Source organism: Chitinophaga sp. RAB17, from assembly GCF_052114225.1.
GTDB lineage: Bacteria > Bacteroidota > Bacteroidia > Chitinophagales > Chitinophagaceae > Chitinophaga.
Map to the genome: position 1 here is coordinate 1 of NZ_JBFREI010000018.1, position 57,671 is coordinate 57,671.

Consider the following 57,671-nt stretch of genomic DNA (forward strand, 5'->3'; position numbering starts at 1 on the left):
CCATGTAAGATGATCACCTTCGCTAATCTCTTTTTATCTTATAAAATCTTAAAACAAAATCATCAAAATCAGTATAATCCTGCTCTAAGACAAAAACTCGAGTTGCTGATATACCTTCAGAAAGCGCCTATACTTTTCCTGATACCCTTCAAACTTACTTACGTCCGGCTTAAACACGGCTTCCGGCTCAGGGGTACCACTATCCGGCTCCGGCCATCCAAGCGTCCTCGCGGCCAGGATAATAGCTCCCAATGCAGACGCATCACTCTCCTCCTGTAGGTACATGTCCTGGCCAAAAATATCTGCCAGCAACTGAATCCAGCCTGGAGAGCTGGTGAAGCCTCCACTAACAGAAATTTTGTGCACCGGCCCTGCTGTTTCCGACAACGCTGTTTTAATGCTGTAAAGCGCAAAACAAATACCCTCCAGCACCGCTCGGGTAAAATGTGCGGAGGTATGCTGGGGCTGTATGCCTATGAAAGCCGCACTGGCGTGACTGTTCCACACCGGCGCCCTTTCTCCCAGCAAATAAGGCAGGCATAACAGCCGGCCGGGATCGGTCAATAAAGCCTCCTTCACCAGATCATTCAATGCGCTGAGTGGCTTCTGCAGGAAATCCCTTACCAGCCATTGCAGCACTACGCCGCCGTTATTGGTGGCACCTCCGGTAATATATACATCATCTGTCAGCAGGTAAGTAAAGAGACGTGCATGGGCATCTGTGAGCGGCTGCTGCCCCGCCATTCTTACCGCGCCGCTTGTACCGATAGTAAGGGTAGCATGCCCTTGGTCCATAGCACCACTACCTAATTGTGCCAGGCAGCCATCACTGCCCCCTATTACAAACGGGGTATTGGCCGGAATGCCCAGTTCGGTGGCAATATCTGCGTGTAGCCCTTTTATGATATGATTTGCCGGTACCGGTTGTGGCAGTTGTGCTGCCGTGATGCCAGCCGCCGCCAGTGCCGGCGCACACCATTGCAAAGTATGGATGTCGAACAATCCGGTAGCTGAGGCAATAGAATGATCTATAATATAATTACTGAAGAAATGATGGAAGATATATTCTTTAATACCGGGGAACTGCGCAGTTGCTGCAAACAGTGATGGCTGCTGTTCCCGGAGCCACATAATCTTGCATAGTGGCGACATGGCATGTACCGGGGTGCCCGTTTGCCGGTATATCAACTGACCTTCCGGGGTATTGCGCAATGCGAGCGCATATGACTCGCTCCTATTGTCTGCCCAGATCATCAGGGGTGTAAGCGGTACGCCCTCACTGTTGACCGCCAGGATGCTGTGCATGGCGCTACTAAAGGAAATGGCTGCTGGTGCTGCTCCCACCCGGGCTACCACCTCCCGGATCCCGGCCTTTACGGCAGCCAGTATCACATCAGGGTCCTGCTCGCTATAGGTGGGCTGTGGATGATGGGTAGCATAGGGCTGTTGAAAAACAGCCAGAATTTTGCCGTCCATTCCCCGCACAATCGATTTTGTACTGCTGGTGCCGATATCTACACCAATAATATACGCTGTATGATCACTCATATAAAAAACCTTCCTTTTTCCGCATTTAATTTATAGATTTAAAACCGGTGTTCTTCTAAAAAGTCTAAAATATCCACGCAAATGGCTTTCGAAATCAAAAAACAGGGGAAGGTTTATGACGTTTGTATTGTTGGTTCCGGTGCCGGAGGCGGTATGGCGGCAAAGATGCTGTCCGATGCAGGCCTGAAAGTAGCATTACTGGAAGCAGGTCCAAAGTACGACCCTGCCGACCCGGAGCAGGCCACTCAGTTAAAATGGTCATATGACTCTCCCAGAAGAGGTGCAAGTACCACCCGCCCGTTCGGCGACTTTGACGCATCGTACGGAGGATGGGAAATTAACGGTGAACCTTACACGAAAAAAGATGGCACCGAATTCGACTGGTTCCGTTCCCGCATGTTAGGGGGCCGAACGAACCACTGGGGCCGCATTTCACTACGCTTCGGACCACGTGACTTCAAACACAAAAGCTATGATGGCCTTGGCGATGACTGGCCTCTCAGCTATGATGATGTGGCGCCTTATTACGACCGGGTAGATAAGATGATTGGTGTATTCGGATCCAAAGAAAACATGCCCAATGAGCCTGACGGCTTCTTTCTACCTCCTCCCAAACCCCGGCTTCATGAGCTGATGGTGAAAAAAGCAGGCGATCGTTTAGGCATACCCGTTATCCCGGCGCGTTTATCTATTCTGACCCGTTCTGTTAATAAAGATCGCAGCCCCTGCTTCTATTGCAGTCAATGTAACCGCGGTTGTACCGTGTATGGTGACTTCTCGGCTTCTTCTGTACTGGTGAAACCTGCCATGAAAAGCGGACATGTAGACCTGTATACCAATGCCATGGTGCGGGAAGTCCTCACAGACGGCAGTGGTAAAGCCACCGGCGTAGCCTATGTGGATAAAACAGATCTGCAGGAATATTCTGTGAATGCTAAAGTAGTGGTATTAGCTGCCAGCGCCTGCGAATCTGCCCGTTTGCTGCTCAATTCAAAATCTGCCAAACATCCTAACGGGCTGGCGAATTCCAGCGGTGTGGTAGGTAAATATTTACATGATTCTACCGGTTCCTCCAGGGGAGGCTTTTTGCCGCAACTGATGGACCGTAAACGTTATAATGAAGATGGTGTAGGCGGCATGCACATGTATGTACCGTGGTGGGAAGACAACAAAAAGCTGGACTTTGCCCGTGGCTACCATATTGAATTCGGAGGTGGTATGCATATGCCATCTTATGGTTATGGTTTTGGTATGGAACACCTGAATGGCAAACAACCAGGCCGCGATGGCAAAATAAAAGCGGCCGGTGGCTATGGTGCTTCGCTGAAAGATGATTATCGCCGGTTTTACGGCGCCCACATCGGCTTTGCCGGCAGGGGCGAATGTATTGCACGGGAAGATAATTACTGTGAGATAGACCCTACGGTGGTAGATAAGTTTGGTATACCGGTACTCCGTTTCCATTACACCTGGAGTGACCATGAAATCAAACAGGCCAGGCACATGCAGGATACCTTTGAACAGATCATTCATGAAATGGGTGGTATTGCTACAGGTACCAAACCGGGTGCTGATACCAAATACGGACTGGAAAATCCCGGCCGTATTATTCATGAAGTAGGTACTACCCGTATGGGCGATGATCCGACCAAATCCGTACTGAATAAATTTAACCAGGCGCACGAAGTGAAAAATCTCTTCGTTGTAGATGGCGGTGCATTTGTATCCCAGGCAGATAAAAACCCTACCTGGACCATACTGGCCTTGTCTATGCGGGCTTCTGAGTATATTGTAGATCAATTGAAAAAACAGAATCTCTAATCATTTAAGCTTTTTTCATGGATAGAAGAGAATCACTTAGGGCCATTGCATTGGGTACGTTATCTGTAGGTACCATTTTATCAGCCACTGGTTGTGAAGATAAAAAAGGAACCGGTGATAAGAAAGGAGATGAAGTTGCCAAAACGCCCGGCTATGGCCGCACACCGGAAGAAGTAAAGCGGGATAAAGCATTGATGGAAGAGAGTTTCTTCACTCTGGAAGAAATGAAAACCATCACCATTCTGGCGGATATTATCATTCCGGCAGATGAACATTCCGGCAGTGCTTCTGATGCGAAAGTGCCTGAATTCATTGCTTTTATTGTAAAAGATATGCCGGAACACCAACTGCCCATGCGGGGAGGTTTACGCTGGCTGGATGTGCAATGTGCCAAACGATATAATAAATCCTTTGCCGACTGCAGTGAACAACAACGTATTGAAATCGTTGACCTGATTGCTTATCCGGAAAAAGCGAGTCCTGAAAACAGCCAGGGTGTTGCCTTTTTTAACAGGATGCGCAATCTGACTGCTACAGGGTTTTTCACCAGTAAAATAGGCATCAAAGACCTGAACTACATTGGCAATACCCCCAACGAATGGGATGGGGTACCTGCTGATGTGTTGAAGCAATATGGTTATGCCTATGATGAAAAAACATTGGCGACCTGCCTCAAAATTGAGGACAGAGGTAAGCTGATGACCTGGGACTAATGACCAAAATTGCTATTTCATAATTTAAATCCAGAAAACTTATCATCAATGATTCCAGAAAAAAAGAATGAGGGAGAAAACGGTGTCTCCCGCAGATCATTCCTGAGAAACGGTGCGCTTGCAGCCGCCGGTTTCATGATAGTTCCACGTCATGTATTAGGCCGGGGCTATGTAGCGCCAAGCGATCGCCTGCGGGTAGCAGGTATCGGTGTTGGCGGTAAGGGCTTCAGCGATATTTCTGAATTTGCTAAAGGTCCGGCAGATATTACTTTCCTGTGTGATGTTGACACCCGTCGTGCCGCGGAAGCAGTAAAGAAATTCCCTAAGGCTAAGTTCTATACTGACTTCAGGGAAATGTTTGACAAGGAATACAAAAACTTCGATGCCGTTTCTGTATCCACACCAGACCACACACACGCTGTGGCTGCCATGGGTGCAATGCAGCTGAAGAAAGATGTATATGTTCAAAAGCCATTAACACACGACATCTACGAAGCGCGTATGCTCACGCAGGGTGCCAACAAATACAAGGTAGTAAGCCAGATGGGTAACCAGGGCTCTTCCGGTGATGGTGTTCGTCAGCTGATGGAATGGTACAATGCCGGTCTTGTCGGTGATGTACACACTATCTACTGCTGGACAGACCGTCCCGTGTGGCCACAGGGCGTTCCCTGGCCAACCACCCGCCAGGATGTTCCTAAAGAACTGAACTGGGATCTGTGGCTAGGTACGGCTCCTAAAAAAGACTATGTGGATAACCTGGTGCCTTTCAACTGGCGTGGCTGGTGGGATTATGGTACCGGTGCTATCGGTGATATGGGTTGTCATATCATTGAACCTCCGTTCCGTGTACTGGGACTGGGCTATCCTACTTCGGTAGAGTGTAGCGTTGGTAGTGTATACGTAGGAGAATTTACACGAGGCTACTTCCCTGAAAGCTGCCCTCCTTCTTCTCATGTAATCATGAAATTCCCGGGTAAAAACGGCAAAGAAGTGACCCTGCACTGGATGGATGGCGGTATTCAGCCTGAGCGTCCGGAAGAACTGGGACCTAACGAAGTAATGGGCGACGGTGGTAATGGTGCCTTGTTCATCGGTGATAAAGGTAAAATGATGTGTGGCACTTATGGTATGTACCCTAAGCTGTTACCTACTAACCGCACAGATGGCGCATCTGTACCACAAACCATTGCACGTGTACCCGAAGGGCACTATGTACAGTGGGTGAATGCCGCTATTGCCGGTTATGGCAGCAAGCAGCAGAAATCACTGAGCTCACCATTCGACATTGCTGGTCCGCTGACAGAAAGCATCCTGATGGCAAACCTTGCGATACGTAGTTTTGATATCCGCAAACAAAAGTCCAATGGTAAAGGATTTGATTATCCTGGCCGTTATATCAAGCTGCTGTGGGATGGTAATAATATGAAGATTACCAACTTCGATGAGGCTAACCAGTTCGTGAAACGTAATTACCGCGATGGCTGGTCATTAGGGGTATAATTTATTTAGCTTTTAGCCATGGGCTTTTAGCTTTTAGAAAAATGCAGCGGAGATGATCTCCGCTGCATTTTCTTTTATGAATGGTGTGTTATTTTGTGTAGTCTGCCTGTTGCAACAGGTTGCTGTTTTTCCTGATTTCGTTAGCGGGAATGGGCAACAAATAATTCTTCGCTTTTACAAACTTACGATCCTGGATGCTAAACGGCCGGTATACGAAAGGATGTCCCGCAATCTTTGAACCGAGGACTTCAATACCTTTTGCATTTTCGTTAAACGCTGTTTCTGCATCTCTCCATCTGCGGGCATCGAAGAACCGATGTTCTTCAAAAGATAGTTCATAGCGTCTTTCATACTTTATCACCGCCAGCAACGCCGGGCCTGATACAGTAGTGGCAGGCATGCCGGCGCGTAACCGCACCTGGTTTACAGCATCACGGGCAAATGGCTCATTACCGGAACCATAGGCCGCTTCTGCATAATTCAGCAAAATTTCTGCGTAACGGAAAAAGATCCAGGACTGGTCGCCACGAAAGAATTGAGCGTCCAGGTTTTTATCCATGAACTTACGCATGTAGTAACCAGAGTAGGTACCATTCCAGTTTTCGATAGTACTGTTGCGGGTATCCAGTCCCCAAACACTGTCTGTGCCATTCACCGCTTCATACTTGCCGGTTTGTATAACCCCAATCGGATCGGTTTTAGCACCATCTGAAGGACGGGGTTTCCATTTAGCACCATCATAAAGAATAGTAGCGTAAAAACGGGGATCGCGGTTTTCATATGGGGCCTTCGCCTGCGTAGGATTGCTCCATGAAAAAGCAGAACCATCTTTCATCTGGTAACCTGATACAAAATTTTCAATAGGTACATTTCCTCCCCAGTTATGATAACCGTTGGGACCATTATACAAATCGTGAGAAGTCCCCAGCAGGGCTTTATCATACTGCTTTACAAATATCAGTTCAGGATTATCCTTATCCAGGAATACGCGGGTATAGTTTTCCGTTGGATCAGCAGTAGGCTTATAAAGACTGTACATGTTCATCTTTATAACGCTGTCTGCTGCATCCATCGCCAATTTATAACGCGCAGCCTGATCCCCTGCTGTATAACCCATTAACTCATTCGGTGCGTATTTTTTGTCAAACAGATCACTGGCTGCAAAAAGCAACATCCTCGCTTTCAGCGCCAGCGCGGCACCTACCGTTACTCTTCCTTTGCTGGAAACAGCTTCGTAAGATTTGGGTAATTGTTTTGCTGCCAGATCACATTCTGCTGCAATGAACTTAATACATTCATCAAAGGTGGCTCTTTTAATACTGAGAATTTCCTGTTCATCCCCCTTTATACTGAATGTTTTAGTGATCAATGGCACGCCACCATAATACCTTACCAGCAGATGATAATACCATGCGCGCATGAAATGTACCTCCCCGGTCATCCGTGTACGCTGGTTTTCATCCGTGAATGGTACAGATGCTACTTTTTCCAGGAACATATTACAGTTGCGGATGGCTTTATAGTGTGCATCCCATCTGGCAAAGTCGCCGAGTGCACCCGGATCATCTGCAGAAGCATTTCCCTGTACTACCCGGGAAGTATTATAATCGTGGATAAAGCGGCTTTCGTCCGTCATAGAAGAAAGCATGACTTCATTAAACCCCGGCCGCATCTGTACATACAGGTCATTTACAAATGCCTGCACCAGACCAACATCTTTCCATACATCTCCTTCTTCGTATTCATTGAGTGGTTTCTTTTCGAGGAAGTCCTTATTACACCCAGTAGTGGCTGCACATAACAAAAAGGCTCCTACTATATATTTGATGACTGTTAATTTTTTCATGGCTCGTTAATTAAAAAGTTACATTTAATCCCACGTTGTAAATTTTGGTTTGCGGATAGAATTGTCCACTACCGCTGGGAGCTTCCGGATCAAATATTTTCACTTTGTCAATGGTCACCAGGTTCTGGCCACTTACGTATACCCGGAGGTTTTGCAACCCTACCCGCTTGCAAACATTGGCAGGAATATTATATCCAAGATCCAGTGTTTTCAAACGTACATAGTTGGTGTTCCAGAACCAGAAAGTATTAGGGCGATTTACCCAGTACTCACGATCGCGGTCATACGCTCTTGGCCAGGAGCCATTAGGGTTGTCTTCTGTCCAACGATCTTTTACATACGCCATCGGGAAATTGCCTATCAGACCGGATTCTGTGCGCAGGTACTGACTGGCACCAGTAGCACCCTGCCACAACATCGTGAAGTCGAAGTTTTTGAATTTAGCAGTCATGGTTAAACCAAAGATCCAGGTAGGATTTTCTGTACGGTCCATGCGAACTCGATCCAGGTCATCAATTACTTTATCGTTATTAACATCTTCAAAAATCACATCACCCGCTCTGGCTCCATCTAAGTGAATACTGTTTTTTACGTCTTCTGCAGTTTTATAAATACCAATGGCTTTATAGTACAACGCAGATCCTATCTGTTTACCGGTAGCCTGTTGATATGCTGGCAGATTGGGGGTTTCATCGAAATACAGCACTTTGTTTTGTGCATGTGTAACCGTTCCGATAATTTCATAGTGGAACTTTTTGATGTCGTTCTTATGACTCAGGACCATTTCAAATCCTTTGTTTTCCACCTTGGCAATGTTTTCCTGTGGCAGCGTCATACCGGTATAGCCGGGCATAGACAGGCTACGGCTTACCAGGATGTTAGATCTTTTGGTCATAAAATAATCTCCTTCGAAGGCCAGTTTGTCTCCCAGTATTTTGGCTTCTATCCCAAAATCATAGTTGTTGGCAACTTCCCATGTAATGGCTTCATTGGGAGAACGCAGCTGATAAAGTCCTTTATTAAGATCTCCGCCCAACATCACGCCTCCGCCACTAAAGCCATAAGTGCTCAGGTATTGGAAGGGGTCGATCTGGTCATTACCCATTTGTCCCCAGGAAGCACGTAGCTTAAAGTAGTCCAGTGTGCGAATGCTTTTCTTCCAGAAGTTTTCGTTAGACAATACCCAACCGGCAGAAGCTCCCGGGAACAGGCCCATGCGGCGGCCTTCGGGGAAATTCTGCGAGCCATCATATCGCATATTATAATCAAAGAGGTACGTTTCCTTATAATTATAGGAGATACGACCGAAGTAGTTGCGGCGGGCATATTCGAAACCACTGCCACTATTATTCTTTTCTTTATCCCCGCCTAAACTCAGCTGATCCAGTTTATCGCTGATAAAGTATTTCCGGTTAGCTGAGAAGTTATCATTTCTTAAAGTAGCCTGTTCAAATGCAATGAAACTGCTTAAATTATGCTTGCCAAAGGATCGCACATAATTCAGTTTGACGTTAACAGTCGTTTGTCGCAGGGTACCATATTGCTCCGACAGTTCCGGAGCACTCACCCCTCTGGAACCTGCATTCAGTTTATGTGTGGGATCATTCACATCTGCCAGGGTATATAATGTCCATGGTTTGATATATGATTTATAGAAATCAAAATTCTGGTCATATGCAAAGCTACCATCCACGAATAAGCCTTCTACCCAAGGAATATTCACCACTGCCGACATATTGGTGTTGATCACATAGTTTTTATCATTCGTGTAGCCAATTGCGTTAGTACCTGTTACCACTGGGTTATCGCCATACTCAATATCCGGTCCTGGCAGACCATTGGGCCAGATGGCATTTTCAGTGGGGCGACCGCGCATCAGTGAGCGGAAAATAGATCCGGCACTGCGTGGAGGAAAGTTCCTGTTTTCCAGGCGGCCGGCCAGATCGAAGCGCAAACGGATATAATCATTTACAACCGCATCGAGGTTAGCCCGTACGTTCTGTTGTTTATAATTAGTGGCACTGTTCTTATAAATACCATCCTGGAATAATGATCCCAGGGAAACGTAATACGACATTTTCTCTGTGCCCCCGCTGAGCGACAGGTCATGCCTGTTTTGCAAAGAATATTTCTTGATGGCGGCATCATACCAGTTGGTATTGGGGTACAACCATGGATCGGAGCCATCTCCAAATTTTTTGATTTGTTCATCTGAGAACTTCGGGGCATCGCCGCCATATTTTAAAATTTCGTTTACCACCTTTGCGTAGGTAGGTGCATCCGCCATTTCGGGCAGTCTCGTAGGCGTAACAAATGATTGGTTAAAACCATAGCTCAGTGTAGGCTTTCCTCCTTTCCCCCGCTTGGTAGTAACCAGGATAACGCCATTCGCTGCACGCGAACCATAAATGGCGGCAGCCGCATCTTTCAGAATAGATACACTCTCAATGTCGTTGGGATTCATGCGTTCAAAGCCATCGCGCGGGAAACCATCGATCACCACCAGTGGATTACTGTTGCCCAGTGTACTGCGGCCGCGGATAAAAATCCGGGAACCATCGTAACCGGGTTCTCCACTGTTGTTGACGGCGATAATACCTGGAATGCGTCCTACCAGTGAGTTGGAGATGTTAACGTTGGGCGACTGCTGTAGCTCCGCTCCTTTCACAGAGGATACTGCGCCGGTTTTGGTTACTTTCTTTTGTGTACCATAACCAACTACTACATACTCGTCCAGTGTTTTCTGGCTTTCTTTTAATACCACATTAATAATGCCTTTTCCTTCCACCTTTACTTCCTGTGGATCAAAACCAATATACTGGAATACGAGTATCCCATCTTTTTTTACATCGGTCAGTATAAAGTTTCCTTTTTCATCGGTAGTGGCGCCTTTTTTTGTGTCTTTCAACAATACCGTGACGCCTGGTAAAGGGTTACCATTGATGTCTTTTACTTTACCCTTTACACCGGGATTACCTTGTTGCCATACACTTGGTATAGGCGTACGCGCAGTAACAGCGCGAGAGGTGGTTGCAAACAGGCATAGCAATAGCATAGCCTTTGCATAACGTGGATTCATGCTACAAGTGATTTAGGATGATGAAATTTTGGTTTGCTATTTAGTTTTCTATTAAACTAAAGCGTTAATCATATCATGCGTGATTTAGGATGTTCAAATTTTGGTTTGCTACGTTAGTTCACTAATTTGGTTTTCCAGGCCCCTCAAGGGCGTATCGCGTTACAAGTGAAATTTTTTTTGTTTGTTAAGGGTTTATTATATCGATCAAACGGGAAATCATGTCTTTGTAAGTTATCTCTAAAAGCTTTAATTATTTTCTAAAAATAAATGTACTTTTTACAATTATCTTTAAAATTCGTTGGCTTAAAAAAGAATTATTAGCATTTCAACAATCCCAATACGTTGAAAGTAACTTTTACTCCCTCCTGCCCGTTTAGGGTATACGTATGAATAAGAAGGGTTTATGGTTATCCACAGCCAATAAATATCTACAACGGGACTGTCATCTTTCGGCAAAGGCTATACGCACTGTTGCTGCAGGGTATGTATTTCCCGGCAACCTATCACCTGTAGCGGGTACAAACACATATTTCATCAAAATTTCAAATATTCAGACACCTATGTTCAAGCAAAAGTGCTGGTTGTTTATGCTGACTGTATGCATATTCATGGCCTGTAACAAGAGTACTACCAATATTAATTTCCCGGATCCTAATGTGACCAATCCTGAAAAATCACCCATCTCCGATAAACAGGTGAGTAGCGCTGTGCAGGGTATTATATTAGATGAAACTAACAAGCCGGTAACCGGAGCCACCGTAAAATGCGGAACCGCCACCGTTACCACCGATGCCAGTGGCAGCTTCCTGTTTCCTAAAGTAACGGTAAATGAAGTGGCTGCAGTAGTTACTGCAGAGAAAACAGGTTATTTCAATGGCGTTCGTACCTTTCGTATAGCCGCTCCCGATAAGCTGCAATATGTTCAGATTCAATTGCTGCCCAAAAAGGCATTGGGTGTTTTTGATGCTGCTACCGGTGGTACCGTTACTGTTTCCAATGCACAATTCACCTTTGTCGCACAGCAGGTATTAGGTGCGGATAACAAACCCTATTCCGGCAAAGTATCCCTGATGTATGCGCCCATTAACCCGGAAAGGACTGACTTTGCGGATATCATGCCTGGTGATCTGCGGGCTATCACTAAAAGCAATGTACTTATGGGACTGCAGTCATTTGGTATGATGGCCCTGGAACTACAGAGTGAAGCCGGAGCAAAACTTCACCTGGATACCAGCAAATCAGTATCCTTTAAAATGACAATTCCTGCCAGCCTGCAAAGTCTGGCTCCTGCAACCGTACCGCTCTGGCACTTTGAAGATAGTTCCCGCGTATGGAGGGAAACAGGCAGTGCCACCAAAACCGGCGACAGCTATACGGGTACTGTAAAATACTTTTCTACCTGGAGTCCTGCTGCTCCTTTTTCAACAGTTAATTTCCGGGTGGTACTGCAGGATGCAGATGGCACTCCTTTATCTAATGTATCATTACATATCAAAGGAAACAGCGGCCGTTATTCTGCGGGGCATACCAATGAAAATGGCTTGTTCAGCGGACATATAGTGAAAGGAGAAACACTGACATTGAAGGTGGCAGGAAGATGCAATGTGGCGGTTGACTCCCGTAATATCGGCCCCTTTGCCGACAGTACCAGTCTTGGTATGCTGAGGTTAAACATACCGGCTGCTCAGTACATTCATTTCAGCGGTGCAGTAACTTCCTGTACCAACACTCCTGTAAGGAATGGCGCAGTGTATATAAATATAGATGGTGTGGACTACCGTTACCTGGTAACAGACGGCAAATATGCGATTGGCATTATCCGCTGTAACGCCGACAATACCACTGCTAATATCAGGGCAATAGATGCAGATACCAATAAAACGTCTGTTATCAACATGCCGGTATCAACAAATACTTATGTAAAAGACCTGGTGGCTTGTGGAGAGTAAAATAACTCCTTCCATATCAAAATCAGGCTATAACAGGTAACAGATATTATTATTAGGCCATTAGCATAAAGCTAATGGCTTTTTTTGCATAAATTTATACTTATCAGCGTTATAGGAATATCAAAGCATATAGTGTTATGGAAAACCGTTACTTTCTCATAGCTATTCTTGCAGCAGCTACCCTGCTGTTTTCCTGCAGTAAGGAAATGAGCCGGGAAGGTGATGGCACACTTCCTCCTACCAGCACCTGCGACTACGCCCCTTATACCAACCACTCCTCCTTTTCCTACATGAACGTTAACAGCGCTAAAGACACCATTAAATATACCTTCACCGTTTCCGGAGATACGACCATTAATGGCAATGTGTATAAAATAGTGGGAAACGACAGCGTATTCACCTGCTCAAACTGTAAGGATGGTATCTATACACAAGTAGCCAGCATTCTTACCTTTCAGGGGTATAGTGCGGATGATCTGCGGCTGACTTATCTGAAAGACAATGTAGCAGCAGGCACTACCTGGCGGGACACCATCACCGTTAACAATGGCGGAGCCAGTACTTCCGGTATTCTCGAGTTTACAGTTACCCAGAAAGATGTGACCAAAACAGTGAATGGTAAAGATTACGCACAAGTGATTGCCGTAAGAATGGATGCTTACGCACTGGTACTCAACAATCCTGTTGCTGTGGGTACCATCTCCACCAGTTATTATGGCAAGGGCATTGGCTTAATAGAAGCAGATCAGTTACACGATACCACCACCATTCTTTCCTATACATTACAGCCTTAATAATCTTTCCACACCATGGTGAGCAGACGTTCTACTGCCCTTCTTACACTGGTCGCGGATTCATGATGATTATTTACCAGCACACTAAATACCAGCTGTTTATTTTTCTTTGTTACCAGGTAGCCGCTCAGGGCCACCACCCCGTTTAATGTACCCGTTTTCGCGTGTACAGCCGGCTGTTGATAGTAGTTCTTCAACGTCCCCTTCCCTCCGGTGGGAAATATCTCCCAGAGCCTTTCCTTTGGAAACTCCTGCTGCATGAGGGTGAGTACAGAAACAAAATCCCGGGGCGTAAATAAGTTATACCTGGAAAGACCGGATCCGTCCTTCCATTGCGGTGGTTGTGGCATTACTTTCAAGTCATGAGACAGCAGATATTCCATCATACGATCACTGCTGATGGTATCCCAAAGACGGGACGATGCCATCATCAGTGTTTGTTCTGCAAAGAAGTTATCACTGCGGTGCATCATGGGGATAAACAGGGAATCGGCAGGGATACTGTTCAATATGCGAAACCTTGCTGTGGGCGGTATAACTGTCAGTCCTATACGCTTATGCAACGTGTCTTCCAACCGCTGCCGCAAATCCTGTACAGAGCCCGTAATAAAAGGTACTTCAGCGGCAGTCAGCCCTTTATCTTTGGGGTTATATTTCAGGAAGAAGAAATTATTACGCTCCTCCCTGGCGGTGATCGTTTCACTAAGGGTATCATCTGCGGTAATATCCAGATCATAGGTAGCAGGTACAATACTGCTGGTATCTCCGTGGTGGCGGATGCGCGCCACATTTCCGTACATGGGAAATTCATTTAGTTCCGGTTGATAATCATCTGCGTAATCATTCCAGGCCCAGCCCGAACCGTAGCGCAGGTTGGTATTCACGCCAGGTACCAGGTAAATCTTTTTAGTGGTTTGTTGCAGCAGCTGCAACAGTGGTTGGTAGGTGTACTCCGGATGCAGAAAGGAGGGGTCGCCCATTCCCTTCACAAATAATGCGGTATCGTTTTCATAATAGCGGGCGGCGGGCAATGAGTCGCCTAACAACTTCAACCCTGCGTAGAGGGAGAAGATCTTCATATTGGAAGCGGGGGTAAAAAATTTATTGTCCTGATACTGATACCAGTATTTGCCGGTGGCCGGTTCATAAATACAGATGCCCACGTGGGCCTGTTCCATAGGTGCTCTGTGTAACAATTCCGACTCTGCCCATTTTTTAATAGCCGCTACCTGTGCGGTGGCAGACGCTAATGAAAACAGCGCGGTCATTACCAGGAGAGTTCTTTTCATAGCAGGAAATTACGAATTGTACTGTACGAAATCAGGGACTTGTGAAAAGATCTGTTGACAAATCTCTCCGCAAATCCCTGATCCGTTATGTTAACTTCTTACTTTTTATCAGGTAAAATATTTGGTAATACCTGGTTTCGCATAAGCATAATTACCAGATGCGTCCGGCATTACCGGTGGTTGTGCATCAAATGAATATGTTTTAGGATGCAGATCCAGACCTGAGTTCAGGGCAACATTCCAGTCGATTACCTGACCGGAATAAGTTGCCAGACGGCCTATAATAGCAGAAAGGGTTGTTTGAGCACCTCTTTCCGCATCTGCAAACTTGTATTCTCCTTTGGCGATGGCTGCAAACAGTTCATCGTGCTCTGTCTGATAAGGGTTATTTTCCTTTTTCTTATCAAACTGGTACAGCACTTTTCCTTTGTGATCCACAATCTGCGCTTTATCGCAGAAGATGCGGCCTTTGGTGCCCACAATTTCTTCATCCACTTTACTTGGCGCATCTTTCCAGTGGCGGCACTGGCTATTCATCACCACACCGTTAGCGTAACGATACTCTACATAGTGGTGATCATAAATTTCACCGTACTCTTTGCCGGTACGAACGGCGCGACCACCCATTCCACCAGCAGTTGCAGGCGTATCACCCATAAACCAGTTGCCTACGTCAATATTGTGGATATGTTGTTCTACGATATGATCACCACACAGCCAGTTGAAATAGTACCAGTTGCGCATTTGATATTCCATCTCGGTATATTCAGGTTTACGTGGTTTTACCCACAGTGCGCCCTGGTTCCACCAAACCTGTGCAGACACCATATCACCGATAATACCATCTTTATAGCGTTTGTACAGTTCGCGGTAGGAATTCTGGTAACGGCGTTGTAAACCTACTACTACGTTCAGTTTTTTTGTTTTGGCCACTGCAGCAGCTTCCAACACTTTTTTGATGCCGGCCGGATCTGTTGCTACCGGCTTTTCCATAAACACATGTTTACCCTGGCGGATGGCTTCTTCAAAATGAATAGGCCTGAAACCCGGAGGGGTTGCCAGTATTACCACATCAGCGAGCGCAATGGCTTGCTTGTATGCGTCAAAGCCAATGAATTTGTTGCCTTCCGGAACATTTACCCGGCTGGCTTTATCGCCTAAAGCTTCTTTAATATTGGAGTAACTGTCGCTCAGTCTGTCGGGGAATGCATCTGCCATTGCCACCAGTTGCACGTTTTCTTTAGTGCTCAGGGCTTGCGTAGCAGCGCCGGTACCGCGACCACCACAACCGATCAGCGCGATTTTAATGACGTCGGAAGATCCGGAAAAAAAGTTTGCTTTAGATAAGATAGGCATCGCCAGCAAACCACCCGCAAGCAAGGACGTTTGCTTTACGAATTCGCGGCGGCCTTCACCGTGGGATTTCTTTTCGTTGTCCATAAATGAATAAGATTTTTAGATTTTAGTAGTTTGAATCTTTCTAGCGTGCACCTTTATATTTCGCGATCATTTCTTCAAAAAATTGTTCTGCTTCTGCTGCTGTTGGCTGTTTTGCGGGTCTCACGATTCTGAATCCAACAAAGGGCGCATCAGCGTTCCACCAGGAGCTTTTCGGAATTTGCGGATCCCGGCGGTTCCAGATGGGGTCTGATTTTAAACGGGCTGCGCTGCGAAGCAGCGGGGCTTCGTCCTGGAAGCTGCCGCCTTTCAGCAGGCGGGGTGTTTTTGCAGTAGGCACTGTCCAGGGATCCTGGTCTTTTGCACTGGCTACGCCATTTTCATCGTATTGGTCCAGTGTCCATTCTTCTACGTTGCCCAGCATATCATATAATCCCCAGGCGTTAGGTTTCAGCTGACCTACTTTATGGTATTTCTGCTCACTGTTTCCTTTGTACCAGGCATAGTCCTTCAGTTGGGAGGCATCCGCGCCAAAAGGATATGCGGTAGCAGCACCGGCCCTGCAGGCATATTCCCATTCTGCCGCTGTAGGCAGACGGTAGAATATACCGGTTTTGATGTACAACCATTTGCAATACATCAGGGCAGCGTACTGACTCATACTATTCGCAGGGAAACCACCAGCCTTGCCCATTCCTAAAGTCAGATCAATATATGGCGGACTTGGACGGGTCATACCATCCGGCACCGGTGTTTTATCTTTTTCGGCATCTGAATAAATATCGTATTCGTCAAAAGTCACTTCTGTAGCGCCCATCCAGAAGTCAGAGATCTGCACATTCTTAGCGGGACCTTCGTCCTTATTCCTCCCTTTTTCATTATCTGGGCTTCCCAGTTTAAAACTGCCCCCTTTAATGGGTACCATCTTGAAACGGACATCAGTGCCTGGAATTTGCTGGCTATAAGCTTCGAACACCTGATTTGATTGCGCTATTGCCACCTGGCCGAGTAATCCACTCAGCAGTAAGGCCACATACGGTTTAGTCATCTAACGTGATTGAAAATATAAGTGGGTGAATCTAAAAAAAACTAATCTGGAATGCAATATTTTTTTATGAGTGCGAAAAATGGCTGATGAATTGAAAATTTTTCATGAATATTAGCATTTCCTTGCAAAACCTATTAAATTTAGCCTCCTGTCATTTACACAATCAACCTAACGTTATGGAAAGAAGAAAATTCCTGCAAAACGGCACCCTGGCCGGCATTTCGGCACTGGCACTTGGCAGTATCGGCAACACAGCACAGGCGGCAGCAGGCAACAACGATAAAGATGTAAAAGGAAAACCCTTTAACATGAACTATGGCCCGCATGATGGTATGTTTAAAAACAGTGCCGGCGGTGATTTCCTCGACCAGATAAAGTACATGTACGATCAGGGATTCCGCTCCATTGAAGACAACGGAATGTTAGGCCGCCCTGCTGCCGAACAATCTAAAATAGGCGACCTGCTGAATAAATTAGGTATGCAGATGGGCGTGTTTGTGGTAGACACCGGCAACAACTGGAAAACTTCGCTGGCTTCCGGCAAACAGGAATTTAAAGATGCCTTTATCAAAACCTGTAAGGAAAGCCTGGAAACCGCCAAGCGCTGCAATGCCAAATGGGCCACCGTTGTTCCGGGATACTTTGACCGCAACCTCCCGATGGGTATACAAACGGCTAATGTAATAGATGCGCTGCGCGCCGGAGCAGAAATATTTGAACCGCATGGCCTCATCATGGTACTGGAGCCGCTGAGCGACAACCCCGACCTGTTTCTCCGCACAGCAGAACAAAGCTTTGCGGTATGTAAGGCGGTGAAAAGTCCTTCCTGCAAAATATTATACGATATCTATCATATGCAACGCAATACCGGCAACCTGATTCCTGTAATGGATATGTGCTGGGATGAAATTGCTTACATACAAATAGGTGATAATCCCGGCCGCAAAGAACCCGGCACCGGCGAAATCAACTATAAAAATATCTTTAAGCATCTCCATAAAAAAGGATACAAAGGGGTACTGGGCATGGAACATGGCATGGCCGGACAAGGTAAAGATGGTGAAGCAGCCCTGATTAAAGCCTATAGAGAAGCAGATAGTTTTTTATAAGAATTACGAATTATGAATTACGGAGTGACTGGGAGACCTGCAGCAGATGCTCTCCACACAACTCCGTAATTCATAATTCGTAATTCGTAATTCTTTTTTTTTCGTTAACTTAACTAGTAAAACAATCTGCTATGGGTTTTCTGATCCGTATACTAGTTAGTGCATTGGCTGCCATGTTAACCGCTTACCTGCTGAAACCGGCAGTCAAAGTAGATACCTTTGTTACAGCCCTGATCCTGGCGTTGGTATTGGCGTTATTAAATGCCCTGGTAAGGCCGTTGCTTGTTATCCTCACGTTCCCGGTAACCATTGTTACACTGGGCCTTTTCCTCTTTGTTATCAATGCCCTCATCATTTTGCTGGCGGCGAAGCTGGTACCCGGCTTCAAAGTAGACGGCTTCTGGTGGGCATTACTTTTCAGTATTATTATGACCATCATCAATAGTGTGATGATCAATCTCGCGGGCAATAACAACAACGACTAGCCTTTACTGCCTGTTAAAAAGCCAACCCATGTATTTCGACCGGTCAGACCTGAGCGATTCGCAATTACTGTCTTTCTATAAAGCCTTGCTTTATCCACGGCTGATAGAGGAAAAAATGCTGCTGTTATTGCGACAGGGAAGAATAAGTAAGTGGTTTTCGGGCATAGGCCAGGAAGCTATAGCTGTAGGTGCCACGCTGGCACTGGATGCTGACGAGTGGATCATGCCCCTGCACCGCAACCTGGGGGTATTTACTACCCGCGAAATGCCGCTGGACAAATTGTTGCTGCAGTGGCAGGGCAGCGAGCATGGCTACAGTAAAGGGCGGGAACGCTCCTTTCACTTTGGCAGCACCCCACATCATATCTGCGGCATGATTTCCCATCTGGGTCCTCAGCTTTCTATTGCTGATGGTATCGCTCTCGCACATCAGCTTAAAAAAGAGAAGAAAGTATCCCTCGCCTTTACCGGCGAAGGAGGTACCAGCGAAGGAGAATTCCATGAAGCCCTCAATGTGGCCGCTGTATGGGGTCTTCCAGTTATATTTATCATTGAAAACAATGGCTACGGACTTAGCACTCCCGTAAGCGAACAATATCATTGTGCCAACCTGGTGGATAAAGCCATCGGGTATGGCATGGAAGGCGTACAAATAGATGGCAACAACCTGCTGGAAGTATACCAAACGGTGCGTACCGCGCGGGCCTACGCCATAAAGGCGCAAAAGCCGGTGTTAATAGAAGCTATGACCTTCCGCATGCGTGGCCATGAAGAAGCCAGCGGCGTTAAATACGTACCTCCTGCCCTTTTTGAAGAATGGGGTAAAAAGGATCCCATTCTGCAATATGAGACCTGGCTGCAGGAAAAACATATTCTTACCACAGCAGATATCGCTACGATCCGTGATGAGCTGAAACATCAGATTGAAGCAGACGTGGCCAGAGGTCTGGTAGATACGCCTATCATTGCAAACACGAAAACAGAAATAAACGACCTGTATGCCCCCGCACCTGCTGTGGTGGCCGCTGCGGGACCGTCTTCCGAAAAACGCTTTATCAATGCACTATCCGATGGCTTAAAACAAGCCATGGAAAAACATCCGAAGCTGATCCTCATGGGACAGGATATTGCGGAATACGGCGGCGCCTTTAAAATTACAGAGGGTTTTGTGGAACTTTTTGGGAAAGACAGGGTACGCAATACGCCCCTATGCGAAAGCGCTATCATAGGCGCTGCGCTGGGATTGTCGATCTCCGGATTCAAGAGCGTGGTAGAAATGCAGTTTGCCGATTTCGTTACCTGTGGATTTAACCAGGTGGTGAACAACCTGGCCAAAATACATTATCGCTGGGGACAACATGCCGATGTAGTGATCCGCATGCCCACCGGTGGCGGTGTTGGCGCCGGTCCTTTTCACTCACAAAGCAATGAAGCCTGGTTTACACATGTTCCCGGTCTCAAGGTGGTGTATCCTGCTACGCCGGAAGACGCCAAAGGCTTGCTCACAGCGGCTATTGCCGACCCTAACCCGGTGATGTACTTTGAGCACAAAGCCCTTTACCGCAGCATCAGTGGCAAGGTACCAGAACATTATTACACTATTGAAATAGGCAAAGCCGCGCTGGTACAGTCCGGAAACGATATCAGCATTATTACCTATGGCAGTGGGGTACACTGGGCCATGGAATATGCGGCACAGCACCCGGAAATCTCTATCGGTATCCTGGACCTACGCACCCTGGTACCGCTGGATTATCCCGCCATCCGGGAGATCGTAGCTGCCACCGGCAAAGTACTGGTGCTCCATGAAGATACCCTTACCGGAGGCTTTGGCGCCGAAATCAGCGCCTGGATAGCCGAACACTGCTTCTCTCTGCTGGATGCCCCGGTGATGCGGTGTGGCAGCCTGGACACTCCGATTCCTTTTGCAGGCACACTGGAAAAAAATTTTCTCGCCAAATCAAGACTGGACACGTATATACAGCAATTAACCGCCTGGTAATACATCCTTTCATTGGGAATATGCCCCGAAAGTTTTAATTTGCATCCGGAATTAAATAAATCATTATACTATGTTGATGAATCTTTTAACAGTAGTACACACCACCAACTTTTATAAAGTTGGCGATAGTATTGGTCATTTCTTGGCACCTGTAGCCATTATAGTTTTTGCTGCTATGTTTATCTACGCCTGGGCGAAGTACGCAAAACTCTAACAGCACCGCTTTTTCACATCGCACTATAAAACAAAAGGCTTCCTTTAAACGGGAAGCCTTTTATATAGCTGCTAGCAGATCTTTTTATCCTTTCGTAAGCGTTTTCTCTATCAGTGCCTTTAATGCCGGCTCAGACGGACGTGGCGCATCCACACTTACAATATTGCCCTTCTGGTCAAATACCATAAAACGGGGAATTCCTTTGATATCGTAGCTTTTCGTGATATCGCTCCAGCCGCTCATAAAAATCTGAGTACCCTTCATTTCCTGCTTCTTCACAAAATCTATCCACTTTTCTTTGTCTTTTGCTTCATCTACAGAGCAGCCCAGGAACACCACATTTTTGCCTTCCATTTCCTCTTCCAGCTTACTGAGATGAGGCATTTCCTCTTTGCAGGGACCACACCAGGTAGCCCATACGTCTACTACCACTACTTTTCCTTTCAGGTCCTGCAGAGATACTTTATTACCCGTTACATCCACACCAGAGAAGTTAATGGCTGGCTCTCCTGCTGCAAAGTGGCGTAAGGTTTTTTCATAAGCCAGGTAACGCTCCTTCTGCAGATCTGTTACCAGGTATTGCTGTACAGGTGCCATTGCCTCTGTAAGCTTTTCAAAAGTATTGTAGGCTGTAAGGCTTTGGGTAATGGCCACTGCTTTGATGCTATCATTACCAAATAAGGCAACCAGATTCTGAAGACCCTCAGATGTTTTCGGCCTTTCTTTAGGCATGAAAGTTATCATATGGAAGGTGGAGTAAAGGCTGATAATCCTTGCACCATCTCCATCCTGCAACAATCTTGCATCAGCATATTTTTTGTCCTGGATAATCTGCCGGTAAAAAGCAGGACGCTGTTCCACCGTTGGATGCTTAGGGCGCGGCATAAGCAGAAATGACATGGCAGCATACTCCATATCCACGTCCATCTGGAATTTCAGCAAGTCATTAAATCTTTTGTTGGGCGTATTCACCGCTTTCTTCCAACCGGCTACTTTAGGTACAAAGGCTTCAAGCACAGGGAAATAAGACTCGAAGGTGACGGTATCAATATTGATTGCCGGCAACATAATTTCCTTCAGGTGCTGATCCCATTGTTGTAATGCTTTGTTTTCGGCAGATCCGGATTGTAGCGTGTAGTCGCTGCCGTTAAGTGTCAGTTGCAACTGATCACCTGCTTTCAGGTACACGCGGGCATCCCGGCCTTTAGTGTCTGTTGATGAAACATAATAAAAACCTTCTTTGGGCGCAGGTACGGCAAAAGCAAAAGCGTGGTTTTCATTCACAGCAGCAGTAGCCACTTCTTCTTTACGACCTTCCTTAACGGCATAAAGCGTGATTTTCTTTACTTTTTCGTTGGTTGCTTTTCCCTGGATAACGGCGAGGGCGGATGCAGGCACAGGCCCCGCATAGGTGCTGGTAAAAGCCATAGCGGCTATCACCGGCATCAGACGATGTAATTTCATTGTTTTGTTTTTAACGGTTGGTGGTTTTGAAATACGTATTCAAACAAATATAAAAAAGGTTGATTGACTGGAGCCAGCATTCTACATCAACGGCAGAAAAATTATTCTTCAGGACGAATATGCTGATTGTAGTACTGTTCTGTATAACGGAGGTTTTCCTCATCGAAACAAACAAATATTACCTCCTCCATTTCCGGATGTAATTCCAGGTATTTCACCACGGTGTCCATGGCAATAAACGCTGCGAGGTCTTTAGGGAAACGATAAATTCCCGTGCTGATATTTGGAAAGGCCACTGATTTTAAATGATGGCGGGATGCCAGCTCCAGGGAATGGCGATAGCAATTGGCCAGCAGTGCTTCTTCATTGTGAATCCCGTTATTCCATACCGGGCCTACTGTGTGGATAACGTGTTTGGCAGGTAAACGCCCGGCGGTAGTAATTACGGCTTCGCCGGTTTTACAGCCACCTTGTCTAGCTACGATGGTTCTGCAATCAGCCAATATGTCTGGTCCGCCAGCTCTGTGAATAGCACCATCCACACCACCGCCGCCCAATAGTGATGAGTTGGCGGCATTAACAATGGCGTCTGCTTTTATTTTAGTGATATCGCCGTGAACGATCCTGATCTTCCTATATGCCATAGATTATACGGTTCTTACATACACTAGTTTCCCGGTTTTTTTTCCGCTTTCCCGGATATCAATTTCAAAGTTGGGAAAACTCTTCAGCAACTGTAGCAGTTTATTGAAGCCATAGTTACGGGCGTCAAAGTCCGGTTGCTTCTTCAGCAGCAGGTTACCCAACTCTCCCAGGTAAGCCCATCCATCTTCATCCGCAATATCATTCACACTGGTAGATAATAGAGTGATCAATTGTTTATCGGCTTTGCTGATGCTGTTCCGCTTTGCTTTGTTGGTTTTAGGTTTGCCGCCGGTTTCAGTTTCCGAATCGGTGTCGGTGTCCGTATCTGTATCCGTTTTCTTTCTGACCTGTAATATTTCCAGGTAAATAAACTTATCGCAGGCAGCCCGGAAAGCGCTGGGTGTTTTTTGTTCTCCCATACCATACACCCGCATACCTGCTTCACGCAACCGGGTGGCTAATCTGGTAAAATCGCTATCACTGGACACAAGGCAAAAGCCATCTACCCGACCAGTATATAAAATGTCCATGGCGTCAATGATCATCGCCGAATCCGTAGCATTTTTGCCGGAGGTATAGCTATACTGTTGGATGGGGGTAATCGCATAGTCCAGCAGCACACCTTTCCAGCCTACCACTGTAGGTTTGGTCCAGTCGCCATAAATTCTTTTAAAAGTGGGGTTGCCGTATTTCGCTACTTCTTCCAGCATACCCTTTATGTTATGATAAGGTATGTTATCTGCATCTATCAGTACCGCCAGGCGGAGGTCACTCGTTGTATTATCCATTGTTATTGTTTTTGGGATGAAGAGGTGACAACAACAAATGTAGCCATTTACTTAAAACTAAAAACGTGTTAGTTACAGCTTGTTACTGTAGCTAACACGTTGCTTATATGAATGAGATATTATTTGAGATAGGAACGTATCATCCAGGCCAGTTTCAGATGTTTCTGCAACATTTGTGTTGCAAAATCGGCTGCGCCCTTGTCTTTGTATTTTTCATCAAATTCATCTATCAGTCTGCGGAGATTACGAACAATGGTTTCATGGTCATCGAGTAATTCCTGCAGTTGCTTTTTCTGGTTATTGGAATACTCTGACTCCAACAGGTTGGTAAGCTTTAGTACGTCTGCATAGCGGCCTTCTGCGTAATGCCCGATGGAGCGGATATATTCTGCTACTTCATCCGCATATTCTTCCAGCTCTTCATATTGGTCTTCATAGAACTTGTGCATTTCCATGAAGTTGTCACCTTCAATATTCCAGTGAGAATTACGTGTTTTAGCATAAATCACCAGTTCATCTGCCAATACTTTATTTAATTCTAATGCTATTTGCTTTGTGTTTTCTGCTGAAACACCAATGTTTATTTTCATATCATTGAAATTTTTTGGTTACTTAAATTTACAACTTCGGGAGATAGATTATTATGATGGATGTCACGATTTAACAGCCGGTTAATATAAACAGGCTTTACCCTGTTTTTGTTCATGTTTCCTGAAGGTGCCAATTACTTTGCTAAAATTGTACCATAGTTCCTAATTTTGTGTGCATGTATCAGTCGACAGAGAGAATTTACAGTCTTCATTTTATTCTACTTTGCCTTAGCAATGCCCTTTTTTCTGCCAGCTTCAATATGATGATCCCTGAGCTGCCGGCTTATCTTACGCGGATGGGCGGTGCGGATTACAAAGGATATATTATCGGCTTGTTTACTTTAATGGCGGGGCTATCCCGGCCATTCAGCGGCAAGCTTACAGATACAATAGGACGTGTGCCTGTCATGATTTTCGGGTCGCTGGTTTGTGTGGTTTGCAGCCTGATGTATCCAATCATCAGTTCCGTAGGGGCTTTCCTGTTGTTAAGATTCTTTCATGGATTTTCCACCGGGTTTAAACCTACCGGTACATCTGCCTATGTGTCTGATATGGTGCCGGTAAACCGGCGTGGGGAAGCCATGGGCATGGTGGGTTTGTTCAGCACTATTGGAATGGCCATGGGACCTGCCATTGGTGGCTATGTGGCAGTACGATGGAATATTAACATCATGTTCCAGCTATCTGCCGTATTTGCATTGTTGTCTGTCGTGATACTGATAGGGATGAAAGAAACGCTGGTTAATAAACAACCTTTCCGTTTTTCATTGCTGAAGATATCTGCCAATGAAATTTTTGAGCCGCTGGTATGGTCGCCGGTGATCATTACTTTCCTTACCTATTTCAGCTATGGTGCTATACTTACTATTATTCCTGATTTCAGTGCTTTCCTGGGTGTATCCAATAAAGGATTATTCTATACTTTTTTCACGGCCAGTTCCATTGGAATTCGTTTGGTGGCAGGCAAGGTATCTGACCGTTACGGGCGGGTGCCCGTACTAAAGATTTCTGCTATTCTGATGGCCGGTTCTATGTTGATGATGGGACTTGCGGGTAGTACCAACTTCCTGATGGCAGCCGCTGTTGTGTATGGCATCTCTGTAGGGCTCAACTCTCCCGCTGTTACCGCATGGACCGTAGATCTGGGCAGACCAGAACACCGGGGCCGTGCACTCGCCAGCATGTACATTGCCATGGAAGCGGGTATTGGCTTGGGAGCTTATTTCTCTGCATTTATTTATAGCAACCAGTCTACTAATTTCCCGCTTACGTTTTATGTCATTGCAGGTATCACATTGCTGGCTACTTTGTATCTTAGTTTCATATACAAGCCTAAACAGGTGAAACATTCGATGATGCAGGAGTTATAGCAACTTCCATCCGGTACTTTAATTTCTTTGGTTGCCTTAAAAAGCAGTCCTTTTTTGATGCCGGCCGTTTGTGGATTTTGCCTTCTCTGCTCCTGCTTCAGCGTCAATGTGCCATTTATCGCCTGCTATTCTGTTTCCTCTCCTGGTTCAGCGCTTTCCGTTACAGCAGTTTGCTGTCCATTGAGCGCTATCGGAGCATCCGGAACGACTTCATCTTCCGACATTAAGTCAGCAGGAATACCTGTTATTCGCTCTTCTTCCGGCAACAATAAATCCGCAGTCATTTCTTTAGGCAATACTTTCTTATTATCAAGGCCCAGCTTGCGCATTTTCTCAGCCCGGCCGATGAGATTACCATTGCCGGATGTCAGCTTGTTCATGGCATCGTCATATGTATTCTGGCTACGTTTCAGGTGTGCACCAATCATGCCCATATCTTCTGCGAAGCCAACGAATTTATCATAGAGGGCACTCCCCTGCCGTACAATTTCTTCTGCATTCTTATTCTGTTTATCCAGTCGCCACATGTTATCAATCACACGGAGGGTGGCCAGTAAAGAAGGTACGCTTACCAGTATGATCCTTTTACGGAAAGCAAAATCGTACAGATCTTCCTCCTGCTGCATAATCGCCAATGCATATGCTGGCTCAATGGGGATAAACAGCATCACAAAGTCGGTGGTATTTTTATACAGCGTATGATATGCTTTGGCGCTTAATTCAGTGATATGGTTCTTTACCGACTGCAGGTGCATTTTCAAGGCATACTTTTTATCCTCTTCATTAACGGCGCTGCAATATTGTTCGTAGGCTTTCAGTGACACTTTGGAATCTATTACCAGCTGCCGGTTTTCCGGAAGCTGTAATACCAGGTCTGGTTTTCTCAGCTGTCCTGTTTCGTCCCGTTGCGCATCCTGGGTAAAGTAATGTACTCCTTTCTCCAGGCCCGATGCTTCCAGTACTCTTTCCAATATCATTTCTCCCCAGTTACCCTGTTTCTTGGTATCTGCTTTCAGGGCGTTGGTAAGGTTATTTGCTTCTTTCGACAGAGTTTGATTGAGGAGCAAAAGGCGTTGCAGTTCATTTTTCAACTCTGTACGTTGAGCGGTTTCCGCCACCAGTGATTGTTGTACACTGCTGCGGAAGTTATCGATCTTCTCTGACAATGGTTTCAGCACATCATCCATTTTCACCTTGTTCTGTTCCATGAACGTACCGGAGATGCGTTGTAATAGTTGCTGGGCAATATTTTCAAACTGAACTTTAAAGTCCTCCTGTACCTGCTGCAGTCTTTCCTTTTCCCCCATCAGCTGTTGCTGCAGGTATTTATTCTGCTCCATCATCCGCCCCTGCTCAGACATCAATACCGAGAATTCTTCGTTTATCCGTTCCAGTTGCTGCTGCTTCTCCTTCACCAGCATGGCCTTATCATCCAGCATATTTTGCAGGTACTCCTGCTTGGCTTCCAACAGGTGATACTTCTCCTGCTGCGCAGTATAGCCCGTTTGTAATGATGCATAACTCGCCTGGACCGCGCTGAGCTGCTGCAATTGCTGCTCCTGTATGGCCTCCTGTGCCTTCTGTTGCTGTTTCGCAGTGAACAGGCAATAACCCAGCACAAGAATGCCTATTCCCGAAATAATCAATAGTATCAGCATGATAATCTTCTCCCTAAGCAATAATAACTTTTTTCTACGCACTGAATTTGCGTTGTAAAAAATTAGCGGAGACAAACAGGTATTATCTACCCGTCTATCTCCGCTAATTTCTATATCAAAATAAAATCAGTATAATAGCTAAAGAGACTATAAACGCTCGTACAGCTTACGCAGTCTTTCGCGGGTCATGATCTCCTTCCAGTCTTTACCCAGCGCATTTTCCCATAACGGCGCCATGCCCAGTGATACGTTGATCATAATATCAAACTGCTCATCGGTAAGTCCTTTGGTAATCCCCTGTGGTATTTCAATGTTATGCTTTTTCACCATCTCCTTGAACTTGGCCACGCCTTCCGGATAAAACTCCTCCAGCTTGTCAAACACAATACAGTTACCGATACCATGTTTGGTACCCAGCAGGTAAGCTAATCCATAACTTACCGCATGTGCCACACCCACCTGGGAATAAGCAATGCTCATGCCGCCGGCATAAGACGCCATCATCAGTTTCTCATCTGCGTCGTCATCCCAGTTTTCCTTCTGCAGAAAAATTTCTTCACACAACTCCTGTGCTTTTTCCCCATAGGACTGACTGAACGCATTCAGATAAGTACCCTGCAATGATTCTACACAGTGAATAAAGCAGTCCATGGCGGTATAAAAACGCTGGTTAGGCTCCACTGTTTTAGTCAATGAAGGATCCAGCACGATCTGGTCAAAAGGAGTGAAATCGGAGTTCATACCCAGTTTACGGGTAGGACCGGTTAACACACAGGTACGGCTTACTTCTGCACCTGTACCGGAAATAGTAGGAATACCTACTTTATACACACCCGCTACCTTTACCAGGTCCCAGCCCTGATAGTCGGCAGAAGACCCTACGTTGGTCATCATCAACGCTACGGCTTTGGCCATATCCATTACAGATCCGCCGCCAATACCAATGATACCGGATACAGTACCAAATTCAGCCTGCAGCTCATCACGGATTTTGTCTACCGTTTTGGTTTTAGGCTCATCGGTAACGTCAATCACTACTATTTTGTCCTTTCCCTGCAAAGGTACCCGGGCCAAAAATTCCTTTTTATCCTGGAAATACTCATCCACGAAAAATATCATGGGAGCATCACCTACGCGCCTGGGGGCCAGTATTTCGCCCAGCTGATCAAAACATCCGCTGCCGTAAACTACGTAGTCCACCATTTTAAAATTCCTGAATTTCATATATCCCTGTTAGTTAGATGTTATAAAAGTTTTGATGCCTTCTCCAGGTCCTCTGGTGTATCGATTTCCACGCCCATGTAGGAGGTTACCACCATTTTCATGGGGATACCATTCTCCAGGTAACGCAAACACTCAATTTTCTCTGCTGCTTCCAACGGTGTTACCGGCATTTGTGTAAAGTCCAGCAACGTTTGTTTACGGAAAGCATAGATGCCGATATGCTCGTAGTATACAGATTTAATTTCTTTATTGCGTGGATAAGGAATAACAGAGCGGGAAAAGAATAATGCATTGGAGTTCTTGTCTACCGCCACTTTCACGTAGTTGGGATCTTCAATGGAGGCCTGGTCTTTCAGTTCCTGCATCAGCGATGCTACCTGCACTTTCTTCCCTTCCTCCCCTTCAAATACCTTCAGTAGTTTTTCCAGCGGGTCTTTTTGTGTAAATGGTTCATCTCCCTGAACATTCACGACAATATCTACGTCCATGTCTACAACGGCTTCGGCTATACGATCAGTTCCGCATTCATGTTCTCTTTTGCTCATGACTGCTTTACCACCATTATTTACAATTTCATCGTAGATCAGGTCACTGTCTGTCACCACCATCACATCATCAAATACCCCGGTTTTTACAGCCGATTCATACGTACGCAGAATCACTGTTTTATCACCCAGTTTTGCCATCATCTTACCTGGAAAACGGGATGCTCCATAACGGGCAGGTATCAACGCAATTTTTCTCATGCCATCTTATTTTATCTGCAAAGGCGTGAAGTGGTTTGTAATGATGGCCACTCCGCGCCTTTGCCGGAAACTTTATAATGCGCTCTTAACAGCCTTCACCAGCTTTTCAGCTCTTTCCTGAATTTCAGCGTCACTCCAGCCCAGGTTAATTGGGGTGGAAATGTTTCTGCCAATGATCAGATCTGAAGCCGGGAATTCTTTTGTTTTATAGACTTCCATGGCCTGTTTCAGCTCTTTTGCAAAAGGAGTTAACACACCGCCCTCTTTAAAATGCTGCCATTGACGGATGTAGTGCCAGTTGTTTTCATAGTAATGAAAAGCAGCTAAACCAGCAGCCTTCATAGCAGCAGCAGCTTTCGCAGCCTGGGCAGTTTCCGGCAGGAAGAACGACAGGAACGTTGCACTGTCGCCGGCTTCATCCGGTAAACGGCGGAAAGTTACACCCGGCACCGTAGCCAGTGCATCTTTGAATATTTTCTTGGTTTTACGCTGTATTGCCAGGAAGGTATCCAGCTTGCGCACCTGGGCCAAACCCACTGCAGCGTGCAATTCGGAAATACGATAGTTGTATCCGATAAATGGATGCAGGTCTGCACCGCGGTCCACACCGAGGTGATCATGACCATGGTCCGTATAGCCGTCACATTTAGTATAAATATCTTTATTATTGGTAATGATAGCACCACCTTCTGCGCAGGTAATGGTTTTTACAAAGTCAAAAGAGAACGTACCGGCATCACCAATAGAACCTAATGCTTTTCCTTTGTAAGAGGCTCCGAAAGACTGACACGCATCTTCCAGCAGGAAGAGGTGATGCTTTTTACAGATAGCCTGCAATGCGTCCAGGTCAGCCATAGCACCACACATATGCACCGGCATAACTGCTTTGGTACGTGGGGTGATGGCAGCTTCTACTGCTTTGGGATCCAGCGTAAGGGTATCATCCACATCTACCAGCACAGGTATGGCACCTACAGAAAATACAGATTCAAAACTGGCAACGAATGTAAAGGTGGGCATGATAATTTCATCACCGGCACCCAGTCCGAGCGCAGCCATCGCCGTGGTTAATGCGGCAGTACCACTGGAAGCAAGCTGGGTATACTGTACATTCAGTTTATCGCAAATGGCCTGTTCCAGCTCTTTTGCTTTCCAGATGCCTTTACGCGGACCATCAAATCCGTAACGCATCATGATACCGGTTTCCAGTACGTCGTTTACTTCTTTCCTTTCCTCGGCTCCAAATAGTTCATATCCGGGCATAAACTGTTGATTTTTAAATATAATTGTAAGTGATGTGCTAAAAATAATGCTGCAAAGTTACTATAATCAGAGTTGCGTTACATCGGAAAAACTGTTTATCTTTTGCTAAAAATTTAACATGCGTTTTATTCTGTTCCTTACACTATTGGGATCTCTGGCACTACTGCCGGCGCAGGCCCTGAAGGCCCAACAAGGCGATCAGCAAAAAATTACTGCGCTCATGACAGCGCAAACAACTGCCTGGAATAAAGGGGATATCAACGGCTTTATGCAAACCTACTGGCATTCCGACTCCTTACTGTTTATTGGTAAAAACGGAGTTACCTATGGCTGGCAGGCCACGCTGGATCGCTACAAGAAAACTTATCCGGATGCCACTACCATGGGTACGCTGGATTTTAAACTCCTGGAATTCAAGCCCCTGGCCGCTGGCCTATATCTGTTGATTGGCAAATGGCACCTGCAAAGAACCATTGGTGACCTCGAAGGGCATTTCAGCCTGGTGCTAAAGAAAATTCAGGGAGAATGGAAAATTATCGCAGATCATAGCAGCTAAAAAAAACCATCCCAGGAATAGGATGGCCAATATACACCACAACATTAAAGAAGTATTGAAACTCCTTTAGTTTAAAGAAGTAGGATTTTCATCTGACACGGTAATATGTTCAATGCTTCCAGTTTTTTGCTCATTACATGAAAGGAATTGCAAAGACTATTCCACCCCGGAAACGGCCATTTTAAGGTGTTTAGCGAACTCCGTCCGGGGTATCCTTTCCCCAAATGCCTGATTCACAGTGGGAAAGAAACACAACGGCGCCCTGCGGAAATATAGCAGTTGTGATTAACATTAGATTTACAAAAGCTATAATGAATTTCTCATATCTACGCCCTATCTTTGGAGCCTCGTTAATGTTTTAACCCATAACCTCTGAGCAACCAAGAGTAGTTTTAATCAAGTTCCTCCTAAAGCCAATTTAGTTTTAATCCAAGTCCTGTTTAGAACCCGGTATCTATTTACTATAACTTATTACTGGTTATGTCCGGGAAAATTATCCGTATTGCTATCTCAATGATGGCTGTTATATGCTATTGCAGTTGCACCAAATCAGCAGGTGTTACCCCCAATGAGCCTGGCAAAACACCGCCGGCAGACACTTCTATCGTACCAGAAAACAGGGTTGACCGCAATGCGTTACTCGTACTGGTAAATGGGCTACGCAGCCATGGCTGCAAATGTGGAGATGATCAGATGCCACCGGTAGGTGCTGTTATCTGGAATGGTTTATTGGAAAAGGCGGCCTACGATCATAGCAAAGACATGGCGATCAATAAATACTTTGATCACAACTCCCCCAATGGCTCCACGCCGGGCGCCAGACTGGATGCTRCCGGTTATCACTGGAATTATTATGGTGAAAATATCGCTGCCGGCAGTATGGACGAACAAGCTGTGCTACTGGGCTGGCTGAATAGCCCCAAGCACTGTCATAACATGATGGATCCTGCTTTCACAGAAATAGGTGTGGGTCTTTACATGAATAACTGGACAATGGAACTTGGCAAAAGAAGTTTTGCTCAATAATCACGGCGCACTCATTTTCTTGCGCCATGCACGCCATATATAGTAGATATAGGCAACGAGTGTAATCCCAAACCAGGAATAGAAAAAAATCATCCTGCCGGGGGTAGATTCCTCCGGCACAGCAAAGCCCAGGTACAGGCCAAAGAATACGTTGATCATCATCCAGAAAAACCCAATAAAGATCGTACGCATGATTTTTATGAGGAAATGAAACAACTCATAATCCATCTTATTAGGATCTTCCGGTTCCGGTACTTCCGGGTTCCCTGGTGTTGCTGGTTGTTCTGCCATAGTGAATGATATGCGTTACTAAGGTATGCACAGTTTGGCAAGTGCAACACTATCTCCCTTAAATACATTAAAATCTACGGTGGTACGGATACCGTTTACCCTGCCAATATCACTGTGCTGCCAGAACATCCAGGCCCTGTCTGAACGGGGCCGTTCCTTCTGGTAATAGTGTGCAATCCATAGCGGGTAGCTGTCAAATTCATTGCCAAGATATGTTTCGTAGAAGTGGATATTGGTATAAATGATCGGCTTTACTTTATATACTTTTTCCATTTCCTCCAGCCAGATTTTTGCGGTGCTACGGATAACAGCCGCTGGTTGATTATTACTGGTTTCTATATCCAGTACTGGTGGCAGATCTCCTGATTGCAGGTCCGCTACATTATGAAAGTTAATCGCTTGTTTCAATGGATCGCGGGTGGCATAAAAAAAATGGTAAGCCCCCCTTATCAATCCGGCCTTGCCCGCTCTGTCCCAGTTTTGCCTGAAGGAGGCATCCTGCCGGGTAATTCCTTCAGTAGCTTTTATAAAGGCAAAGGATATACGAATCTTATCAACCTGCATCTGTTTTACTGCCTGCCAGTTAATCTCTTTCTGAAATTTAGATACATCGATACCATGAATTTTGTAATTCACCGGCATATCGATTCCAAATTCTTCGTACCTCACAAAGGTTATGCCCTTGTCACGCTCTTTCCACCATAAGTAAGCCAGTACGGCCACTACTACTAATAATAATCTGATCCAGATGCTTTTCACTTTGCTTCAGTTAGTTGCAGGGTAATTGGGTAAGGTGACTGTAATAAATGCCGACAGCCCTATTTTTTCAGCAAGTATAGGCTATAATTTGTTTAAAGGGGCTACTTTTACAAAGGTCAAGTGATTTTTTATGCCCGATTTTAACCTGAAGGATACCCTTAATTTGTTTTCCAAATTCACACTGCGCCGCGGTATTAACGCCGGTAAAGTACTGGGAAGCTATTTCATGAGCAAATGGACTAACAAGCCCGTTCAGTGGGGATATCCTATATCCATCTCTTTTGAACCGACTACGTCCTGCAATCTTCGCTGCCCCGAATGTCCCAGTGGACTCAGAGCATTTACCCGCCCTACCGGCATGCTGGAACAGGATTTTTTCCGGAAAACAATTGATGAAATTTCCAAAGAGCTGTTGTACCTGATCTTTTATTTTCAGGGAGAACCTTACCTCAACACCGGCTTTCTGGATATGGTAAAATATGCGGCAGACAAAGGCATTTATACCGCTACTTCCACCAATGCCCATTACCTCACAGATGCCAATGCTAAAAAGACCGTAGAAAGCGGCCTGGATAGACTGATCATCTCTATTGATGGTACTACCCAGGACGTATACACGCAGTATCGGGTAGGTGGCCACCTCGATAAGGTGATTCAGGGTGCTAAAAATATTGTGAAGTGGAAAAAAGAACTGAATTCCTCCAAGCCATTTGTATTCTTCCAATTCCTGGTAGTAAAGCCCAACGAACACCAGATAGAAGATATTAAACGACTGGCCAAAGAAATAGGCGTAGATCAGGTGCGGTTTAAAACCGCCCAGGTATATGATTATGAAGAAGGTAACCGCTTAATTCCTACCATCGATAAATACTCCCGCTACCATCGTAACGAAGACGGCACATACGCTATTAAAAACAAGCTAAGCAATCACTGCTGGCGCCTGTGGCATTCACCCGTTGTTACCTGGGACGGCCTCGTTGTTCCCTGTTGCTTTGACAAAGACGCACAACACCGGCTGGGAGACCTGAAAAAAGAATCCTTCAAGGAACTATGGCATAATAAAGAGTATATCCGTTTCCGTAGTCAGATTCTCGAAACCCGCAAAAACATAGATATCTGCGCTAATTGCAGTGAAGGCACCAAAGTCTGGGGATAATTCACTGTCATAAATATTTTTTCTGATTGATATTCAATCTATTACTACGTTTATAGTTTATTTACTACAAAAATAGTTTTTAAACTACAAAAATAGTACTAGATTAGTGTTATGAAAAAACTATCCCGTAAAGAAGAAGAGTTGATGCAGGTAATATGGGACCTGGAAAAAGCTTTTGTAAAAGATGCAATAGAACATCTCCCCGATCCCAAACCGCATTACAACACCATTGCCACGCTAATGAAGCGCCTGGAAGAAAAAGGGTATCTCGCCCATCATGAATATGGTGGCTCCTACGAGTACTATCCCACCATCGGTAAAGAAAGCTATAAGGATACTTTTATGAAAAAGGTGCTCAACACTTTTTTCGATAACTCCTATCTCAACATGCTGGCCTATTTCGCCAGGGAAGAAAAAATGGGTCCGGATGAAATGAAGGAACTCGTAAAGATGATTGAGAAAGATAAAAAATAACGTGTATGCCTACCTTGTTTTTATATATCCTGCAAGCATCAGGATCCATGGCCCTTTTCTATCTCCTTTATATTATATGCTTTAAGAAAGAAACCTTTTACCAGTACAACAGGATCCTGCTGCTCAGTGCTTTTGTGGGCTCTGCCCTGCTGCCACTGTTGCCGGTTCCCGCCCTGCAATGGAAAACAACGCAGGTAGCGGAAGGGGCTTCCGCAATGGTGTATTTTAACAATAACGTACACGCAGCTACGCAAACAGGCGAAGTTACCATTGTACAGCATTGGTGGAATCCAATTATACAATATGTTGTGCCCCTGTTGTTGTCAGTATATATAGGAGTAGCTATTCTTTTGTTACTCGTACATGTACTGCAACTGGTAAAAATCAATCGCCTCGCTAAAACAGGTGACAGCTATACACAAAACAATATCCGTTATGTACAAATAAGCGGTATTTCAGCTCCTTTCTCTTTTCTGCGAACCGTCTTTTTTGACCCTAACGCGCACGAACCTACGGAGTTACAGCATATACTCCGTCACGAGGAAGCACATGTGGAGCAATATCACTCTGCAGATATGCTGCTGTCGGCGTTCTACTGTTGCCTATGCTGGATTAATCCGTTTGCCTGGATGTGCAAAAGAGCCCTGCAGCTAAACCTGGAATTTCTGGCAGATGAAGCCGCCGTACAGACTTTCAATACTCCTTCCGCCTACCAGTACAGTTTAATAAAGATCGGTACGTCGCGCAGTCCCGTTGCTATTGTAAATCACTTCAGTAAATCATTCATTAAAAACAGAATACTTATGATGAACAAAACCCAATCTCCCCGTTTACGCGCCTGGCGGTACCTGATGCTACTGCCCGTGCTTGGCCTCACCGCCGGCCTTTTATCCGCTACATCACCCATTACATCACAGGACTCAGGCACTCAAAAATACCTGGTTACTGAAAAGGGGGTATTGTATGGCATGGTAACACGTTTAACTTCCGATGATGATCTGGCGGACATGAAAAATGTATTGGCAGAAAAAGGAATTACAGCTACTGTGCCTGTACTGAAACGCAATGCAGCCGGTGAAATTATCAACATCCGGTTTGTAGCAGTAGATAGAAGGGGTAATACGCTGGGAGAAACATTGGAAGATGGCCCAATAAAGACCTTCTTCTTCTACTTTGGCGAAAAAGAAAGTGGCATTGGAGAAATAGCCGGCGGAAATTTCCCAAAAAGCCTGATCCAACTGGCGATAACAGAAAGCAATGGCAACCTGAAAGGTGTGACTACTGATTCTACCTTTCTGAATCGCTTTCCAGGTGGGCGGGAAGCGTACGCAAAAACATTCGCGAAGAATACGCGCTATCCAAGAGCAGCTCAGGAAAATAACAAGGTGGGTGGTGTATTGGTGCAATATAAAATACAACCCAGTGGGGCCATCACAGATATAGAAGTTGTATCAACTCCAGATAAGATAATGGGAGAAGAAGTGAAGCGGGTGGTTGGTTTACTTCCTTCCTTCAAACCGGATCCCGCAGGTAAGATAGTGACTGTTAGCTTTCGTGCATCATTTCGCTTAATGGTAGATACCCCTGAGAAAGAACTCAAGGGACGTGAAGACGAAAATTCAGATGTGATTATTGTCGGCTACGGTAAAAAATAACCTATTCTGCCACAGGTTCTTTCTTCTTTTTCCTGGATTTAGTGACCTTATTAAACAGGTTGATGCCCAGTTGAACACCAATAAATTCCAGTGCTGTCATTAACGCCCCGGTAGCAAAATTCTTTACTTTACCACTTCCCCAGGCCATCTTAGCCACATTCATGGCTATGTTGAGGGCACCGCTATGTCTTGCGCTACCGGGGATGACAGCATTCAGGGCCATCTTTTTATAGTTGTCCTTAAAATAATCAACCCGGTTGCCCATTTCATTTTCGAGTTCCCGGGAGCGCATTTTTAAACGGGCAATTTCCAACTCCAGTGTTTCGAAGCTGTTTATTTTCTTACGCATGTGTAAACGTTTAGCATTGATTATCCCTTTGCGGTGTTTTCGGTTGCTTCATCGTCAGGAACATAGCCCGGGTCAACAGGCCGCTGCTCCTTTGTACGTTGATTATGAATATGATTGGACTGTTCATCGTTATCTGTAATCTCATCTACCAGCTCTGTTATCAATAGTTTAGCCAGCGGTCTTTGTATCAGCTGCTTACGGAACAACAGGATAATAAGAAATAATAAGACAAATAAGCCTGCTGCGCAGCCAAATCCGATCGTAAAACTACCAGTCATTTCACCGATCCAGAAGCCCACTACCATGCCGAGGAACACAATCACGAAAAAGAACAGCAGGAAAGCCATCGTCAATGAGAAAAATAATCCCAATGCTTTCGATAACTTTCCCGCTGCCTGGAGCTTAATCAGGTCCAGTCTGGTTTCCAGGTATTCCCTGGCTACTTTTCCCGTTTGGTTAAAGTAGTTGCCGAAATTATCTTCCATGCAAATAAATTTATTCAAATGGGGTTTACGCCAACTCGTTCTCTAACTCATCCTGAAATTGATCTTTTTTCTTTCTCCATTTTTCTTTCAGCTTATCAGACTGGTCTCTGAGCTTTTCTACCAGTTCATCTTTTTTATCTGAATTCAGGAAGTAACCTACAGCAACTCCTACGGCTGCACCTACAATAAATGAAACAACGGCTTTGGAACTTGTACTCATAACTAAGGTTTTAAAGATGTTATAAATTAGGTTTTCTTTTCGTACTAGCGATTCAACAAACATTATTCCATAAATGGAAGTTACACAATCTAAAATGTTAAACCTCCGCTTTAAGAACAAGCACTGCGTAATTTTGTTTACTGGTCATAAAAGCTTCACAGCACCCAACCGGTCTGCTTTTTGACATACCAGATAATTACACGATATTATGTACTATGAGCTATCTTGACAACGACCGTCTTAAACAAATTGGTTTTCTACTCCTTATCCTGTTCCTGGGCATTCTCCTTTTTATGGAGATGTTTACCTTTTTCCCCGGCTTTCTTGGCGCAGTAACCCTCTACGTCATTTGCCGGAAATGGATGTTCAGACTAACAGAACAACGGAAATGGAATAAAAGTCTTGCTGCCACACTGATGATGGTGCTCTCCTTCCTTATCATCCTGCTGCCTGTGGGTATGCTGATTAACATGCTCACGGCTAAAATAGCCTATGCTGCCAATCATTCTACAGAGCTAATCAACAGTCTTAAACAAACCAATGCCAGACTGGAAGAGAGCCTGGGCTTCAGTTTAATGACCAATGAGCGGTTGCAGAAACTGCAGGAAAATTTAACAGCAGTGCTGCCGGGCTTCCTGGGAGCCACCTTTAATACCCTTACGGCTATTGCGATGATGTACTTTATTCTCTTTTTTATGCTGGTCAATGGCCGGAAAATGGAAGAGAACCTGTATGAATATATCCCCCTGAAAGATAAAAATGTGGAAAGACTGGGTAAAGAGTTCAACACTTTGGTAATTGCGAACGCCGTCGGTATTCCGCTTATTGCAATCGTGCAGGGCATTATTTCCCTCATCGGCTATTTGGTTTTTGGAATTCCGCAGCCTTTTTTCTGGTTTGTAGTGACCTGTTTTACGGCCATGTTGCCGGTGATCGGTGCGGCAGCAGTATATGTGCCGTTAGGCGTTTATTTGCTGGCGGTAGGCAACACCTGGCAGGGGATTGCGATACTGGTATATGGATTTGGCGTAGTCGGTACTTCCGATAACATTGCCCGTATGCTGTTAGCCAAACGAATTGCTGATGTACATCCGCTGATTACGATTTTCGGTGTAATCATAGGCGTTAGTCTGTTTGGCTTTATAGGCCTGATCTTCGGCCCCTTACTTATCTCTATGTTTATCCTGCTACTGGAAATTTACGGGAACGAGTTTGTGGTAAAAAGAAGAGACCTGGCCGCCCAAAAGAAGGAAACAAAAAATACCGATCATTAACGGTAGTAATTATTCTCATTGATATAATGAATAACATTGTCCGGCACCATGAACCGTACGGACTTTCCTTCCTTTATCCATTTACGTATATCTGTTGCCGAGATATCCAGCATGGGCGCTTCCAGTATTTCCACTTCAGCCCCGAAAGTATCTGTAATCTCATGTCCGGGCCGACGATATACGTAGATGGGATAGTTCTTTACAATCTGTTCAAAATTCTTCCAGCGGGGCAAATTCTGAAAACTATCACTTCCCATAATGATAGCAAATTCCTGGGTAGGGAATTTTTCCTCCAGGTAAGTCAGGGTATCTACAGTATAAGAAGGTCTGGGTAAAGAGAACTCGATATTGCTGGCGCGCAGCCGCACCTCATCTTTAATCGCCAGTTCCACCAGGTGGAAGCGGTCATGCTCATTTAACAGCGCTGACTGGGGTTTCAACGGATTATGCGGAGAAACCACCAGCCATACTTTATCAAGGTCAGTATTGTACGCTACATAATTGGCAATGATCAAATGCCCCGTGTGTATAGGATTAAAAGACCCAAAATACAAGCCTATTCTCATGTTTCATCGTATAAATTGCCAATGGCGACATCAATAATGCGTGTAAAAATAGGTATTTAAAGCGGGAACATAGAAATAAGGCTTATTCCAGTGGTTTGAACTGCTCAAACACTTGTCCACAGGCCTTGCAAAAATGGATAGCCCGGCAAAGTGTGGATCCAAAAGGAGAGCGCAGATAAGTTTGCTGACTGCCGCAATGCGGACAGGGAACCTCCAGCATTAGTTCTGCACTCACTTCTCCGGCCAATACCTGTGGGGGGGCTATACCAAAGTTTTTCAACTTTTCTTTGGCGGCAGGCGTCATCCGGTTGCTTTGCCAATGCACTTGTTTATCTACTTCAACACTTACGGCGATGCCGAGTTCACTTTCCAGTGTTGTTTTTATATTATGTTGAATATAACTCACTGCCGGGCAGGCAGCAAAAGTGGGAATCATTTTGATGTGTACGCCGGTACTACCCAGGTCCACATCGGTGATCATGCCCAGATCCATGACACTCAAAACCGGTATTTCCGGGTCCATCACGTGTTCCAGCGATTCGTATACTGCTGCTATTGTTATTTTGTGAGACATTATTTACCAGCTGGCCTCCGCATCCAGGTTAAACACTTCGCTCATTTCTTTTAGCAACGGCCGCAGGTGCTCCGTATGAAAACCCTGCCGGCCGCCAAATACCGGTGTAATGTCTTTGATGTCGGGGATATTCAGGGATGCCTTTACCAACACCGGGTAAATGCGATCCATCCAGCGATGATAGAGTGCTGCTTCACCGGGGTATACTTTGTCTGCTATCAGCGCTGCTTCATGTGCCGGTGATACTTCAAACAGGCCGGCAGCCAATGCAATAGTATCATTCAAAGATTGCTGCATACGACTATAGCTATCCTCACCCGCATTGCTGAGTTGCATCAGCCAGGCGTTGGCATGCAGTGTATGATATTTCAATTCACCTTTTACTTTTTTGCTGAGTTGCCGGAATGGTTCAAAGCTGCTGTCCTGCAAACTTTCATATCGTATTGTTTCAGCGTGGTCAAACAGAAAATGCCGTATCAGGCTGAAGTCATATTCTCCATTTGGCATTTCCACCAGGTGAGCCGACTTAAACTCCTTCTCCGGTCGCAAAAATGCGAATCTGTCAGGATGCTCACCTCCCAGATCTTCATGAAGTATCCGGTACAAAGCCCAGGCATGACCTATTTTATCCTGCGCCATAGAAGAAAAAGCAATGTCTTCTTCCATCACAGGTCCTAACCCTGTCCATTCAGAATTCCGATGTCCCTGAATCAGTTCATCATCGGCCATTTTTATGATCAGATCCGTTATTGCTGCGTTATTAATCATTTGGATTGTTTGAATTTATTGATCTTCTCCATCACTTTAAATCCGCTGGCATCACGATAAGTTTTCTCCATATTGTTGGCAAACATATCTTCATCTTCCACATCAAATGCAAGTATATCCGCACTTCTCACCACCCAGAGGTTTACACATTTTTTGCGGCGGGCAAATTGCTCTTTGGCAAATACCAGGGCCAGCTGTGGATCCGGAGCATGTACACACCCTACGTGCTCATGGTGTGCCCCCCTTTTTTCCTGGTGAAATACTTCGTATATATTCCAGTTCTCCCCTTCCTCCACTTTCACTACTTCTCCCGCTTCGCCGAGTTTCAGCCTGTTTACGCGGGGATCTAAAGAATCGTTCGACATGAATTATTGAGTGGTTTTTAAAAAGTAAAATAGATGCGCTATGCTACCGGCAAGGCTCTTTTTTCAGTGGGTCTCATTAATGCCTTGCGTACCCAGCGTCCCTGCTCTTCTGCCCATTTACGCACCTGTAAACGCTCTGCATTACATGGTCCGCCACCATTGATGACCCGGAAAAACTCATCCCAGTCCGGATCGGTATATTCCCATTTACCGCTTTCTGCATTTTTCTTCAGCGCCGGATCCGGTAAAGTCATTCCCAGTTCCCATATTTTAGGAACATAAGATTCCAGGAACTGATTGCGCATATCGTCATTGCTGGCCATTTTCACCTTCCATTGCATCAGCTTTTCACTGTGGCTGGACGTTTTATCGGGAGGACCAAAGAAATGCATTATAGGCTGCCACCAGCGGTTCAGCGCATCCTGCAACATCGCTTTTTGTGCCGGCGTACCGGTAGCCAGTTCAATGAAAGCATCATGGCCTTGTTTCAGGTGGAAGCTTTCTTCGTAACAAATGCGTTCCAGCGCCCTGCAATAAGGACCGTAAGACCCCTTTGCATTGGCTACCTGGTTTACAATGGCGGCTGCGTCTATCAGAAATCCGATCACCGCAACGTCTGCCCAGGTTTCTGCCGGGTAATTAAATACGTTGGAATACTTTGATTTTCCGCTAAGGAGATCATTGATCATGGCCTCCCTGGATTTGCCCAGTGTTTCAGCAGCATTATAGAGTAATTGTCCATGGCCTATTTCGTCCTGGACTTTGGCTATTAACGCCAGTTTACGCTTAAATCCCGGCGCCCTGGTAATCCAGGTGCCTTCCGGTAATGCGCCAATAATTTCAGAGTGAGCGTGTTGTTCAATCAGGCGTATCAACTGTCTGCGATACTCCACCGGCATCCAGTCGCCGGGTTCTATCTTTTCGCCTTTGGCAATACGTTCCTCAAATGCAGCGAGCTTTTCAGGCTCGTCGTGCTGTTCCTCTTCCCGCAACTGTTTCCTGTTGGGTTCATCGAAAATATATCCACCGCCGTACATAGTGCGATTGTTTTGGTCGGAAGTAATTTACGGAAAAAAGCCCGTTTTAGCCCGAAATCATTGTCAAAAACCACCGGGGAAAATGTTATAGAATCGCCAAATTTTCCCTCAGTGAAACAGATAGCCGGGCATTACAGTAATTTTAGTCCGGTCTATTTTACCAATGCTACCCAACACTGCTATACTGTGCTTGCTGTTACTGCCCCACGGGCACAAACATCCGGGTGTTTCTCCGGAGAAACACCGTCATTATACCGTAATACAGCTAAATTTCGAAGAAAAACAAGATGTCACCTCCCCTGTTTCAGATACCATTTTTTATGCGCCTGACAGAAAACTGCAGTGGGATGATTTCCTGGCCAAACCATCACCTTCCGGACCCAGCGCAGCAGTGGCCTATACCAGCTTTGCCTACGATGGCAATAGTAACCTGGTAAATGATACCCTGCGCATTACCCTGCGCCTGCAGGTGTTTTTTATAAAAAGCGCGTCCTGGGTAAGAGCCGATGCCAAAACCAGCTACGCACTTGCCCATGAACAACTGCATTTCGACATCACCCGGCTGGTGGTAGAACGGTTCAAACAAAAACTCCGGCAAACTGCCCTGAACCGCGATGACTATGATAGTATCATACAATATCAGTATCTTCAATCATTCCGGGAAATGAACCGGCTACAATACAAGTTTGACCAGGAAACCAATCACGGCCTGAATCCGGCGGCCCAACTACGCTGGCGGGACAAAGTGAATGTAGGCCTTAGAAATAATGGCGTACTGCCTGAAGAACTGGGTATTGAAAAGATGAGCTTTTAGAACCGAACCGAAATATCTATGCCCTTGCGTTTAGCCATACCGGTTATACTGCACAAAACAGGAATACATGCGATCTAGCCAACTTTACCAAACACTGGCCACAAGCCTCTTTATGCTCTTTCTGCTGTCTGCCTGTAAAAAGGACAATAACAGCGGCCGGAACCGGAATCCCGATGATAATAATAACGGTTCGGCGAAAAGTATTAATGACAGCATCTTCTTTATCTCCAAAGACATTTACCTCTGGACGGATGCTTTGCCTGATTCAGGCACTTTCAAACCCAACAGCTACTCAACGCCTAAGGCGATGTTTAAAGCTTTAATGTCCTATAAAAAAGATAATGCCAACAACTTCCTGGACAGATACAGCTTTTTGGATAATGGAGGTACCTCCAGGGTGCTCCAGCAAGGAATTGCAGGTGATATAGGCTTTGAAGTAGGCTACCAGACCCAAACTACTCTGTATGTAGTGTACGTATACCCTGGCTCTCCCGCAGATAAAGCCGGCATCAAACGCGGATGGAAACTGACGGCTGTAAATGGTGTTACCAGTTTTAAATATGGTGATGGTACAACAGATGAACTGTTGAATAATGCTTTTGCCAGCGCCAGCGCTACCTTTGGCTTTCTCAAACCAGATAACACGCCACAGCAAAACACGTTAACCGCTGCCGAATACAAAGTGAACCCCGTGCTTTATTCGCATTTATATGACTTCAATGGTACCAAAATCGGCTATTTCGTTTTCAACAACTTCCTCGCATTGGCAGATGTAAAAACAGCGATCGATACCACCTTTGATTCCTTTGCGAAAGCAGGTGTAAAACAGGTTATTATTGACCTCCGGTACAATGGTGGCGGACTGCTGGAAACCGCCGAATACCTGGCCAACAAACTGGTGCCCGCCGCCAAATCGAATACAGAAATGTATTCCCAATATTTTAATAACAACGTGAACACCAATAACTACAGTAGTTATTTCAGAAACATGAAGGCGCTCCCTTACTATCCTACCCGTAACTGGACAGATATTTTCTATGCGGAAGCCACCACGTATAGAACAGCTAAATTCCAAAAGGAAGGCGCACTGGAACTGAATAAAATCAACTTCCTCGTAACAAGAAATACCGTGTCTGCCAGCGAAATGCTGTATAATGTGCTGAAACCTGCCATGACAACCAAACTGGTTGGTGATACTACTTATGGTAAACCTGTTGGATTTATCAGCATTTCCTTTGGTAGCTATGACATGTACGCGGTGAACTTTCAGACTAAAAATGCCGCTGGTGAAGGAGATTATTTCACTGGTTTAAAACCGCAGGTCCTGGCTGATGATGACTACACTACTGACTGGGGAAATTTAGCAGATCCTTTGCTGCGAGCTTCACTGGTAGATATGGGTGTACCGGCTGCTTCTCTGGGACGTTCCGCTAAAATTATCGGGAACAGATTGGCCCGTACATCGGCCAACAGACTGGATGCTACTCACTTTAAAGGCATGATTCAAACATTCAAAAAATAGGAAACTATTGGCGGATGCAGCCATCTTATCGCGTAATACTTCTACCGAAAAGATGGCTGCATCCGTAAAACCACTACATTGTTTTTGCCCCACTGTATTTATTCTCCGGCATATCACTGTCCATCTTTTTCACTACGTCTAAAATTGTCTGTACAGCCCTGTAATAGAAGGAATGATTAATTCGTGTATACTCATCCGTTGCATGATGATAATCAGGATGATCTTCTACACCAAAGTACAGGAAGGGAATTTTTTGTTTAAAGAATTCGTACTGATCACTTTGCCGGGTCCAGTCCTCTGCGCCGCTATCCGGCTTATCATGACCCGCAATCAGCTTCACACCGCTATGGGCAGCTATCTCATCAATATATCTCCTTGTGTCTGGAAATTGAAACGTACCACATACATACAATTCATTTTTGTCGTTGTGGGCAATCATATCCATATTAATGTTCTGGCGGATTTGCATGACAGGTACGGGTGTTTGTGCTACAAAAGCCTTCGCGCCCTGCAGGCCTTCTTCCTCTCCATCCAGTGCAGCAAAGATCAGGGTATAACGGGGAGGATGTTTTTTAAAGTACGCAGCCATCGCCAGCAATCCGCCTACACCGGAAGCGTTATCGTCTGCTCCGTTATAGATTGAATCGGTGCCATTGGCATTGGCTTTTATGCCCAGATGGTCATAATGTGCAGAGATCACAATTACGGTGCTTAACTTACCTGGAATATAGCCGTAGAGGTTAGTGCCCATTACCTTCTTATCTCCTTCCTGGAAATAGAATGAATATTCGTAGGTGTCGTGGTAGGCAGCAAGACCTAACTTCTTAAAGCGGTCAATGATATAAAACTGTGCCATGCGACTGCCGCGGGAACCCGCTTTACGGCCTTCAAATTTATCTGCAGAAAGAGTCCGTATGTCCTTCATCAGTTGTGAAGAGTCTACGGCTGTTTGTGCCATTAGGGGGAGCGCAAATAACAGGCAAAAGCTGTAACAGAGCAATTTCATAAACAATGCATTTACGATTAACTATAAATGCAATGTACAAGATATTATTTGAAGATATTAAAGATGATGAAACTGCAAACATAGGCCAGTGCGGTCATGTATACAAGCTGTATCACAGGGTATTTCCACGATTTTGTTTCCCGTTTAACAATCGCCATGGTGCTCATACACTGCATGGCAAATGCATAGAAAAGCATTAATGACAACCCGGAGGCCAGGGTATATACAGGCGCTCCATCAGGCCAGGTGGCGGAAGACAACTTTTCACGCAAGGTGGCATTATTATTTTCGGGATCTTCTCCCACACTGTAAAGGGTAGCCATGGTGCCTACAAATACTTCACGTGCGGCGAAAGAGGTAATCAGTGCAATGCCTATTTTCCAGTCAAAACCCAGGGGGCGGATAGCCGGTTCAATAGCATGCCCCAATACTCCTGCATAAGAGTTGGATAACCTCGCCGATTGGAATTCTTTATTCAATATGCTGGCTTCCTTTGAGTCCGGGGCGACCTTGGATAATAACTGTTCGTATTTCTGGTGTACCGGCTGCATTCTGCTGGCAGGGCCATAAGAGGCGAGGAACCATAAGATCACCGATATGACCACAATCACTTTACCGGCATCTCTCACAAATATTTTTGCTTTTTCTACCATGGTGGTGCCAACGTTGGCCCAACGCGGTGAGCGATACACCGGCAATTCCATGATAAAATAACTCTTCTCCTTAATGCGCACAAACAGCTTCATGACAGCAGCAATAAAGATGGCCATAAAGAAGCCCAGCAGATACAATCCCATCATGATCAGCCCCTGTAGGCCAAGAATACCAAACACCCGTTTGTCCGGAATAACCAGCGCAATCATCATGGTGTAAATAGGCAACCTGGCAGAGCAACTCATTAACGGTGTCACCATGATGGTGATGAGTCGTTCTTTTTTATTTTCAATGGTACGGGTAGCCATAATAGCCGGCACCGCACAAGCTACACCACTGATCAGCGGCATTACAGATTTCCCATTCAATCCTACCTGCCGCATTAAGCGATCGGTTAAAAAGCTGATACGCGCCATGTAGCCGGTATCTTCCAGGATGGTGATCAGCCCAAAGAGGATCATGATCTGGGGGATAAATACGGCAAAACCGCTGATACCCGCCAGTATACCATTTATGAAGAAGTCGGTGACTTTATTATCGGGCAGCGTACTGCTTAACCATCCACTCAGTGCGCCAAAACTGCCTTCAATCCAGTCCATGGGATAGGAGGCCAGCCAGAAAATGCTCTGGAACAGGAGGAACATCACCACCAGTAAAATAGCGTATCCCCAGAAACGATGCAGCAGCAGGTCATCAATTTTTTCTGAACGCAATTGTTTTTGCAGCGGATCATTTTCCACTACCGTTGCCTTCATGATATGCTTGATGCGGGCATATCGTTGCATAATTTCTTCCGCCTGTATCTTCGTTTTATTGAACTGGTATGTTTGCAATGCATTTTTGATGGCCCGTTTCTCACCACTGTTGATAAATGACAGCTCATCTACGTTCACGGCTATATGTAAAGCACCGTAATCGCTTTTACAGGCGGGTGCCGCTTTCTTCACTTCTTCAATCACCTCTTTGGCCAGGGCACTGTTGTTGATAAAATCTCTGGGAGGCGTTCTGTATTGTGAACGTATGGCCAGGTCGATTACTTTTTTAATTTCGGTAACCCCTTTATTCTTACGTGGATTAATAGCCACTACAGGTACCCCTAATTCTCTTTCCAGTCCGTCCAGGTCTATTTCCACTCCTTTTTTGCGTGCAATGTCCATCATGGTCAGACCAATGATAACAGGAATCTTAAGATCAATGATCTGGGAGCAAAAGAGGAGATTGCGTTTCAGGTTGGAGGCATCTGCCACTATAATAACCAGGCGGGGGGTGTCGCTGCTGTTCTGATTAATCAGCACATCATAGGTCACATATTCATCTGCGCTTTTAGGGTACAGGCTATAAGTTCCGGGCAGGTCAATGATATTGGCCGTGACGCCAGGTACTATCTGAGCTGTTCCGGTTTTCTTGTCTACCGTTACTCCCGGGAAATTGCCCACCTTCTGGTTTAAGCCGGTGAGCGCATTAAAAAGGGAACTTTTACCACTATTCGGATTTCCTACCAACGCGATGTTTATGGGAGCCTGCATTCCTTATCTTATCCTATTATTTAATATTATGAGCTGAATACGCAAAGTTAAACATTAATCATAGGGATGAATGATCCGATCGGGAAAATCTCGGAAAGGGTATGTTAAAAAAAAGTGAAGCGAAAACATGGCGGCGTTTTCACTTCACTTCATTTATAATTAAGCAATTATGCTATTAGCTGTTATATTTATTCACCATCAGAAAGGCCAGGAAAGAAACACTTCCATCTAATGCTGGGGTCTTTTTGACTGCTTTGACTGCATTTTGAGCAGATGGGCCCTTGTAACGATATCCTTCTCCTGTGGAGTCATTATGTTCCTTTTGAGGAGCTGGCTTAGGTTCGTTGAGGTCATTCGTACCATCTGGTGTCATTTTCAGATTAAGCGGACCTTCCTCGTCATTATTATAATCATCGTTATCCCAGTTATCATCATCAGAGCTATACCGGCTGAAAGAATAGTTGCGATATACTTCACGATCTATTTCTATATTCTTGCCTACCGGTACTCTTATGGTTACCGTAACACGCTGGCCGCGGTATTTAGAATGCGGAGACAGGGAGAAACCTTCCGGCAGGTACAGGATAGAGTCATTCTGATTCAGGCGGAATGCGATATCATGTGCCAGTTCTTTGGCCTGTTGTACATTACGGCCTCTTGAAAAGCGGGATACTTCTACGCCAAAGCTGTCGTTCGGGCTTTTTTCCACTCTTATACGGATGTAGTTAATGAGCACGGTATCATCGGCTACCAGCAAATGGTCATCGAAGAAACCGAAGTGCATATCATCATCTCCTTCCGTCAGGATGCCACCTGGTGCCTTTTTCAGGATCAGTTTACCCTTGGATGGCTGCTGAATGGCTATTGTTTCCGTTTCTGTAGCGGGTCTTCTGAAGTCTTTCACTACTGAGGATACTACTACAGCTGCAAAAGCCAGTCCGAGCAACCAAAGGAACGTTAATGTATAACCAGCATAGCGGTTTGTTTCTCTTACGCCCGTGAGTTTACGGATGATAAATATGACCAGTGCCACAATCGGAATACCAATCAATAAGCCGATGGCCGGCCATATGAAGAAGCTTTGAGCGCCACTGAGGAAAAGATCTTTCAGGGGGAAAAGGGCCGCGGAAGATACTGCCATAGCTATTCCTACCACGATGAGGCAGATCAGCATTACTACAGCAAAGAAATAAAAGAACCCCTTGGTAACGGCTACCAACACTTTACCTAATCCACTTGCCAGGTTCACAAAAAAGCGTTCAATATCACTACCTACTTGCTTGCCGCGGCCCTGCGAAAAATTTCGGATATCTTCTCCTACATTTTTCACCTGGCCTTTCATATGATTTAACTCTTCCTGGATGGTAGATCTGATATTATTCAGATCTACTCTTTCGCCTCTCATTTCCAGCTTCTCCGCTGCGGTATCGGCAGACGGAGTAGCTATCCAGAGAATGAAGTATACGAGGATACCGGTACCAAAACCACCTATGGCCAGCAGGGCGAAGATGATGCGGAAGATTACCGGATCAATATTAAAATAAGCGCCCAAACCGCTACATACGCCACTCAGTACCTTGTTTTCCGGATCGCGGTACAGGCGTTTGCGGGGACGAGGTATATATCCTGCGTCTGAAGCGTCATCTCTTTGTTGTTGCTTAGTACCTTCTCCGGAAGCATCATCAAATTGCTCCGGTGTGCCCATGGAAGCTTTTACAGCGGTTACATCATCATCTGTAATACAATGTGCCCCTTTCTTCAGTATATCATGGAAAACTTCGGCAATACGGCTTTCAATGTCAGACACAATTTCATCACCACCTTCCTCTTTCGAAAAATATTTCTTCAGGCTACCCAGATACTGGCTAAGTATCTCGTACGCACTATCCTCGATGGGGATAAGTCGGCCCGACAGGTTTATGTTGATTATCTTTTTCATTACTAGTTCATTTAGGTTTTAGGTAACTCTTCTCTTAAAGAGGGGTGCTGCTTTGTGTTAGTTGATGTACTGCATTAGCCAGTTCGTTCCAGGTGCTTTCCAGTTCCTGATAAAAGGCTTCCCCTTTGTCTGTCATGGAAAAATATTTTCTTGGAGGACCTGAACTGCTTTCTACCCAGCGATACGTGAGTAGCTCTGCATTTTTCAATCTTGTTAATAAAGGATAAAGGGTGCCCTCCAGGATATCCAGCTTCGCTTCTTTCATCTTTTCGATGATATCTGACGGGTAAGCTTCCCCTTGCTTAATGATGGACAGTATGCAAAACTCCAGCACTCCCTTCCTCATCTGCGATTGTGTGTTATCAATGTTCATGGCAAGTGAGCTTTAGTTTTTTTTCTTAATGGTGGTTTCTGATCAGTTATAGTTGTAATAGCTATTATTTCAATTGTACGATACAAAAGTAGGGAATATTTACTACTATGCAATACCGAATACCATAGAAAGCAAAATAACTTGCTTAGACGGTTACCCGAAAAAAGGAGCAAAAAGCAATACAGGTAAGCATCTTACTAAGAAAATAATAAAAGAGGCGATATCTACAAAAGTGATGAACGGCATTAAATAGGGATAAACGGAAATTGGGTTGAAATAAGCTTTTTTAGTGTTAAATTGCTTTAACATTTTTTTAATGGCTACAAATCACAATTTGTGCTTTCCCTCAATTACATTTGTACAAGCGTAAAATACACATGAAGAAAATTATCGGCATATTCCTTTTGGCACTAATGGTGTCTCAATTACTTCCTATCAAGGAAGTAGGGAAGCTGCTGTTTAATAATCAGATTGTGGAAGAGCATCCTGTTGATTGTGGTGGAGATCATATCAAAATTGCCAAGGAACTGAAATTCTGCAAGCAATTTGATGAAGTTCAATTTAACCCACTGCTCATTATTGGTATACTTCAATATCATTTAATGGAAGATATTCCAAGCAACCCTGCTCAGGAAATACACGCCCCCCCTCCCAATATGCATATCGCATAATTCGCAAAGCAGTTGTGATCACAACCGCTGATTTTTCTATTCTTTTTATTCATTCATTCAATTACTACCTGGAATTCGTGTATCCGTTATCGTGATACGTGTCTCGAGTCCCCAACGGTAGTGTTATTCTATCTGATTGTTTCCACGGTTGCGGCAAATGCTGCTATCCGGAAATGCGATCCCTTAACGGAAAAGCTTATTTTATGAACAAGCAAACATCATTATTCTCTAATATAAAAGGCGACTTCTCCGCCGGCCTTGTTGTTTTCCTCATTGCGGTGCCACTGTGCCTCGGCATAGCGCTGGCGTCCGGAGCTCCCCTGTTTGCCGGTATGATTTCCGGTATCGTGGGTGGCCTGGTCATCGGCTTCCTGAGCGGCTCGCAATTGAGTGTAAGCGGCCCTGCGGCCGGTCTTACTGCAGTAGTACTGGTAGCAATTACCAAGTTAGGTGCGTTCGACGTATTCCTGCTCGCTGTAGTTATTGCCGGAGTGCTTCAACTGGTACTGGGTTTAATAAAAGCCGGTACAGTGGCCAACTACTTCCCTTCCAATGTTATCACCGGAATGCTTACGGCCATTGGTATCATTATTATACTGAAACAATTGCCCCATGCTTTTGGCTATGATGCCAACACAGAAGGTGATTTTACCTTTTTCCAGGTAGATGGCGACAATACCTTCAGTGCCTTACTTTCTGCTGTTAATCATATCAGCATTGGTGCAACACTGATTACCATTATATCCATTTTCATTATTCTGTACTGGAGCAAGATCCCGAAACTCAATGTAGTGCCAGCGCCGCTGGTAGCAGTAATTACCGGCATTTTGCTGAATATAGCATTTTCCGGCAGCGAGCTGCTGGCACTGGGATCTAATCACCTGGTATCCTTACCGGTACCTGCCAGCTTTGGTGATTTCGTAAACCAGTTCACTTTCCCCAACTTCAACGCTGTCACTAATAAAGAAGTGTGGATTATCGGGGTAACTATTGCGATTGTAGCTTCTGTAGAAACATTACTGAATGTGGAAGCAACCGATAAACTGGATCCAATGAAACGCTACACTTCTCCTAACCGTGAGCTGAAAGCCCAGGGTATTGGGAATATTGTGAGTGGTTTAATTGGTGGTTTACCTATCACTTCAGTGATTGTTCGCTCCAGCGCCAACATCAACGCAGGTGGTAAAACAAAAATGTCTACCATGATACATGGTGCATTACTGTTGATCTGTGCTGCGCTGATTCCCGTGGTATTAAATAAAATTCCACTGGCTACACTCGCCGCAGTATTGCTCGTAACCGGGTATAAGCTGTGTAAGATTTCCATCTTTAAAGAGATGTTTAAAAACGGTAAATACCAGTGGGTGCCATTTGCGGTAACTGTTGTGGCGATTGTGTTTACTGATCTGCTGATCGGTATTGCACTGGGTATGGTAGTAAGCGTACTGGCCATTTTACGTGGTAATATGAAAAGCTCCTACTATTTCCGCAAGGAAAAATACCATAGCGGAGACAGTATCCGTCTGGAACTGGCCCAGGAAGTTTCTTTCCTGAATAAAGCCAGCATCCTGCTCACGCTGGATCATATGCCCGAAAATATTACACTGGTAATAGATGCACACAAAACAGCGTATATAGATTTTGATGTACTGCAAACCATTCGCGAATTCAAAGACATCAAAGCACCACAAAAAAATATCAAAGTAATCCTGACGGGGTTTAAAACGGTGTATAATATTCAAAATACACCCGATCTCACAGCCGAAGAGCAATCCAGGCTGACGTCTCCACAGGTACACACTATTTCTTCCGGTAACCATAAAGAGTTGCTGAAAGAATTGCAGTTAAACTAATATCCGGGGCATACGCTCCCGCGCCGATTCAAATGTAAACGGAATACCATGCTTTTATCCGTTCATGTTTTTTCAATTTCAAAAAATGACAATCATGAAAACACTCAATAAAATATCTCAATCCAATATAACACCTAAAAAGGCATTAGAATTACTGAAAGCCGGCAACAGCCGGTTTGTGGATAACCTTCGCCTGAACCGTAACCTGCTGCAGATGGTAAATGATACCTCTGACGGACAGTGGCCCATGGCGGCTATTGTAAGCTGCATGGACTCCCGTACTTCTGCAGAACTGGTTTTTGACCAGGGACTGGGCGATATTTTCAGCATACGTTTAGCCGGTGGCGTTATTTCAGATAATGTACTGGGAAGTCTCGAATATGCCTGCAAAGTAGCCGGTTCAAAATTCATAGTGGTATTGGGCCATACCAAATGTGGCGCCATTAAAGGTGCCTGCGATGCCATAGAAATGGGCAACCTCACCGGGTTGCTGAATAAAATAGCGCCCGCCGTTTTTGCAGAAAAAACAGTAAAAAATGACCGTAATTCCCATAACAGTAAGTTTGTGGAAGCGGTAAACAATATTCACGTAGAACGTTCTGTACAAGCCATTATGGAACAAAGCAATATTCTGCGTGAAATGATTCAGAAAGGAGAAGTTGGCATCATCGGGGCAGTGTATGATGTAGAAACCGGTATCGTGACCTTCAAGGAGAACACACTTATACTGGAAAACAACAGACCCGCTGAACCAGCAGCAGCGGTGGCCGTTTAATAAAACGCCTTTTATTGCAGGGAATAAATTTGCTTTTTCATAAAAAAGAGGGAGGCATTAATAACCCGTTTGATCAATTTATTTAAAGGCAATTGATCAAACAGTTATTAAGAGCCTCCTTTTTTTATATACAGTCCCGGGACTTTTATATGTGCAGGAGTTTTGCCGCAGCCTGTTCGAGCGTGGCCTGCTTTTTAGCAAAACAAAAACGGATCACGTGATCATCTTTTCCATCCTGGTAAAATGCTGATACCGGGATCACCGCTACGCCAAATTCTTTGGTCATGCGTATCGCAAAATCTTTGTCTCCTTCTTCCGAAATCCGGTCGTACTTCATCAGCTGAAAATAGCTTCCCTCACTGGATAGCGGGGTAAACCGGGTATCTTTCATCAGCTGTAGAAAATAATCTCTTTTTTGCTGATAAAATGCCGGCAGCTCCAGGTAGTGCGAAGGTGTTTCCAGAAATTTGGCCAGGCCATATTGCATAGGCGTATTTACGGAGAAGCAGAGATATTGATGCACTTTTCTATACTCTTTCATCAGGTGCTCCGGCGCCACACAGTAACCCATTTTCCAGCCGGTATTATGAAATACTTTGCCAAAGGAAAAAGTAACAAAACTATTGCGGTAAATAGCCGGGTAACGCAAAATGCTATGATGGGTAGCGCCGTCAAATATCAGGTGCTCATATACTTCATCGGATAGTACCAGCAGGTTAAATGCTGCCACCAGCTTTTCCAGTTCCTGTATATCATTTTCCTGTAAAATACTTCCGGTAGGATTATGCGGGGTGTTCAGCATAATCATTTTTGTGCGGGGAGTTATCTTGCTGCGTACTTCTTCCCAGTTAATACGGTAGTCCGGGAATGAAAGCGATATCAGTACGGGCTTGCCACCGTTTACCAATACGTTGGGAATATAGCTGTCGTATGCAGGTTCAAAAATGATCACTTCATCACCGGGATGAATACACGTAGCAATGGCAGTAAAAATGGCGTAAGTACCTCCCGGGGTAATGGTGATTTCGGTATCCGGGTTAACGGATTGCTGGTAAAGGTGACTGATTTTTTCTGCGATGGCGGATCTGAGTGGCATCAGTCCCGGCATGGGGGCATACTGGTTATGGCCTTGTTGCATGGCTTCATTCACCATCGCTTTCAGCTCATCGCTGCAGTCGTAATCCGGAAATCCCTGGGAGAGGTTAATGGCTTTGTGGGTAGCCGCCAGTGCGGACATGACGGTAAATATAGTAGTGCCTACATTGGGCAGTTTAGAGACCATTTATAATTTTTTTGATATTGAAATTTAGGCATTTAGTACCAAAGCAGGTTGTTTTCAGCAGCTAAATATCTAAATTTCAATATCAAAAAAATGAAAAACTTTAGAGGAACTTTTCGCCCTTATTGCGTTTTATTTCTCCTACGTATTCTTTGATCTGTTGTTCATTTTCTTTTTTACAGATGAGTAGTACATCGTTAGTATCTATTACGATGAACTCATCTAGTCCCTGCAGCAGTACCAGTTTATCGTTGGGTACTTTTACCATACACTTGGTGGCATCTATTACCACTACGTTTTTGCCCTGAACCGCGTTGCCGAGATAATCTTTTTCCAGGTTTTCGTAAGCGGAAGCCCAGGTACCGAGGTCGCTCCATCCAAAGTTGGAAGGGATGACATAAACGTTGCTGGCTTTCTCCATGATACCATAGTCGATAGAGATGTTGGTACACTGAGGGTATACCTTTTCCATCACCTCTTTCTCCTGTGGAGTATTGAGTGCTGGTGTAGCCTGTTCAAACAGTTCGTCTATTTCAGGCAGGTATTGTTTAAATGCTGCAAGGATCGTTTTTACATTCCATACAAAGATGCCGGCATTCCAAAGGAAATCGCCACTCTGGAGGAAGGTTTTCGCCAGCTCCAGGTTAGGTTTTTCTGTGAATGTTTTTACCTGGTATACATTGTCGGACACCTGTTGAGGTTCAAACTGAATATAGCCATAACCGGTATCGGGTCTGGTGGGTTTAATGCCCAGTGTTAGCAGTGCACTGTTTTTTTGTACAAACAGCAGCGCGTTGAGGCATGCGTTGGTAAAAGCAGGGCCGTCCATGATCAGGTGATCTGCCGGTGCACAAATGATATTGGCCAGCGGGTCCTGTTTATGGATTTTATGGGAGATATAAGCAACACATGGAGCGGTATTTTTGCGGGAAGGTTCGCTCACAATATTGGCAGCAGGCAATTCAGGTAACTGATCGCTCACCTTGCTGTTATACTGGTGGTGGGTAACCACAAAAATATTTTCCTTTGGGATGAACTGCGCGAAGCGTTCATAAGTCCATTGGAGCAGGGTTTTCCCTGTGTTCAGGATGTCCAGGAACTGCTTGGGATTGTCTGTGCGGCTGTGGGGCCAGAAGCGGCTGCCTATACCCCCTGCCATTATTGCCACATAAAAATGGCTGTTCAGCTGTGTCATTTCTAAATAATTCCTTCTCTGATTAAATCATGTAAGTGAATAATACCTTGATATCGCTCTCCGTCCATTACCAGCAGTTGGGTTATATCGTGCTGGCGCATCATTTCAAGTGCGTTGATAGCCAGCTGATCCTGCTGAATCATTTTTGGGTGCAGCGACATTATATCTTTGGCCGTTACAGCTGCTGTAGGAACATCTTTCTCCAGCATTCTGCGCAGGTCACCATCTGTAATAATGCCTTTTAATAATCCATTTTCATCCACCACTGCGGTTACCCCCAGCATTTTGGAGGATATTTCCACTATTACTTCTCTCAAGGAGCTGTTTAGCAGTACCTGTGGGGATTGATGTTGTTTGCTGAGATCCCCTACTTTAAGATACAACTTCTTTCCCAGGGCCCCGCCGGGATGGAATTTTGCAAAGTCAGCAGCCGTAAATCCGTGCCATTCTATCAGGCATACCGCCAGCGCATCTCCCATTGCCAACTGTGCAGTGGTGCTGGTGGTGGGTGCGAGGTTATTAGGGCACGCTTCCTGACTAACAGTGGTGTTGAGTACCAAATCGGCTTCCTGGGCTAAAAACGAGCTTGTATTCCCCACCATGGCGACGAGTATGTTGCCAAAATTCTTCACAAGGGGAACCAGTACCTTTATTTCAGCAGAAGTACCGCTTTTCGAGATACACATTACGATATCTTCCTCTCTGATCATCCCCAGATCTCCATGAATCGCATCTGCTGCGTGCATGAAAAGTGCAGGGGTGCCGGTAGAATTAAATGTGGCCACTATTTTCTGGGCAATAATGGCACTTTTACCGATGCCGGTTACTACCAGCCGTCCTTCACATTGCGCAATCTTTTCAACAACTTTCTCAAAATCTGCATCTATAAACTGTTGCAAATCATTAATAGCTGATGCCTCCATGGCAATTGTGCGTTTGGCTACGTCTCCTATATTGATAGTTTGATTCCTTTTCATGACGAATTACAAATTTATCATTTTTTAGTCAGCACTGGTGCTGTTAAGTAATTTATATTGATACTCCGCGCTTTTTTAAGTAACTTCGTGTCCCCTAAAAAACATATAAAATTATTTCGTCATTTGATGGTTCTTTAGAGTTAAAATTTGAATGCAATGGCTGTTGTTAAGGAACGTTTGATGGATGCATTACGCGAACACTTCGGGTTCGATTCCTTTAAGGGAAATCAGGAAAAAATTATAAATAGCATCCTCTCAGGCAAAGATACTTTTGTTATAATGCCAACTGGTGGAGGTAAATCACTATGCTACCAACTACCGGCGTTAATGAGTCCAGGTTGTGCGCTGATTGTGTCACCACTTATTGCCCTGATGAAAAATCAGGTAGATCTGGTAAGAGGCTACAGCAGTAAAGACAATGTGGCCCACTTTTTAAACTCCACCTTATCCAAGGCGCAGATAAAAAAAGTGCGGGCAGATCTGACAGCGGGCAAAACCAAGCTGTTATATGTGGCACCCGAAACGCTCACTAAACAGGAAAACCTGGATTTCTTCAAGGAACTGGAGATTTCCTTTATTGCCGTAGATGAGGCGCACTGTATTTCTGAATGGGGACACGATTTCAGACCGGAATACCGCCGTTTGAAGGAAATGATAGACCAGATCAGCGATAACCTGCCTATCATCGCCCTCACCGCTACTGCTACCCCTAAGGTACAGAGCGACATTGTAAAGAACCTGGCCCTGAATAAAGCTAGCATCTTTATTTCTTCCTTTAACCGTCCAAACCTGTATTATGAAATCAGGACCAAGCGCAAAAAGGAGCAAACCAATAAGGATATCGTTAAGTTTATTCACTCACATAAAGGTAAAAGCGGTATTATCTACACCCTCAACCGTAAAACCACAGAAGAACTGGCTGATATGCTGGTCGCCAACGGCATTAAAGCGGTGGCGTATCATGCAGGCCTGGACCCGACTACCAG

52 protein-coding genes (1 of these 52 running past the window's edge) are annotated in these 57,671 nt (G+C 45.1%); 21 read left to right on the top strand and 31 right to left on the bottom strand.

What is annotated here, in order from left to right; all coding sequences use genetic code 11:
- Positions 1-84 precede the first annotated feature (84 nt).
- The gene (locus AB4Z08_RS33235; protein WP_441578102.1) at positions 85-1,548 is read right to left on the bottom strand and encodes a gluconokinase; all 1,464 of its coding nucleotides are present in this window, start codon (positions 1,546-1,548) and stop codon (positions 85-87) included.
- Between the two features lie 81 nt (positions 1,549-1,629).
- Here AB4Z08_RS33235 and AB4Z08_RS33240 point away from each other — a divergent pair, with 81 nt between their 5' ends.
- Genes AB4Z08_RS33240 through AB4Z08_RS33250 form a run of 3 tightly spaced genes read left to right on the top strand, consistent with a single transcriptional unit; the run spans position 1,630 to position 5,585 of the window.
- On the top strand, positions 1,630-3,369 hold the full coding sequence (locus AB4Z08_RS33240) for a GMC family oxidoreductase (protein ID WP_441578103.1): 1,740 nt from the start codon (positions 1,630-1,632) through the stop codon (positions 3,367-3,369).
- A gap of 17 nt (positions 3,370-3,386) precedes the next feature.
- Complete coding sequence (locus AB4Z08_RS33245; protein WP_441578104.1) at positions 3,387-4,082, top strand: gluconate 2-dehydrogenase subunit 3 family protein; 696 nt, start codon at positions 3,387-3,389, stop codon at positions 4,080-4,082.
- Positions 4,083-4,130: 48 nt separating this feature from the next.
- Positions 4,131-5,585 (top strand): Gfo/Idh/MocA family protein, encoded by a 1,455-nt coding sequence (locus tag AB4Z08_RS33250; RefSeq protein WP_441578105.1) that lies wholly within the window; start codon positions 4,131-4,133, stop codon positions 5,583-5,585.
- An 88-nt stretch (positions 5,586-5,673) separates the two neighbouring features.
- Here the strand turns inward: AB4Z08_RS33250 and AB4Z08_RS33255 are convergent, their stop codons facing one another.
- Both AB4Z08_RS33255 and AB4Z08_RS33260 read right to left on the bottom strand, forming a co-directional pair.
- A complete protein-coding gene (locus AB4Z08_RS33255; RefSeq protein WP_441578106.1) occupies positions 5,674-7,431 on the bottom strand; it encodes a RagB/SusD family nutrient uptake outer membrane protein in 1,758 nt (585 codons plus the stop codon).
- Between the two features lie 10 nt (positions 7,432-7,441).
- On the bottom strand, positions 7,442-10,510 hold the full coding sequence (locus AB4Z08_RS33260; protein WP_441578107.1) for a SusC/RagA family TonB-linked outer membrane protein: 3,069 nt from the start codon (positions 10,508-10,510) through the stop codon (positions 7,442-7,444).
- Positions 10,511-11,070: 560 nt separating this feature from the next.
- On the opposite strand from AB4Z08_RS33260, the gene AB4Z08_RS33265 reads away from it, so the two are divergent.
- Both AB4Z08_RS33265 and AB4Z08_RS33270 read left to right on the top strand, forming a co-directional pair.
- A complete protein-coding gene (locus AB4Z08_RS33265) occupies positions 11,071-12,459 on the top strand; it encodes a carboxypeptidase regulatory-like domain-containing protein (protein ID WP_441578108.1) in 1,389 nt (462 codons plus the stop codon).
- A gap of 137 nt (positions 12,460-12,596) precedes the next feature.
- Entirely contained in the window at positions 12,597-13,253 is a 657-nt protein-coding gene (locus AB4Z08_RS33270) for a hypothetical protein (protein ID WP_441578109.1), read from the top strand.
- Here AB4Z08_RS33270 and AB4Z08_RS33275 read toward each other — a convergent pair.
- From AB4Z08_RS33275 to AB4Z08_RS33285, 3 genes are all read right to left on the bottom strand, one after another.
- Entirely contained in the window at positions 13,250-14,542 is a 1,293-nt protein-coding gene (locus AB4Z08_RS33275) for a D-alanyl-D-alanine carboxypeptidase/D-alanyl-D-alanine-endopeptidase (RefSeq protein ID WP_441578110.1), read from the bottom strand. The genes AB4Z08_RS33270 and AB4Z08_RS33275 overlap by 4 nt on opposite strands.
- Before the next feature lie 108 nt (positions 14,543-14,650).
- Positions 14,651-15,982 (bottom strand): Gfo/Idh/MocA family protein, encoded by a 1,332-nt coding sequence (locus AB4Z08_RS33280; RefSeq protein ID WP_441578111.1) that lies wholly within the window; start codon positions 15,980-15,982, stop codon positions 14,651-14,653.
- Between the two features lie 40 nt (positions 15,983-16,022).
- Positions 16,023-16,988, bottom strand: a complete 966-nt coding sequence (locus AB4Z08_RS33285) for a formylglycine-generating enzyme family protein (RefSeq protein ID WP_441578112.1) — start codon at positions 16,986-16,988, stop codon at positions 16,023-16,025.
- A 176-nt stretch (positions 16,989-17,164) separates the two neighbouring features.
- On the opposite strand from AB4Z08_RS33285, the gene AB4Z08_RS33290 reads away from it, so the two are divergent.
- From AB4Z08_RS33290 to AB4Z08_RS33300, 3 genes are all read left to right on the top strand, one after another.
- Entirely contained in the window at positions 17,165-18,097 is a 933-nt protein-coding gene (locus tag AB4Z08_RS33290; RefSeq protein ID WP_441578113.1) for a hydroxypyruvate isomerase family protein, read from the top strand.
- 131 nt (positions 18,098-18,228) lie between these two features.
- Positions 18,229-18,582 carry a phage holin family protein gene (locus AB4Z08_RS33295; protein WP_441578114.1) on the top strand — a complete coding sequence of 118 codons (354 nt, stop codon included), beginning with the start codon at positions 18,229-18,231 and terminating at the stop codon, positions 18,580-18,582.
- 28 nt (positions 18,583-18,610) lie between these two features.
- Positions 18,611-20,584: an alpha-ketoacid dehydrogenase subunit alpha/beta gene (locus AB4Z08_RS33300; RefSeq protein ID WP_441578115.1), complete on the top strand. Its 1,974-nt coding sequence runs from the start codon at positions 18,611-18,613 to the stop codon at positions 20,582-20,584.
- A 298-nt stretch (positions 20,585-20,882) separates the two neighbouring features.
- Here the strand turns inward: AB4Z08_RS33300 and AB4Z08_RS33305 are convergent, their stop codons facing one another.
- From AB4Z08_RS33305 to AB4Z08_RS33320, 4 genes are all read right to left on the bottom strand, one after another.
- Positions 20,883-22,262 (bottom strand): TlpA family protein disulfide reductase, encoded by a 1,380-nt coding sequence (locus tag AB4Z08_RS33305; RefSeq protein ID WP_441578116.1) that lies wholly within the window; start codon positions 22,260-22,262, stop codon positions 20,883-20,885.
- Between the two features lie 101 nt (positions 22,263-22,363).
- The gene (locus tag AB4Z08_RS33310) at positions 22,364-22,906 is read right to left on the bottom strand and encodes an O-acetyl-ADP-ribose deacetylase (protein WP_441578117.1); all 543 of its coding nucleotides are present in this window, start codon (positions 22,904-22,906) and stop codon (positions 22,364-22,366) included.
- A gap of 3 nt (positions 22,907-22,909) precedes the next feature.
- A complete protein-coding gene (locus AB4Z08_RS33315) occupies positions 22,910-23,695 on the bottom strand; it encodes an NYN domain-containing protein (protein WP_441578118.1) in 786 nt (261 codons plus the stop codon).
- A 119-nt stretch (positions 23,696-23,814) separates the two neighbouring features.
- Positions 23,815-24,285 (bottom strand): Dps family protein, encoded by a 471-nt coding sequence (locus tag AB4Z08_RS33320; protein ID WP_441578119.1) that lies wholly within the window; start codon positions 24,283-24,285, stop codon positions 23,815-23,817.
- Positions 24,286-24,461: 176 nt separating this feature from the next.
- On the opposite strand from AB4Z08_RS33320, the gene AB4Z08_RS33325 reads away from it, so the two are divergent.
- Positions 24,462-25,655 carry an MFS transporter gene (locus AB4Z08_RS33325; protein WP_441578120.1) on the top strand — a complete coding sequence of 398 codons (1,194 nt, stop codon included), beginning with the start codon at positions 24,462-24,464 and terminating at the stop codon, positions 25,653-25,655.
- 125 nt (positions 25,656-25,780) lie between these two features.
- On the opposite strand, the gene rmuC is transcribed toward AB4Z08_RS33325, so the two are convergent.
- From rmuC to AB4Z08_RS33345, 4 genes are all read right to left on the bottom strand, one after another.
- Complete coding sequence (gene rmuC, locus AB4Z08_RS33330) at positions 25,781-27,334, bottom strand: DNA recombination protein RmuC (RefSeq protein ID WP_441578121.1); 1,554 nt, start codon at positions 27,332-27,334, stop codon at positions 25,781-25,783.
- A 126-nt stretch (positions 27,335-27,460) separates the two neighbouring features.
- Entirely contained in the window at positions 27,461-28,537 is a 1,077-nt protein-coding gene (locus AB4Z08_RS33335; protein WP_441578122.1) for an iron-containing alcohol dehydrogenase family protein, read from the bottom strand.
- Positions 28,538-28,557: 20 nt separating this feature from the next.
- A complete protein-coding gene (gene kdsB, locus AB4Z08_RS33340; protein WP_441578123.1) occupies positions 28,558-29,283 on the bottom strand; it encodes a 3-deoxy-manno-octulosonate cytidylyltransferase in 726 nt (241 codons plus the stop codon).
- Positions 29,284-29,355: 72 nt separating this feature from the next.
- A complete protein-coding gene (locus AB4Z08_RS33345) occupies positions 29,356-30,546 on the bottom strand; it encodes a DegT/DnrJ/EryC1/StrS family aminotransferase (RefSeq protein WP_441578124.1) in 1,191 nt (396 codons plus the stop codon).
- Between the two features lie 118 nt (positions 30,547-30,664).
- On the opposite strand from AB4Z08_RS33345, the gene AB4Z08_RS33350 reads away from it, so the two are divergent.
- Positions 30,665-31,102 (top strand): YybH family protein, encoded by a 438-nt coding sequence (locus AB4Z08_RS33350; RefSeq protein WP_441578125.1) that lies wholly within the window; start codon positions 30,665-30,667, stop codon positions 31,100-31,102.
- A 480-nt stretch (positions 31,103-31,582) separates the two neighbouring features.
- A complete protein-coding gene (locus AB4Z08_RS33355) occupies positions 31,583-32,128 on the top strand; it encodes a CAP domain-containing protein (protein ID WP_441578126.1) in 546 nt (181 codons plus the stop codon).
- Here AB4Z08_RS33355 and AB4Z08_RS33360 read toward each other — a convergent pair whose 3' ends face one another.
- Together AB4Z08_RS33360 and AB4Z08_RS33365 are read right to left on the bottom strand one after the other, a co-directional pair.
- Entirely contained in the window at positions 32,129-32,419 is a 291-nt protein-coding gene (locus AB4Z08_RS33360; RefSeq protein ID WP_441578127.1) for a hypothetical protein, read from the bottom strand.
- Between the two features lie 18 nt (positions 32,420-32,437).
- A complete protein-coding gene (locus AB4Z08_RS33365) occupies positions 32,438-33,178 on the bottom strand; it encodes a glycoside hydrolase family 25 protein (RefSeq protein WP_441578128.1) in 741 nt (246 codons plus the stop codon).
- A gap of 130 nt (positions 33,179-33,308) precedes the next feature.
- Between AB4Z08_RS33365 and AB4Z08_RS33370 the strand changes: the two genes are divergently transcribed.
- The 3 genes from AB4Z08_RS33370 (at position 33,309) to AB4Z08_RS33380 (ending at position 36,463) form a co-directional block, all read left to right on the top strand.
- Positions 33,309-34,334, top strand: a complete 1,026-nt coding sequence (locus tag AB4Z08_RS33370; protein WP_441578129.1) for an SPASM domain-containing protein — start codon at positions 33,309-33,311, stop codon at positions 34,332-34,334.
- A gap of 111 nt (positions 34,335-34,445) precedes the next feature.
- A complete protein-coding gene (locus tag AB4Z08_RS33375) occupies positions 34,446-34,808 on the top strand; it encodes a BlaI/MecI/CopY family transcriptional regulator (RefSeq protein ID WP_441578130.1) in 363 nt (120 codons plus the stop codon).
- A 5-nt stretch (positions 34,809-34,813) separates the two neighbouring features.
- The gene (locus AB4Z08_RS33380) at positions 34,814-36,463 is read left to right on the top strand and encodes a M56 family metallopeptidase (protein WP_441578131.1); all 1,650 of its coding nucleotides are present in this window, start codon (positions 34,814-34,816) and stop codon (positions 36,461-36,463) included.
- 1 nt (position 36,464) lies between these two features.
- Here AB4Z08_RS33380 and AB4Z08_RS33385 read toward each other — a convergent pair whose 3' ends face one another.
- From AB4Z08_RS33385 to AB4Z08_RS33395, 3 genes are read right to left on the bottom strand one after another with little or no spacing between them, the layout of a single operon-like run.
- Positions 36,465-36,812 carry a hypothetical protein gene (locus AB4Z08_RS33385; RefSeq protein ID WP_441578132.1) on the bottom strand — a complete coding sequence of 116 codons (348 nt, stop codon included), beginning with the start codon at positions 36,810-36,812 and terminating at the stop codon, positions 36,465-36,467.
- Between the two features lie 20 nt (positions 36,813-36,832).
- Positions 36,833-37,297, bottom strand: coding sequence for a hypothetical protein (locus AB4Z08_RS33390; RefSeq protein ID WP_441578133.1), 465 nt, complete (start codon positions 37,295-37,297; stop codon positions 36,833-36,835).
- Between the two features lie 25 nt (positions 37,298-37,322).
- On the bottom strand, positions 37,323-37,517 hold the full coding sequence (locus AB4Z08_RS33395) for a YtxH domain-containing protein (RefSeq protein WP_166649869.1): 195 nt from the start codon (positions 37,515-37,517) through the stop codon (positions 37,323-37,325).
- A 215-nt stretch (positions 37,518-37,732) separates the two neighbouring features.
- On the opposite strand from AB4Z08_RS33395, the gene AB4Z08_RS33400 reads away from it, so the two are divergent.
- Positions 37,733-38,791 carry an AI-2E family transporter gene (locus AB4Z08_RS33400; protein ID WP_441578134.1) on the top strand — a complete coding sequence of 353 codons (1,059 nt, stop codon included), beginning with the start codon at positions 37,733-37,735 and terminating at the stop codon, positions 38,789-38,791.
- Here AB4Z08_RS33400 and nadD read toward each other — a convergent pair.
- From nadD to paaA, 5 genes are all read right to left on the bottom strand, one after another.
- Positions 38,788-39,357, bottom strand: coding sequence for a nicotinate (nicotinamide) nucleotide adenylyltransferase (gene nadD / locus AB4Z08_RS33405; protein WP_441578135.1), 570 nt, complete (start codon positions 39,355-39,357; stop codon positions 38,788-38,790). The two genes, AB4Z08_RS33400 and nadD, sit on opposite strands and share 4 nt — an antisense overlap.
- Before the next feature lie 82 nt (positions 39,358-39,439).
- Positions 39,440-39,931: a 1,2-phenylacetyl-CoA epoxidase subunit PaaD gene (gene paaD, locus AB4Z08_RS33410; protein WP_441578136.1), complete on the bottom strand. Its 492-nt coding sequence runs from the start codon at positions 39,929-39,931 to the stop codon at positions 39,440-39,442.
- 3 nt (positions 39,932-39,934) lie between these two features.
- Positions 39,935-40,699 (bottom strand): 1,2-phenylacetyl-CoA epoxidase subunit PaaC, encoded by a 765-nt coding sequence (gene paaC / locus AB4Z08_RS33415; RefSeq protein WP_441578137.1) that lies wholly within the window; start codon positions 40,697-40,699, stop codon positions 39,935-39,937.
- Positions 40,696-41,064, bottom strand: coding sequence for a 1,2-phenylacetyl-CoA epoxidase subunit B (locus tag AB4Z08_RS33420; protein WP_331972376.1), 369 nt, complete (start codon positions 41,062-41,064; stop codon positions 40,696-40,698). Before AB4Z08_RS33420 ends, paaC begins: the two co-directional genes overlap by 4 nt.
- 38 nt (positions 41,065-41,102) lie before the next feature.
- Positions 41,103-42,101 (bottom strand): 1,2-phenylacetyl-CoA epoxidase subunit PaaA, encoded by a 999-nt coding sequence (gene paaA, locus AB4Z08_RS33425; protein ID WP_441578138.1) that lies wholly within the window; start codon positions 42,099-42,101, stop codon positions 41,103-41,105.
- Positions 42,102-42,264: 163 nt separating this feature from the next.
- Here paaA and AB4Z08_RS33430 point away from each other — a divergent pair, with 163 nt between their 5' ends.
- On the top strand, positions 42,265-42,915 hold the full coding sequence (locus AB4Z08_RS33430; protein WP_441578139.1) for a DUF922 domain-containing protein: 651 nt from the start codon (positions 42,265-42,267) through the stop codon (positions 42,913-42,915).
- A 67-nt stretch (positions 42,916-42,982) separates the two neighbouring features.
- Positions 42,983-44,437 carry a S41 family peptidase gene (locus AB4Z08_RS33435; protein WP_441578140.1) on the top strand — a complete coding sequence of 485 codons (1,455 nt, stop codon included), beginning with the start codon at positions 42,983-42,985 and terminating at the stop codon, positions 44,435-44,437.
- Between the two features lie 73 nt (positions 44,438-44,510).
- On the opposite strand, the gene AB4Z08_RS33440 is transcribed toward AB4Z08_RS33435, so the two are convergent.
- The 4 genes from AB4Z08_RS33440 to AB4Z08_RS33455 all read right to left on the bottom strand — a co-directional run bounded on the left by AB4Z08_RS33440 (position 44,511) and on the right by AB4Z08_RS33455 (position 49,935).
- A complete protein-coding gene (locus AB4Z08_RS33440; protein ID WP_441578141.1) occupies positions 44,511-45,443 on the bottom strand; it encodes a M28 family peptidase in 933 nt (310 codons plus the stop codon).
- Positions 45,444-45,487: 44 nt separating this feature from the next.
- Positions 45,488-47,623, bottom strand: a complete 2,136-nt coding sequence (gene feoB, locus AB4Z08_RS33445) for a ferrous iron transport protein B (RefSeq protein WP_441578142.1) — start codon at positions 47,621-47,623, stop codon at positions 45,488-45,490.
- A 175-nt stretch (positions 47,624-47,798) separates the two neighbouring features.
- Positions 47,799-49,562 (bottom strand): PspC domain-containing protein, encoded by a 1,764-nt coding sequence (locus tag AB4Z08_RS33450; RefSeq protein WP_441578143.1) that lies wholly within the window; start codon positions 49,560-49,562, stop codon positions 47,799-47,801.
- A gap of 34 nt (positions 49,563-49,596) precedes the next feature.
- Positions 49,597-49,935, bottom strand: coding sequence for a PadR family transcriptional regulator (locus tag AB4Z08_RS33455; protein WP_441578144.1), 339 nt, complete (start codon positions 49,933-49,935; stop codon positions 49,597-49,599).
- Positions 49,936-50,312: 377 nt separating this feature from the next.
- Between AB4Z08_RS33455 and AB4Z08_RS33460 the strand changes: the two genes are divergently transcribed.
- The 3 genes from AB4Z08_RS33460 (at position 50,313) to AB4Z08_RS33470 (ending at position 53,234) form a co-directional block, all read left to right on the top strand.
- The gene (locus AB4Z08_RS33460; RefSeq protein WP_441578145.1) at positions 50,313-50,606 is read left to right on the top strand and encodes a hypothetical protein; all 294 of its coding nucleotides are present in this window, start codon (positions 50,313-50,315) and stop codon (positions 50,604-50,606) included.
- Between the two features lie 203 nt (positions 50,607-50,809).
- Positions 50,810-52,459, top strand: coding sequence for a SulP family inorganic anion transporter (locus tag AB4Z08_RS33465; protein WP_441578146.1), 1,650 nt, complete (start codon positions 50,810-50,812; stop codon positions 52,457-52,459).
- Positions 52,460-52,544: 85 nt separating this feature from the next.
- Positions 52,545-53,234: a carbonic anhydrase family protein gene (locus tag AB4Z08_RS33470; RefSeq protein WP_441578147.1), complete on the top strand. Its 690-nt coding sequence runs from the start codon at positions 52,545-52,547 to the stop codon at positions 53,232-53,234.
- 145 nt (positions 53,235-53,379) lie between these two features.
- Here AB4Z08_RS33470 and AB4Z08_RS33475 read toward each other — a convergent pair whose 3' ends face one another.
- From AB4Z08_RS33475 to AB4Z08_RS33485, 3 genes are all read right to left on the bottom strand, one after another.
- Positions 53,380-54,516: a methionine aminotransferase gene (locus AB4Z08_RS33475; protein WP_441578148.1), complete on the bottom strand. Its 1,137-nt coding sequence runs from the start codon at positions 54,514-54,516 to the stop codon at positions 53,380-53,382.
- Between the two features lie 100 nt (positions 54,517-54,616).
- Positions 54,617-55,708 carry a mannose-1-phosphate guanylyltransferase gene (locus tag AB4Z08_RS33480; protein ID WP_331965876.1) on the bottom strand — a complete coding sequence of 364 codons (1,092 nt, stop codon included), beginning with the start codon at positions 55,706-55,708 and terminating at the stop codon, positions 54,617-54,619.
- A 2-nt stretch (positions 55,709-55,710) separates the two neighbouring features.
- Positions 55,711-56,685: a KpsF/GutQ family sugar-phosphate isomerase gene (locus AB4Z08_RS33485; RefSeq protein WP_441578149.1), complete on the bottom strand. Its 975-nt coding sequence runs from the start codon at positions 56,683-56,685 to the stop codon at positions 55,711-55,713.
- Between the two features lie 156 nt (positions 56,686-56,841).
- Between AB4Z08_RS33485 and recQ the strand changes: the two genes are divergently transcribed.
- Positions 56,842-57,671: the 5' end (the start) of a DNA helicase RecQ gene (recQ, locus tag AB4Z08_RS33490; protein ID WP_441578150.1), read on the top strand. 1,372 nt of this gene lie beyond the right edge of the window; the window shows 830 of its 2,202 coding nt (coding positions 1-830); its start codon is at positions 56,842-56,844; the stop codon falls past the right edge of the window.

What these genes read in the sequence shown, in the direction of transcription:
- AB4Z08_RS33320 (WP_441578119.1), bottom strand. Translation starts at nt 24,285, where the DNA reads ATGAAAATAAACATTGGTGTTTCAGCAGAAAACACAAAGCAAATAGCA.
- AB4Z08_RS33390 (WP_441578133.1), bottom strand. Translation starts at nt 37,297, where the DNA reads ATGGAAGATAATTTCGGCAACTACTTTAACCAAACGGGAAAAGTAGCC.
- AB4Z08_RS33455 (WP_441578144.1), bottom strand. Translation starts at nt 49,935, where the DNA reads ATGAACATTGATAACACACAATCGCAGATGAGGAAGGGAGTGCTGGAG.
- AB4Z08_RS33305 (WP_441578116.1), bottom strand. Translation starts at nt 22,262, where the DNA reads ATGAAATTACATCGTCTGATGCCGGTGATAGCCGCTATGGCTTTTACC.
- paaA (WP_441578138.1), bottom strand. Translation starts at nt 42,101, where the DNA reads ATGTACGGCGGTGGATATATTTTCGATGAACCCAACAGGAAACAGTTG.
- feoB (WP_441578142.1), bottom strand. Translation starts at nt 47,623, where the DNA reads ATGCAGGCTCCCATAAACATCGCGTTGGTAGGAAATCCGAATAGTGGT.
- AB4Z08_RS33240 (WP_441578103.1), top strand. Translation starts at nt 1,630, where the DNA reads ATGGCTTTCGAAATCAAAAAACAGGGGAAGGTTTATGACGTTTGTATT.
- AB4Z08_RS33270 (WP_441578109.1), top strand. Translation starts at nt 12,597, where the DNA reads ATGGAAAACCGTTACTTTCTCATAGCTATTCTTGCAGCAGCTACCCTG.
- AB4Z08_RS33370 (WP_441578129.1), top strand. Translation starts at nt 33,309, where the DNA reads ATGCCCGATTTTAACCTGAAGGATACCCTTAATTTGTTTTCCAAATTC.
- nadD (WP_441578135.1), bottom strand. Translation starts at nt 39,357, where the DNA reads ATGAGAATAGGCTTGTATTTTGGGTCTTTTAATCCTATACACACGGGG.
- AB4Z08_RS33435 (WP_441578140.1), top strand. Translation starts at nt 42,983, where the DNA reads ATGCGATCTAGCCAACTTTACCAAACACTGGCCACAAGCCTCTTTATG.
- kdsB (WP_441578123.1), bottom strand. Translation starts at nt 29,283, where the DNA reads ATGAGAAAAATTGCGTTGATACCTGCCCGTTATGGAGCATCCCGTTTT.
- AB4Z08_RS33345 (WP_441578124.1), bottom strand. Translation starts at nt 30,546, where the DNA reads ATGCCCGGATATGAACTATTTGGAGCCGAGGAAAGGAAAGAAGTAAAC.
- AB4Z08_RS33250 (WP_441578105.1), top strand. Translation starts at nt 4,131, where the DNA reads ATGATTCCAGAAAAAAAGAATGAGGGAGAAAACGGTGTCTCCCGCAGA.
- AB4Z08_RS33235 (WP_441578102.1), bottom strand. Translation starts at nt 1,548, where the DNA reads ATGAGTGATCATACAGCGTATATTATTGGTGTAGATATCGGCACCAGC.
- AB4Z08_RS33375 (WP_441578130.1), top strand. Translation starts at nt 34,446, where the DNA reads ATGAAAAAACTATCCCGTAAAGAAGAAGAGTTGATGCAGGTAATATGG.
- AB4Z08_RS33255 (WP_441578106.1), bottom strand. Translation starts at nt 7,431, where the DNA reads ATGAAAAAATTAACAGTCATCAAATATATAGTAGGAGCCTTTTTGTTA.
- AB4Z08_RS33280 (WP_441578111.1), bottom strand. Translation starts at nt 15,982, where the DNA reads ATGGACAACGAAAAGAAATCCCACGGTGAAGGCCGCCGCGAATTCGTA.
- AB4Z08_RS33440 (WP_441578141.1), bottom strand. Translation starts at nt 45,443, where the DNA reads ATGAAATTGCTCTGTTACAGCTTTTGCCTGTTATTTGCGCTCCCCCTA.
- AB4Z08_RS33400 (WP_441578134.1), top strand. Translation starts at nt 37,733, where the DNA reads ATGAGCTATCTTGACAACGACCGTCTTAAACAAATTGGTTTTCTACTC.
- AB4Z08_RS33335 (WP_441578122.1), bottom strand. Translation starts at nt 28,537, where the DNA reads ATGAAATTCAGGAATTTTAAAATGGTGGACTACGTAGTTTACGGCAGC.
- AB4Z08_RS33385 (WP_441578132.1), bottom strand. Translation starts at nt 36,812, where the DNA reads ATGCGTAAGAAAATAAACAGCTTCGAAACACTGGAGTTGGAAATTGCC.
- AB4Z08_RS33285 (WP_441578112.1), bottom strand. Translation starts at nt 16,988, where the DNA reads ATGACTAAACCGTATGTGGCCTTACTGCTGAGTGGATTACTCGGCCAG.
- AB4Z08_RS33290 (WP_441578113.1), top strand. Translation starts at nt 17,165, where the DNA reads ATGGAAAGAAGAAAATTCCTGCAAAACGGCACCCTGGCCGGCATTTCG.
- AB4Z08_RS33295 (WP_441578114.1), top strand. Translation starts at nt 18,229, where the DNA reads ATGGGTTTTCTGATCCGTATACTAGTTAGTGCATTGGCTGCCATGTTA.
- AB4Z08_RS33460 (WP_441578145.1), top strand. Translation starts at nt 50,313, where the DNA reads ATGAAGAAAATTATCGGCATATTCCTTTTGGCACTAATGGTGTCTCAA.
- paaC (WP_441578137.1), bottom strand. Translation starts at nt 40,699, where the DNA reads ATGATTAATAACGCAGCAATAACGGATCTGATCATAAAAATGGCCGAT.
- AB4Z08_RS33450 (WP_441578143.1), bottom strand. Translation starts at nt 49,562, where the DNA reads ATGAAAAAGATAATCAACATAAACCTGTCGGGCCGACTTATCCCCATC.
- AB4Z08_RS33465 (WP_441578146.1), top strand. Translation starts at nt 50,810, where the DNA reads ATGAACAAGCAAACATCATTATTCTCTAATATAAAAGGCGACTTCTCC.
- AB4Z08_RS33475 (WP_441578148.1), bottom strand. Translation starts at nt 54,516, where the DNA reads ATGGTCTCTAAACTGCCCAATGTAGGCACTACTATATTTACCGTCATG.
- AB4Z08_RS33310 (WP_441578117.1), bottom strand. Translation starts at nt 22,906, where the DNA reads ATGGCATATAGGAAGATCAGGATCGTTCACGGCGATATCACTAAAATA.
- AB4Z08_RS33315 (WP_441578118.1), bottom strand. Translation starts at nt 23,695, where the DNA reads ATGGATAATACAACGAGTGACCTCCGCCTGGCGGTACTGATAGATGCA.
- AB4Z08_RS33350 (WP_441578125.1), top strand. Translation starts at nt 30,665, where the DNA reads ATGCGTTTTATTCTGTTCCTTACACTATTGGGATCTCTGGCACTACTG.
- AB4Z08_RS33380 (WP_441578131.1), top strand. Translation starts at nt 34,814, where the DNA reads ATGCCTACCTTGTTTTTATATATCCTGCAAGCATCAGGATCCATGGCC.
- AB4Z08_RS33325 (WP_441578120.1), top strand. Translation starts at nt 24,462, where the DNA reads ATGTATCAGTCGACAGAGAGAATTTACAGTCTTCATTTTATTCTACTT.
- AB4Z08_RS33395 (WP_166649869.1), bottom strand. Translation starts at nt 37,517, where the DNA reads ATGAGTACAAGTTCCAAAGCCGTTGTTTCATTTATTGTAGGTGCAGCC.
- AB4Z08_RS33470 (WP_441578147.1), top strand. Translation starts at nt 52,545, where the DNA reads ATGACAATCATGAAAACACTCAATAAAATATCTCAATCCAATATAACA.
- AB4Z08_RS33430 (WP_441578139.1), top strand. Translation starts at nt 42,265, where the DNA reads ATGCTACCCAACACTGCTATACTGTGCTTGCTGTTACTGCCCCACGGG.
- paaD (WP_441578136.1), bottom strand. Translation starts at nt 39,931, where the DNA reads ATGTCTCACAAAATAACAATAGCAGCAGTATACGAATCGCTGGAACAC.
- AB4Z08_RS33420 (WP_331972376.1), bottom strand. Translation starts at nt 41,064, where the DNA reads ATGTCGAACGATTCTTTAGATCCCCGCGTAAACAGGCTGAAACTCGGC.
- AB4Z08_RS33480 (WP_331965876.1), bottom strand. Translation starts at nt 55,708, where the DNA reads ATGACACAGCTGAACAGCCATTTTTATGTGGCAATAATGGCAGGGGGT.
- AB4Z08_RS33485 (WP_441578149.1), bottom strand. Translation starts at nt 56,685, where the DNA reads ATGAAAAGGAATCAAACTATCAATATAGGAGACGTAGCCAAACGCACA.
- AB4Z08_RS33360 (WP_441578127.1), bottom strand. Translation starts at nt 32,419, where the DNA reads ATGGCAGAACAACCAGCAACACCAGGGAACCCGGAAGTACCGGAACCG.
- AB4Z08_RS33300 (WP_441578115.1), top strand. Translation starts at nt 18,611, where the DNA reads ATGTATTTCGACCGGTCAGACCTGAGCGATTCGCAATTACTGTCTTTC.
- AB4Z08_RS33275 (WP_441578110.1), bottom strand. Translation starts at nt 14,542, where the DNA reads ATGAAAAGAACTCTCCTGGTAATGACCGCGCTGTTTTCATTAGCGTCT.
- AB4Z08_RS33260 (WP_441578107.1), bottom strand. Translation starts at nt 10,510, where the DNA reads ATGAATCCACGTTATGCAAAGGCTATGCTATTGCTATGCCTGTTTGCA.
- AB4Z08_RS33265 (WP_441578108.1), top strand. Translation starts at nt 11,071, where the DNA reads ATGTTCAAGCAAAAGTGCTGGTTGTTTATGCTGACTGTATGCATATTC.
- AB4Z08_RS33245 (WP_441578104.1), top strand. Translation starts at nt 3,387, where the DNA reads ATGGATAGAAGAGAATCACTTAGGGCCATTGCATTGGGTACGTTATCT.